Raw genomic sequence first — 57,141 nt, 5'->3', positions numbered from 1 at the left:
ACGCGCTGGAGCTGTGCCCGCGCTCGGTGGTGCTCAGCGGCGGCGTGATCGCGGCGGACGGCACCACCCAGGAACTGCTGTGTGACGAGCGGCTGATGCGCGAGCACCGGCTGGAGCTGCCCTTCGGCCTCGACCCCCGTTCGGTGACGGTCCCGGTTCGGTGACGGTCCCGGTCCGGTGACGCCCCCGGTCCGGCCCTCCCGCCGGGGACGTTGCACCATAAGGAGGCACAGCACACACGCGCGGGTCGGCATGGCAGGAGTCGGATCAGTGGTGGACGTCCAGGGCACGGTGGCCGACGGTTTCGAACCGGTCCGGGACGCTTTCGCGGAGAACTTCGCCCGCCGCGGCGAGCGCGGCGCGGCCGTCGTCCTCTACAAGGAGGGCGAAAAGGTCCTGGATCTGTGGGGCGGTACGAAGGATCCGGCCGCCGGCGAGGACGGCGAGCCCTGGGCCCAGGACACCGCCCAGGTCGTCCGGTCCGTCACCAAGGGCGTCGCGGCCGCCGTGCCCCTGCTGCTCCACCAGCGCGGCCAGCTGGACCTGGACGGCCGGGTCGGCACGTACTGGCCGGAGTTCAAGGAGAACGGCAAGGAGCGGGTGCTCGTACGCCATCTGCTCGCGCACCGCGCCGGGGTGCCCGTCCTCGACACCCCACTGAGCCCGGCCGAAGCCGTCGACGGCATATCCGGGCCGCGGGCCGTCGCCGCCCAGCGGCCCGTATGGGAGCCCGGCACGGCGCACGGGTACCACGCCCAGACCTACAGCTGGCTGCTGAGCGAGCTGGTGCGGCGGGTGACCGGGCGGACCATCGGGCGCTGGATCGCCGAGGAGATCGCCGGTCCGCTCGGGCTCGACCTGTGGCTCGGACTTCCGGAGGAACAGCTGGGCCGGGTCGGCCGGATCGAGGCGGTGGAGGCCCCCGCCGCGCCCGCCGCCCCAGGGCTGCGGCTGCGCCCCAAGCGGTCGGTGGCCGAGGCATACCAGGATCCCGAGTCGATGACCCGGCGCGCGTTCGCCGCGATCAGCCCGACACCGGACGAGAACGACCCCGCGTATCTCGCCGCCGAGCTGCCCGCCTCGGGCGGCGTCGCGACCGCCGACGCGCTGGCCCGCTTCTACGCGGCGCTGATCGGCCCCCTGCCGTCGGCCCGTACGGCCCGCTCGGGCGGGCGGCTCTTCGCGCCGGCGACGCTCACCATGGCCCGTACGGAAGAGTCCGCCGGGCCGGACCAGGTGCTGGTCGTCGGCACCCGCTTCGGGCTCGGCTACATGCTGCACGGCCCGGCCTGCCCGCTGCTCGGCCCCGGCTCCTTCGGCCACCCGGGGCGCGGCGGCTCGCTCGCCTTCGCCGACCCGGAGGCGCGGATCGGCTTCGGCTACGTCACCAACGGCATGCAGCGGGGCGTCACCGCGGACCCGCGCGCGCAGGCCCTGGTGCGCGCGGTGCGCAAGAGCCTGCCGGCGCGGGAGACGTAGCCGCCGGCGCCGGCAGGCCGCCCGGCGTCTGCGGCTCGCGTCCCTGCCGCCCGGTGTCTGCCGCCGGCCGCGTGGCCGGGTGCCCGTTGCTTGGCCCCGCCCGCCCGGCGTCCGCCGCTTGAGGCCGCCGCTCGGCGTCTTCCCGCCGGCCCGCCGCGCGGCCGCTGCCTGCCGCTTGGCCCGGTGCCCGGCGCTTGGCCCGGTGCCCGGCGCTTGGCCCCGCCCGCCCGGCGTCCGCCGCTTGAGCCCGCCGCTCGGCGTCTTCCCCCGGCCCGCCGCGCGGCCGCTGCCTGCCGCCTGGCCCGCTGCCTGCCGCCTGGCCCGGTGCCTGCCGCCTGGCCCGGTGCCCGGCGCTTGGCCCCCGGCGCCTGGCCCCGCCTGCCGCCCGGTGCCCGCCGCGCGGCCGCTGCCTGCCGCCTGGCCTCGCCTGCCGCCTGGCCCGGTGCCCGGTGCTTGGCCCCGCCTGCTGCCTGGCCCCGCCTGCCGCCCGGTGCCCGGCGCCCGGGCCTGCCTGCCGCCTGGCCTCGGCGCCCGGCCCCGCCTGCTGCCTGGCCCCGCCTGCCGCCCGGTGCCCGGCGCCCGGGCCTGCCTGCCGCCTGGCCTCGGCGTCCGGCCCCGCCTGCCGCCTGGCCCTGGTGCCCGGGCCTGCCTGCGACGCCGCTGCGGGCCGTACCTCACCAGTCCCCGCGCGGCAGCACCCAGTACCCAGTACCCAGCACCCAGTACCCAGCACCCTCTGCCGTTGGCGGTGCCCCGGCTGCCCCGGGGCACCGCGCCGGGCCCCGCGGACCGAGCCACGACGAACCGCCGGACTGGACCTGGAAGCTGGGCGGCCCCGTCAGTCGCGGGGGACTGCGCGCCGTTGAGCGCGGGCAGTGTTACCGGCGGGGCGTCCGCCGCCCGACGTGGCGGACCCGGCGACGACGGGAGGGCACACGGTGCGGAGGTTCGAGGGCTACGCGGTCATGCTCACCGGCGCGGGACGCGGTATCGGCGAGGCGACCGCCCGCCGGTTCGCCGCCGAGGGGGCGCGAGTGCTCGTCACCGACCTGGACGGCGAACGGGCCGCGAAGACGGCCGTCTCGATACGGGCCGACGGCGGCGAGGCCGAGTCGCTGGCCTGCGACGTCGCCGAACGGGCAGACGCCGAGGCGGCCGTGGCGCACGCCGTACGGAGCTTCGGCAGGCTCGACGTGCTGGTCAACAACGCCCATTCCTGCAACCGTGACACCCCGCTGTTCGAGGACCAGCCCGACGACGAGTGGCACCAGGACCTCGACATCACCCTCGGCGGCGCCTTCCGCTGCGCCCGCGCCGCGCTCCCGCATCTGGCCGCCGCGGACGGCCGTGGCGCGATCGTCAACGTCGGCTCGGTCAACGGCGAACAGGACTTCGGCAACCACGCCTACAGCGCCGCCAAGGCCGGCCTGGCCGGCCTCACCCGCACCCTCGCCGGTCACGCCGCCCCGCGCGGCGTCCGGGTCAACCTCGTCGTCCCGGGCACCATCCGCACCCCCGGCTGGGACGGCCGTGAGGACACCCTGCGCCGCGCCGCGTCCGTCTATCCGCTGGGCCGGGTCGGCGAGCCGACCGATATCGCCGCCGCCATCACCTTCCTGGCCTCATCCGACGCCGCGTGGATCACCGGCGTCACGCTCCCGGTCGACGGCGGCCTGCTGACGAGCAATCTCGGCCTGCGCCGCGCCTTCGGCCATCGGGCGGCCTCGGAGGAGGCGTAGCCGTAGGCGCCTGCGGAGTCAGGCGCCGGCGCCGGGGAGCGTCTGGGAGAGCTCGATCATGTTGCCCCACGGGTCGCGGAAGAAGGCCAAGCGGCGGCCGATGGCCTCGATCTCGAAGGGCTCACCGACCAGATCGACCCGACGGCGCCCCAGCTCCGCTCGGGCCCGGTCGAGGTCGTCGACGCTCAGACACACATGGTGGTAGCCGCCGCGCCGAAGGCTGACATCCAGGTCATCGAGGACCGGATTGGGGGAGGGGACCGGCCCGGCCAGCAGTTCGAGATGGAAGCCGTCGTCACTGGGCGGGCACAGGTAGGCCAGCCTCAACTCGCCGTAGGGCCACTCCCGCACCACGCGGAAGTCGAGCTTCTCGGTGTACCAGACCTTGGCCCCCTCGTAGTCCGGCACGCGGATGGCGACGTGGTGACCGCGGAACGAGGCGAACGGGCTGGCGGGGTTCTTCGGCGGGTTGGCGGGCATGGGCATGGCGGTTCTCCTGACGACGCGCCGTGGAGACCTGGGCCGACGGTTCACGGCCTCGGTCCGGCCGGGGGTAGGCCGTGCGCTCAGTCAACGCCGTCGGAACCCGCCCTTCCACAACTGACACCCTCGGCCGGACCGGGTCCCGGCATCAACCCGTATGCAGCATCACGCCTCAAGCGAGGTTTCCGCCCCGCTCGCCACGTGGGTCACCTGCTCCCGAAACTCCTCGGACAGGGGCTCACGGGGGTAGCGCTGATTCAGTTCGTCGGTGAGTTCTCCGGCCACCATCAACAGGGAGGGGAGGGACTTCCGAGGGGCTTTCAGGGCACGTCCCGCAACCGACACGGCCCGTTCCAACTCACCGGAGCGGGCGGCGGCGACGCCAAGGGTGAGCCGGGCCTCCGCCACGCGCATGGGCGAGACTTCGGTGCCGTCCGGAGCGGTCCCCAGGCGTACGACTTCCTGTGCGTGAACGGCTGCCCGTTCGTCGTCGCCGAGCAGCCGATACGCATCCATCTCGTAGAAGTCCCACTTATCGGGGTCGATCACGAAGTGGTGCTCGCGGTGCTCCGGTCGGGGGAGCCGTTCGAGGCGGGCGCGTCCGGCGTCGAGGGTGGCGCGAACTTGGTGTGCGTCGCCCATCCGGGCGTACGCCTTGGCGCTCTGGGCGTAGAGCTGTACTCCGATGCTGTGTGTCGAGTCGGACTGGTGACCCGCGTCGACGCAATCGATCACGTCCGCGTACCGCCCCTGGGTCAGGGCGAACCATGCGCCGAGCTCCCATGACCATGCCCTGATCTCGCCGTGTCCCGCTTCCTGGCCGATGCGGAGAGCCGCGGCACGGCTCAGCTCGGCGGCCTGGCGTTGCCCCATGTCGTATTCGAGGCAACCGCCGAGCAGGAACAACCAGCCTGCGCAAACCAGGAGTTCGCGGTGTTGGCTCAGTGTGGTGCGGCCTTGCAGCGCGCCGGTGACATGGCGAATTCCCGCACGTGTCTCGTGGTGGAGTTGATCGGCGGGCATTGAGGGATAGGCGCGGCACAACTGGTCGATCGCCTGCACGATCATTTCCAGATCCGTCGGGCCGAGATCCGTAGCGTGCGTGCGGCCTGCCAATTCAGCGACCTCCCACAGCGCGGGCTCTGGGGTCAGCATGCCCGATGTGCTGGGTCGCCTCAACGCGGGGCTGGTCACACTCGACGCGGAGGACGCTTCCCAGGGGCGCGGGGCCAACCCCATCATTCCGCCAGGAATCCGCAGGGCGTCCGCGATCTCTTCGATTTTGGCGAGGGACGTGATCCGAGCGTCGCCGCGTGCGATGGTGCCCACGCGTTCCGACTTGATGCCACACGCTTCGCCAAGCTGGTTGTAACTGATGCCGCCCCACTTGCGGGCGAGCCGAAAAACCGTGCCGAAATCTCGCTCCGCGAGAGCGCCACGCACGTCGTCCCGTTCGAGTACACGGGGCGGTAATGCGGTTGGCGGTGTCACGTACTGCATCTCCTGAAGCCCCCGGCGCTCGACGGAATGCAAGGTGATTTTTGGTGTCGACTCTACCCATCGTGGGTCTACCCATCATGGGGTAACGCACGGGCCACACGAACGGCGACGCTGGGCGATCACGAAGACCCCCGCGACGGGTGGGCCGCCCGGGGGCGTGGTCAACGCTGCAAAGGAGCGTCAACGTGCGGAAGGCTACCGCTCGGTTCGTGGAATGGCTGTTACGGCTGTTGGTGCCTGTGCTGGGGCGCCACCAGGACGCTGACGTCGGGCAAGGCGTCCAATGTGTCGGTACGCCAACCGTTCCCCGGCCGCGTGTCTGTCCGAGGTCCATCCGGCCGTCAGGGGGCGAGTCTGCCGAGGGGCATCGGGAGGATCGCCCTCGCGCGGTGCTGGTGTGTGCTCCGCACGGGATGGTGGTGATCCGGTGAGTACGCAACAACCGCGATTGCTGCCCTGGTCAGGAGCAACTGGCAAGCCGTGCTACCTGGTGTCGGACGAGGACGGCACGGGGCCTATTTGGAGGCTCGCCGATGAGCTGGAAGCAGTACAGCTCCGCATGGGTGCTCAACTTCTCGGCCATGCGCGCGAGCTGCTGGGCAACGACAAGGCGGAAGCCGGAGAGCTCCGCTACCTCTGCAATCGACTGGTCGAGGCGCTACGGGACGCACTTCGGGTCGCGGAGAGCCGCGGCAGGCGGATGGCCGTGCCGGCCGACGACGAGTCGAACGAGGGCCCTTCGCTGGCGGATGAGGTGTTCGCATGAGCCCGGATCAAGGCAAGACGCCCGACCGCTGGCAGGCGGCCTTGGCGCCAGAGCGGGGTCTACCCCGCGAAGGCGACGGCCACCTCAAGCTGCCGCTTCGGCTCGTCTGCCCCGGGTCTGTTGCTCGTGCCTCGCTGGTGCTGACGGTCGTGGAAGCGGAGCAACTGCACGCCGCCCTGTGCTACGCCCTCGACGGCGCACCCGTCCCTGACGGCGCACCCCCGTGCCGAGACCGGGCCCGCTACCGCGGTGGTCGGGACCGCTACTGAGGCCGACTGGCTCCGCCAGGACAACCGAATGGCGCAACACCGGACCACCGTCGTCTGGACGGCTCCCGGAGTGGTGCGGTTGGGGATCGATCACGATGCTTTGTATATACGGCGCCGTGGACCGGGCCGCCGAGCTCCGAGAGCTCGGCGGGGAGCCGCCGGGCGAACGTGGCGCGGCGGAGCTCAGAGGCGCTGGGCGTTGGTGCCATGCCGCGCTGAGCGCACGCCGGCGGCCCGGGCGGCGTCAACCCGCGTGCAGCATCAGGCCGATGCCCGCCGCCATCAGGCCCGCCGCGGCGATCCTGGGGCCGCCGAAGCGTTCTTTGAAGAAGAGTGCCCCGATGGCCGCGCCCACGATGATGGACGACTCGCGGAGGGCGGCGATCGGGGCGAGGGGGGCTCGGGTCTGGGCCCAGAGGACGAGGCCGTACGCGAAGACCGAGAGCACCCCGCCGAGCAGGCCGCGGCGGGCGATCGGGCGGAGTTGGGTGAGGAGGGTGCGGCGGCGGGTGGCGAGGGCGTAGGCGGGGACGGCGAAGCCTTCCAGGATCATCAGCCAGGCGATGTAGCCGAGAGGGGTGCCGGAGGCGCGGACGCCCAGGCCGTCGACGACGGTGTACGCGGCGATGGACAGCCCGGTGGCGATCGCGGCGGTGAGCGCGAGCCAGGGCGGGCCGTCGGTGGTCTGTGAGCCGGGCGGTCCGCCGGTGGGCTCCGGAGCGGACGCGTCGGCCCGGGGCCTGCGCGAGCTCCGGACGCCCCACAGGGCCACGCCTACGAGCCCCGCCGAGGCCAGGGCGATGCCCGCCGCCTGCCAGCCGTCCGGGGTCTCGCCGACGAAGACCGCCCCGAGGACGGTGACCACCAGCGGCGCGGTGCCGCGGGCGATGGGGTACATCTGGCCGAAGTCGCCGAGGTGGAACGAGCGCATCAGCAGCACGTAGTAGACGACGTGGATGACGGCCGAGGCCAGCAGATACGGCCAGGCGCCCGCCGCCGGCAGGGCGGTGAACGGGGCCAAGGCCAGTCCGCACAGCGCTCCGCCGCCGCCCACCAGGGTGAAGGCGAGGAGCTGGTCCCGGATGCCGTGCGCGATCGCGTTCCAACTGGCGTGGGTGATGGCCGCGATGAGCACCGCGAACGTGACGAGCGGGGTCACGCGATCCGCTCGCGCGCATCCACCGGCTCGCGCACATCCACCAGGGTGCCCTCGGCGTGCGCGATCAGCGCCTCGGGGGCCAGCGGGAAGACGGTGTACGGGGTGCCGGCCGCGGCCCAGACGGTGTCGTGGGCGAGCAGGCCCCGGTCGGCGAGGACCCGGGTGCGGACGCGGTGGCCGAAGGGCGGGACGCCGCCGATGGCGTAGCCGGTGGTCTCCCGTACCAGCGCCGCGGTGGCCCGCCGGACGGCCTGGGCGCCCAGTTCGCGGCGTACGAGCTCGACGTCGACCCGGGAGGCGCCGTCCATCAGGACCAGCACCGGCTGCCCGTCCGCCTCGAAGACGAGGGACTTGACGATCTGGCTCAGCTCACAGCCGATGGCGGCCGCTGCCTCGGCGGCGGTGCGGGTGGCGTCGGGGAAGCGGCGTACCTCGACGTCCAGACCGAGTTCGCGGAGGGCGTCGGCGAAGCGGGGGTGGGCTGCGGTCTCCGGGGTGGCCATGGGGGGACGCTACCCGGAGCCGTGTGAGCCACGCGAGTGCATTCGGGCGTGAGCCGGAATGCCGTCCGCTCCGGGCTGGTTGGCAGCGAAGAGGAGCCCGTCCGGGGGGCGGGCCGTGACGAGGAGGAGAAGCGGATGTCGTGGGGAATCACTCTGCCGACCGGTGACGACCACACCGGAAATCTGGTGACCGGGCTGATCGACCAGGTCCGTCAGGCCGCCGACGCCGGGGTCGGCTCGGTCTGGTTCTCGCAGCAACAGCACGTCGACGCGGTGACGCTGGCCGCGCTCGCGGGCCAGGCGGTGCCCGGGATCGGGCTCGGCACCAGCGTCGTACCGATCTATCCCCGCCACCCGATCGCGCTCGCCGCGCAGGCGCGCACCGCCCAGGCGGCCTCCGGCGGGCGCTTCCAGCTGGGGCTCGGGCTGTCCAGCAAGGAGTATGTGGAGGGCAGCTACGGCGTGCCTTTCGACCGGCCGATCCGGCATCTGCGGGAGTACCTCACGGTGCTGCGCACCCTGCTGGCCGACGGCACGGTGGACTTCGACGGGGAGACGCTGCGGGCCCACCTCTTCTTCGGCCCGGCCGTGGTGCCGGGGGCCGACCCGAGCCCGATCCTGGTCGCCGCGATGGGGCCCAAGGCGCTGCGGGTGACCGGCGAACTCGCCGACGGCACGATGCCGTTCCTCGCCACCCCCAAGGTCCTGGCCGAGCACGTCGTCCCGACGATCGGCGCCTCGGCGAAGGCGGCGGGGCGGCCCGCGCCGCGCGTGGTGGCCATGGTCCCGGCCCTGGTCACGGCGGACGTGGAGGGGGTGCGGCGGCGGGCGCGCGAGCAGTTCGCCTTCTACGCGCGGATCCCGTCCTACCGGGACGTCCTGGAGCGCGGGGGCGTCGAGCACGCCGGGGACGTGATGGCGCTGGGCGACGAGGAGACGGTCGCCGCGGAGCTCCGCCGCTACCTCGACGCGGGCGCGACCGACCTGATCATCGCCCAGACCGGTATGGGCAGCGACGAGGACCGGCTGCGCACCTGGCGGCTGCTGGGGGAGCTGTCCGCCAAGGCGTAACCCTCCGGACCGCTGCCCGCACCAGCGTTCAATACGGCCCGTGGTGGGCCGCGCCAGCATGGCCACATGGATACGACACCCGTCAACATCCCCGAGGCGCTGGCCTCCTTCGACGATGTCTACAGCCCCCGGATCGTCGCCCGGATGAACGACTACGACGTCCGGATCGCCCACACCCTCGGGGAGCACGTCTGGCACGTCCACGACGACACCGATGAGTTCTTCCTGGTCCTCGACGGCCGGTTCGACATCGCCCTCAGGGGTGCCGACGGCACCGAGACCACGGTCAGGCTGCACAAGGGCGACACCTTCGTCGTGCCCAAGGGCGTCGAGCACAAGCCGTCGTCCCCGGGCGGCTCGATCCTGATGTTCGAGCCCTCGGGGACGAAGACGACCGGGGACCGCCACGAGGGCGAGATCCCGGACCATGTGGACAGCACGACGGGCCACGGGCTCAGCTGACCGACCGGCCAGGGGAACGGGCACGCCGGACTGCCTCACTGCTGAGCGGAGACGGGGAGGGGCCCTGGGGGAACCGGAAGGCCGGGGGGAACCGGAAGGGATGACACCGGACCGGTGAGTCCGGACCGGTGACACCGAAAAAGCCGGGCGGGCGCGGTGTTCCCGCGCCCGCCCGGCTCGTCGTGCCCTGTGCCGGATCCGGGGGATCAGCGCAGCAGCGCCGCCACGATCGGGCCCGCCGTGTCGCCGCCGTGGCCGCCCTCCGGCACCACGCCGGCGGCCGCGAGGTCGCCGTGGTACGCGGTGAACCAGCCGTTCGGCTTCTCCTGGTTGTCGACCTCCGCCGAACCGGTCTTGGCACCGAAGTCACCGGACATCCCGGCCATCGCCTCGGCGGCGGTGCCGGAGGTGGCCGTCAGATGCATCAGCTTGCGCAGCTGCTCATGGGTGCTCGGCTTCATCGTCTTGCTCGCCTTGGCCAGCGTCCGGTTGTCCAGATCCGGTGCGACGAGATACGGCTGCCGGAAGGTTCCGGTGCTCGCGGTGGCCGCGACCGAGGCCATGTTGAGCGGGTTCATCCGTACCCCGCCCTGGCCGATCAGCTCGGCCGCCTTGGAGGCGGCGGACTCCACCGGCACCGAGCCGTCGAAGGTGGGCACGCCGGTCTGCCAGTTGAGGCCGATGCCGAAGACGTCACGGGCCTCCTTGGTGAGGTCGTCGTCCTTCAGCTTTCCCGCCTGGCTGATGAAGGCGGTGTTGCAGGAGCGGGCGAAGCTCTGCTCGAACGTGCCGTTCTTGATCTCGAACTTCTTGTCGTTCTGGAACTTCCAGCCGCCGTACGTGAAGTACTTGGGGCACGGGTGCGGCTTGCCGTACGCCGCCAGGCCCTTCTCGATCAGCGTCGCGGACGTGATGACCTTCATCGTGGAGCCCGGCGCGTACGAGCCCTGGAGGGCCGAGTTGAAGCCGTTCGCCGGGGAGTTGGCCAGCGCGAGGATCTCGCCGGTGCTGGGCTTGACGGCCACCACCGACGCCTTGGCGCGCTTGCTCACCTGCTGCTCGGCGGTGCGCTGGAGCTCCGCGTCGATGGTCGTCTTGAGCGTGCCGGGGGTGCCCTTGGAGAGCACCTTCAGCGTCTCGTCGGGCACCTTGGAGCCCTTCGCGCGGGCGATCCAGGTCTCCACGCCCGCCGTGCCGCCCGCCTTCTTGCCGTACCGCTCGCGCAGCCCGGCCAGGACGGTCTTAAGCGTCGGGTGGTCGGCGGCGGTCAGCTCCGCGCCGGCCCGGTCCACGGCCTTGATCGGCGGGGCCTCGGAGGCGCCGGTCCGCAGCGTGTCGCCCGCGTTCAGCTTCGGGTGCACGACCGACGGCTTCCAGGCGACGACCGCCTTGCCCGTCTTCTTGTCGCGCGTGACGGTCAGCGAGGATTCATACGTCCAGGGGACCTGCTTGCTGCCGTAGGAGATCTCGGCGCTGACCGAGAACGGCACGGACCGGCCGCTCGCCTGCCCCGCCTTCAGCGAGACCTTGTCGACATGGGCCTTCTTGCGGTAGCCGGTCAGCGCGGTGGTGGCCGCCTCACTGTCGTCCGTCAGGGCCGCGGCCTTCGCCGTCTCGCCCTGGGACCAGGCGCCGAGGAACGCGCCTGCGGTGGTCTTGACCTCGGCCGCGCTGGGCGGACCGGTCTTCACGTGCTTCACGGCGGGCTTGTCGTCGCCCGACCCTGCGTTGTTCGCGCCGTCCTTATGGCCCGACGCGTCGTCCTGGCTGCCGCCGCAACCGGCCACACCGACCATGGCGGCGAACACCGCACCGGCGATCGCGGCTCTCGCGCCACTCCGCATTGCAGAACCCCCACTGTGTTCTCGACTCCCCCCACCAGTTGATGGAGGCCGCGGTGCCCGGCACTCTACCGGCATCCCGCGAGGGCCCCGCGCCCTCGTCCCGGGGTGTGACAAGGGGCTCAGAACCAGGTCGCTCAAATCCAGGTATCGAGCCACATACGGGCCCGCCACGCGTCCATCGGCATCGTCTGGCCCGTGTACAGCGGGAAGAAGTAGATGAAGTTCCAGAAGATGAGCAGGACGAGCGCGCCCGCGCCGACCGCGCCCACCACCCGCCGGGTCTCCGTGGACCCCGGCGGCCCCAGCAGGGCGCCGATCATCATCGCCACCGCCAGACACAGGAAGGGCACGAAGACGACGGCGTAGAAGGAGAAGATCGTCCGGTCCTGGTAGAGGAACCACGGCAGGTATCCCGCCGCCACCCCGCACAGGATCGCGCCCGCCCGCCAGTCGCGCCGCAGCGCCCACCGGAACAGCATGTACACCAGCGCGAAGCAGGCCGCCCACCACAGCAGCGGGGTGCCGATGGCCAGCACCTCGCGCGCGCACTTCTCGGCGGCGTCCTTGGGACAGCCCGAGTCGCCCGCCCGGGGCGACTGGTAGAAGTACGAGACCGGGCGGGACTGGACCAGCCAGCTCCAGGGGTTGGACTGGTAGACGTGCGGGGAGTCGAGGCCCACATGGAACTTGTAGACCTCGGTCTCGTAGTGCCACAGGCTGCGCAGCGGGTTGAGCAGCCAGGAGAAGGCGCCGCCGGTGCCGTAGCCGCCGCCGTCCGGCTGCTGCGACTCGGCCCAGTGGCGGAAGTAGCCGCTGTGCTTCCAGCCGCGCAAGCGGTTGGGCGTGCCGCCGGCGGCGAACCAGCCCGACCAGGAGGCGATGTATGTGACGATCGCCACGGGCACCAGCGACGAGAACGCCCACCCCAGATCGCGGCGGAGCACCGCCCGATAGGGGCGCGGGGCGCCCGCGGTGCGGCGTGCTCCGACGTCCCACAGGACGGTCATCAGCCCGAAGGCCGCCATGATGTACAGCCCGTTCCACTTGGTGCCGATGGCCAGGCCCAGCAGGACGCCGGCCGCGATCCGCCACGGCCGCGGGCCCTGCTTGAGGCCCTGGGCGACCGCCGGGTCCGGCCGGGCCGTGCCGTCCTCGCCGGCCGGCAGCGCCGCCGCCAGCCGGGCCCGCGCCCGGTCCCGGTCGATGAGCAGCGCCCCGAAGGCGGCCAGCACGAAGAACATCAGCACCAGGTCGAGCAGCGCGGTGCGGCTCATCACGTAGTGCAGACCGTCCACGGCCAGCAGCGCGCCCGCCAGACAGCCGAGGAACGTCGAGCGGAACAGCCGCCGCCCGATCCGGCACAGCATGAGCACCGAGAGGGTGCCGAGCACGGCGACCATGAAGCGCCAGCCGTACGGATGCAGCCCGAAGAACTGCTCGCCGAGTCCGATGACCCACTTGCCGACCGGCGGATGGACCACATATGAGGCCGCGTCGCCGAGCGGGATGTGCTGCGGCGTCTCGAGGATCTGGTCGTTGGCGTTCTTCGGCCAGGTCCCCTCGTAGCCGAACTTCCACACCGACCAGGCGTCCTTGGCGTAGTACGTCTCGTCGAATATCACGTTGTCCGGGCTGCCCAGCCGCCAGAAGCGGGTCAGCCCGGCGCACAGCGCGACGAGCAGCGGCCCGGCCCAGCCGCTCCAGCGGGCGATTCCGGCCGCCGCCGAGGGGGTCGCGCCGAGGGTCTCCCAGAGACGGGTGCCCGGCTCGCGGTACGGGGGGACCAGCCGCTCCCGTACGCCGGGCCTGGCCTGGCCCGCGTATCCGAAACGGCGCAGCCGGCGCTGCCAGGCCGGCGCGGGCTGGCCGGCGGCGTTGCCCGGCTGGGCGTGGGTCGCGGTGTCACTGCTCACCGGGCCATCGTAGGGAAGCCGTCTGTGAGTGTGGTGCGCGAAGGCGGCGGGCCGGAGAATTCGTCCCCGCCGCGGCGGGGGCGGGACGGCTGCGAGGATGGTTGGGTGACTGGAACGCTCGTACTGGCAGGGACCCCCATCGGCGACACCGCGGACGCGCCCCCGCGGCTGGCCGCCGAGCTCGCGGCCGCCGATGTGGTGGCCGCGGAGGACACCCGGCGGCTGCGCCGCCTCACCCAGGCCCTGGATGTGCAGCCGGGCGGCCGGGTGGTGTCCTACTTCGAGGGCAATGAGTCGGCCCGCACCCCCGAGCTGGTCGAGGCGCTGGCCGGCGGCGCCCGGGTGCTGCTGGTCACCGACGCGGGCATGCCCTCGGTCTCCGACCCCGGCTACCGGCTGGTGGCCGCCGCCGTCGAGCGCGGGATCACGGTCACCGCCGTGCCCGGCCCGTCCGCGGTGCTGACCGCGCTGGCCGTCTCCGGGCTGCCGGTGGACCGCTTCTGTTTCGAGGGCTTTCTGCCGCGCAAGGCGGGGGAGCGGCTGGGGCGGCTGCGGGAGGTCGCGGGGGAGCGGCGCACCCTGGTGTACTTCGAGGCCCCGCACCGGCTGGACGACACCCTGGCCGCCATGGCCGAGGTGTTCGGCGCGGACCGCCGGGGCGCGGTGTGCCGGGAGCTGACCAAGACGTACGAGGAGATCCGGCGCGGCCCGCTGAAGGAGCTGGCCGTCTGGGCCGCCGAGGGCGTACGGGGCGAGATCACCATCGTCGTCGAGGGTGCCGCCGCTCCCGGCCCCGAGGAGGCGGACCCCGCCGAGCTGGCCCGCCGGGTCGCGGTGCGCGAGGAGGCGGGGGAGCGCCGCAAGGAGGCGATCGCGGCGGTCGCGCAGGCGGCCGGGGTGCCCAAGCGGCAGGTGTTCGACGCGGTCGTGGCGGCGAAGAACGCGATGGGCGGCGACGGGAAACGCGCCACGTGAAGGTAAAGCACCGCGGGGAAAGGCAAAGCTTGGGTTAGTAGCCGGGCAGTTTCGACCAGCCCGCTGCCAAATCTCTCTCAAAGAGAGGGAAGAGCTGGTGCGGCGGCGGCGGGAAAGGCGTCCACTGGGTGAGGAAGACCTGGGGCGCCCCCATCCCGGAAGACTTGTCCTGCGTGACAAGAGGAGCTGCCATGAGCGATATAGCGGGAACCTCGAGTGGTGTTCACCCGATAGCCGCCCCCACCCCTTCCGGCCCGGCGGCCGGCGAGGTAGCCCATGAGGCGTACGCCTTCGCCTGCATGAAGTGCGGACACGGCTGGGAGCAGTCGTACGACATCGAGCACCATGTGGACGGCGAGGGGCGCGCCTTCGTCGTCTACTTCACCGACGGCCTGCGTGTACGGTCCCCGCTGACGAGCCCCGACTGCGTCAACTGCGGTGCGCACCTGGTGCGCATCATGCGCTCGGGCCAGGTCTCGTCGGTCCTGGAGAGCGCGCGGCGAGCACGGCGTGACGCCCGGCCGCGGCCCGCGGCGGAGGGCGGGCAGGACGACACCGAGGGCTCCGGGCGGCGCCGCGGACACCACTGGCATCTCTCGGATCTGCTGCACCCTTTTTCGCATCGCCGCACATGAGCCTGGCACCGGTCATATGAGCCGGGCGCGGTATTCATAGAATCGCCGTTATGGCGAATACAGCATCGACCCCCGGCGGCGGTGGCGCGGCGAGCGGCGGGAACGGCAAGAACGGCAAGAACGGCGGGAGCGCCGGGAAAAACCGAAAAGACCTTCCGCCGCCGCTCCCCGAACCACTGCGGGTGCCGGTCGCCGATTCGCACACCCATCTGGACATGCAGACGGGCACGGTCGACGAGGCCCTGGCCAAGGCCGCCTCGGTCGGCGTGACGACCGTCGTCCAGGTGGGGTGCGATCTCGACGGGTCCCGGTGGGCGGCCGAGACCGCCGCCGCCCACGAGAACGTCTGGGCCACCGTCGCCCTGCACCCCAACGAGGCGCCCCGAATCGTCCTCGGCGACCCCGACGGCTGGTCCCGGCAGGGCGCCCGCGAGCCCGGCGGCGACCGGGCCCTGGACGACGCCCTCGACGCGATAGCCGCCCTCGCGTCCCTGCCGCAGGTGCGCGGCGTCGGCGAGACCGGCCTCGACTGCTTCCGCACCGGCCCGGAGGGCATGGCCGCCCAGGAGCGCTCCTTCCGCCGCCACATCGGCATCGCCAAGGAACACGGCAAGGCGCTGGTCATCCACGACCGCGACGCCCACGACGACGTGCTGCGCGTGCTCGCCGAGGAGGGCGCGCCCGACACAGTCGTCTTCCACTGCTACTCAGGCGACGCCGCCATGGCGAAGGTCTGCGCCGAGCACGGCTACTACATGTCCTTCGCGGGCAACGTCACCTTCAAGAACGCCCAGCCCCTGCGCGACGCCCTCGCCGTCGCCCCGCTCGACCTCGTCCTCGTGGAGACCGACGCACCCTTCCTGACCCCCGCCCCCTACCGCGGACGGCCTAACGCTCCGTATCTGATTCCGCTCACCCTGCGGGCCATGGCCGAGGTCAAGGGCGTCCCCGAAGACACCCTGGCGACCGCCGTAGCCGCCAATACGGCACGCGCCTTCGGTTACTGAGACCCGAGCACGCCGGGCTACATCGGCCACTCGGAGTAACGACCTCGCTTTGGAGAGTGACCGCGGCTCCGCTACAGTCCCGGACTCAACGCCGTGACCAGTGGACTTGTGGAGTGTTACCGGAGTGTTGTCGTGAGCCCGACGGGCAGCCACCGCGTCTCGGGCGGCCGCGCCGCCGCCCGCCGAGCCGCCCGGAGCAGGCGCGCCGCCGGCCGCACCGACCCGATGCGCCGGCTGCTGCCACAGGCGATCGTGGTCGTCGCCCTCGCCGGCGGCACCTCCGCCTTCGTGGCCCAGGACAAGGCGGTGCGGCTCAGCGTGGACGGCGACGCGCGCACCCTGCACACCTACGCCGACGACGTGGACGAGCTGCTCGCCGACGAGGACGTCCGGGTCGGCGCCCACGACATCGTCGCCCCCGCGCCCGGCGAGCAGCTCGCCAGCGGCGACGAGGTCGCCGTCCGCTACGGCCGCCCGGTCACCCTCACCCTCGACGGTGAGCGGCGCCGCGTGTGGACCACCGCGCACACGGTTGACGGCGCACTGCGCCAACTGGGCGTACGTGCCGAGGGCGCCTACCTGTCCGCCTCCCGCTCCGCCGCCATCTCCCGCCGCGGGCTCGCCCTGGACGTCCGCACCGAGCGCACCGTCACCTTCCTGGCCGACGGGCGCGAGCACACCGTCCGGACGAACGCCGCGACCGTCGGCGAGGCGCTGGCCGCCGCCGGGCTCACCCTGCGCGGCCAGGACACCACCTCCGTCCCCCGGGAGAGCTTCCCGCGCGACGGCCAGACCGTGACCGTGATGCGGATCACCGGCGGCAAGGAGGTCCACGACGAGCCGCTCGCCTTCATGACCGTCCGCCGCGCCGACCCCACCCTGCCCAAGGGCACCGAGGTCGTCGCACGGCCGGGCCGGCCGGGCGCGCTGCGCACCACCTACCGGGTGCGCAGCGTCAACGGCGTCCGGCAGCGGCCGAAGAAGGTACGGAGCGAGATCGTCAAGGCGCCCGTGGCCCGGATCGTCCGGGTCGGCACCATGGTCCCGCCCACCACCGTCGGCGGCGCGGCCGACGGGCTCAACTGGCACGCCATGGCCCGCTGCGAGTCCGGCGGACGGGCGGACGCCGTCGACCGCTCCGGCCGCTACGGCGGGCTCTACCAGCTCGACCGCGGCACCTGGCGCGCCCTTGGCGGCCAGGGCCGCCCCCAGGACGCGCCCCCGGCCGAGCAGACCTACCGGGCGAAAAAGCTGTACGTGCAGCGCGGCGCCAGCCCGTGGCCGCACTGCGGCCGCAAGCTCCACCAGTAATGAGTGGGGCCCGGTTCGCCTCCGGGGGCGCTCGAGCCACCCCCGGCCTTCGGCCGGGGACGCCCCGCCGACGGCCGACCGTGCTCGGCCGCCCGCGCCGCGGTAGCCGCCTGCCGATTGCAGCCGAGCGGCCTGGCGCGCGCTCTCCCTTTCGACAGCGGCCCGCCCTGGCGGCTCCCCCCGGCTACAGCCGGTCAATCGGGGCAGCGGGCGGGCCGTGCCGCGGGGCGCCATAGACTTCCCCGGTGAGCTCCACTGACCACGGCGCCCTGCTGGGCCCCGCCGATATCCGCGACCTCGCGGCCCGGCTCGGCGTGCGCCCGACCAAGCAGCGCGGCCAGAACTTCGTCATCGACGCCAATACGGTCCGCCGGATCGTCCGGACCGCCGATGTGCGGCCCGACGATGTGGTCGTCGAGATCGGCCCCGGGCTCGGCTCGCTGACCCTGGCGCTGCTGGAGGCCGCCGACCGGGTCACCGCCGTCGAGATCGACGACGTCCTCGCCGCCGCCCTCCCCGCCACCGTCGCGGCCCGGCTGCCCGAGCGGGCCGACCGCTTCGCGCTGGTGCACAGCGACGCGCTGCGGGTCACCGAGTTGCCGGGGCCTGCCCCGACCGCGCTGGTCGCCAACCTCCCCTACAACGTCGCCGTCCCCGTTCTGCTCCATATGCTCGCCCGCTTCCCCAGCATCGAGCGGACGCTGGTCATGGTGCAGTCGGAGGTCGCCGACCGGCTCGCCGCGGCCCCCGGCTCCAAGATCTACGGGGTCCCCTCCGTGAAGGCCGCCTGGTACGCGCAGGTCAAACGGGCGGGCGCGATCGGCCGCAATGTCTTCTGGCCCGCGCCCAACGTCGACTCCGGCCTCGTCTCCCTCGTCCGACGCCCCGGACCGCCCCGCACCACGGCCTCCCGCGAGGAGGTCTTCGCGGTCGTCGACGCGGCCTTCGCCCAGCGCCGCAAGACCCTTCGCGCGGCCCTCGCCGGCTGGGCGGGCTCGGCCGCCGCGGCGGAGGCGGCCCTGACGGCGGCGGGCATATCCCCCCAGGCCCGGGGCGAGTCCCTCACGGTCGAGGACTTCGCCGCCATCGCCGAACACGGCCCGGCGAAGACCAACCCGTCCCGAGTCTGAGGAGCGGGGTCCGGGGCGGAGCCCCGGGGGCGAGGCGCGACAATGGGGGCGGTCGCGCAGACCCGGCCGCAGCCCGTACGACAAGGAGCCCCCGCCCGTGACGCACCCCGTGACCGCCCGCGTGCCCGCGAAGGTCAATGTCCAGCTCGCGGTCGGCGGACTGCGCCCCGACGGCTTCCACGACCTGGCCAACGTCTTCCTCGCGGTCGGGCTCTACGACGAGGTCACGGCCACCCCCGCCGACACCCTGCGGATCACCGTCGAGGGCGCCGACGCCCACCACGTCCCCCTCGACCGCACCAACCTCGCCGCCCGCGCCGCCCTCGCGCTCGCCGAGCGGCACGGCATCGCGCCGGACGTCCACCTCCGCATCGCCAAGGACATCCCCGTCGCGGGCGGCATGGCGGGCGGCAGCGCGGACGCCGCCGGGGCGCTGCTGGCATGCGACGCGATGTGGGGTACGCGGACGAGCCGCGCCGAACTCCTCTCCCTCTGCGCCGAGGTGGGTAGCGACGTTCCGTTCAGCCTCGTCGGCGGGGCGGCCCTCGGCCGGGGCCGGGGCGAGCTGCTGACGCCGCTGGAGACCGGCTCCACCTTCCACTGGGTGTTCGCCGTCGCGGACGGCGGGCTGTCCACGCCCGCCGTCTACCGCGAATGCGACCGGCTGCGCGAGGAGTCGGGAACGGGCGCCACCGTCGCCGACGTCCCCGACCCCGAACCGTCCGAGGCGCTGCTGCGCGCCCTTCGCACGGGCGACGCGACCGCGCTGGCCGCCGCCGTGACCAACGATCTGCAGCCCGCCGCCCTCTCCCTGCGCCCCGCCCTCGCCGAGACCCTGCGCGCCGGCGCGGACGCGGGCGCGCTCGCCTCGCTGGTCTCCGGCTCGGGCCCGACCTGCGCGTTCCTGGCGAAGGACGCGGAGACGGCCCGCGAGGTGGCGGCCGCGCTCGCGGCCTCCGGCACCTGCCGCACGGTGCGCGAAGCCTCCGGCCCGGCGCCCGGTGCGACGGTGGTGGACGGCTGAGCGACCGGCCGTCCGGGGCGACTACCCTGGGACGTCGATCGATCCGCGTAATGGAGTGTGATGGCGACCAACCTGGTCAACCTTGAGTCCGTAGGCAAGGTGTACGGCACGCGTGCGCTGCTGGACGGCATCTCCCTCGGAGTGAACGAAGGGGACCGGATCGGTGTCGTCGGCCGCAACGGGGATGGCAAGACCACTCTCATCCGGATCCTCGCCAAGCTGGAGTCCGCCGACGACGGCCGGGTCACCCACGCCGGCGACCTGCGGCTCGGGGTGCTCACCCAGCACGACTCACTCGACCCCGAGGCCACCGTCCGGCACGAGGTGATCGGCGATCTCGCCGACCACGAGTGGGCCGGGAACGCCAAGATCCGCGATGTGCTCACCGGGCTGTTCGGCGGACTCGACCTGCCCGCCTTCCCGCAGGGCCTGGACACCGTCATCGGCCCGCTGTCCGGCGGTGAGCGCCGCCGTATCGCGCTCGCCAAGCTGCTCATCGCCGAGCAGGGCCTGATCGTCCTCGACGAGCCGACCAACCACCTCGACGTCGAGGGCATCTCCTGGCTGGCCGGCCATCTGCGGGCCCGCCGTTCGGCCCTGGTGGTGGTCACCCACGACCGCTGGTTCCTCGACCAGGTCTGCACCCGCATGTGGGATGTGCAGCGCGGCGCGGTCCACGAGTACGAGGGCGGCTACAGCGACTACGTCTTCGCCCGCGCCGAACGGGAGCGCATCGCCGCCACCGAGGAGGCCAAGCGGCAGAACCTGATGCGCAAGGAGCTCGCCTGGCTGCGCCGGGGCGCCCCGGCGCGCACCAGCAAGCCCCGCTTCCGCATCGAGGCGGCGAACGCCCTGATCGCCGATGTGCCGCCGCCCCGCGACAGCGCCGAGCTGATGAAGTTCGCCAACTCGCGCCTGGGAAAAACCGTTTTCGACCTGGAGGACGTGACCGTCACCGCAGGGCCCAAGGTGCTGCTGAAGCATCTGACCTGGCAGCTGGGGCCCGGCGACCGGATCGGCCTGGTCGGGGTGAACGGCGCGGGCAAGACCTCGCTGCTGCGCGCGCTGGCCGAGGCGGCCCGTACCGAGGGCGAAGGGCAGCCGGCCGCCGGCCGGATCGCGGTCGGCAAGACCGTCAAGCTCGCGTATCTCTCCCAGGAGGTCGCCGAGCTGGACGGCAACCTGCGGGTCCTGGAGGCCGTCGAGCAGGTGCGCCAGCGCGTCGACCTCGGCAAGGGCCGGGAGATGACCGCCTCCCAGCTGTGCGAGAAGTTCGGCTTCACCAAGGAGAAGCAGTGGACGCCGGTCGGCGACCTTTCCGGCGGTGAGCGGCGCCGGCTCCAGATCCTGCGGCTGCTGATGGACGAGCCCAATGTGCTCTTCCTGGACGAGCCGACCAACGATCTGGACATCGAGACGCTGACCCAGCTGGAGGATCTGCTCGACGGCTGGCCCGGCTCGCTCGTGGTCATCAGCCACGACCGGTACTTCCTCGAGCGCACCACCGACCGGGTCCTCGCGCTGCTGGGCGACGCCACGCTGCGGATGCTGCCGCGCGGGGTGGACGAGTATCTGGAACGGCGGCGGCGCGCCCTGGCCGCGGCGGCCCCGGCGGCTGTGCCCGCCAAGCAGAAGGCGGCGGAACAGCAGGCCGGAGGGCAGCGGTCGCAGGCCGAGCTGCGCGCCGCGAAGAAGGAGCTCCAGCGGATCGAGCGGCGGCTGGACCGCATCAGCGAGCAGGAGTCGGCGCTGCACGCCCAGATCGCCGAGAACGCCACGGACTTCACCCGGGTCGCCGAGCTGGACGCCAAGCTGCGCGCGCTGACGGGGGAGCGGGACGAGCTGGAGACCCGCTGGCTGGAGCTCGCCGAGGACGCCTGAGCGGATGCGGTGAAGTTCGCCGCTGATCCCTCGCCGTTCGGCCTGGCCGAGGGCTTGGACGCCGAGAAGGATCAGCACTTGACTTCGCCGTAACCGCTTAGGGACGGCGCGGGAAAGGCCGCGGGGGAAGGCCGCGCGGGACTGAGGCGCGGGCAACACGCGTTCCGTCGTGGCGTGAAAGCACCCGACGACGACGGCGGGCGACGACCGCGCGCACCCCGCAACGGTCGCGTCACAGGCCGGTCTCAGCTCTTCGATGAGGCGGAGACCGGCGGTATCACGACCCTTTCGGGTGATACAAAGAACTCCCGCCCTGCTGCCGCTCGCTGGCGGGTCCCATGCCCGATTCGCTCCTTCCCGGAGGGCTTTCACCCTCCGGGATCGCGGGGGAGACCGGTCGGTCAATGCGGCCCGCGCTAGAAGGAATTCGCATGTCACAGCCGCCTCCGCCGCCCAATCAGCCGCCGCAGGGCGGCTTTGGCGCGCCGCAGGACCCCAGTTACGGCTATCCGCAGCAGCCGCCTGCCCCACCCGCCGGACAGCCGGGATACGGCTACCCCCAGGGGCCGGGCCAGCCGCCGCAGAACCCGCCCCCGCCGCCGGGACCGCCCCAGACGCCCCCGCAGGGCGCGGGCGGCTACGGCTACCCGGGGCCGCCGGTGCACGCGCAGCCCACCCAGGTGGATATGGCTTCGCCGTACCATTCCGGCCAGCAGCAGTACGGCTACCCGCCCCAGGCCCCGTACCCCGGCGGCCCGGGACAGGGCGTCCCCGGCGGTCCCGGCGGCGGCCGGAACAAGCAGCGCATGGCGGTCATCGTCAGCGCGGTGGTCGCGGTCGCGCTGATCATCGGTGGCGGCATATGGTTCGCGGCCAAGGACGACGGCGGCGGCTCAGAGGCCAAGGACAAGGACAAGCAGACCAGCCAGGGCGGTTCGAACGGCGGATCCACGGGCGGCACCAAGGACCAGCCCGCCCCCGAGACGATCGACGCCCGGCTGCTCAACAAGGTCCCCATGCCGAAGGTCTCCGAACAGGCCACGGTCCAGGGCATGTGGGCGACCGATGACACCTTCGTGAAGGCCGGTGTCTACAAGATCGTCGGCTATCCGCTGGACGGCGGGACCGCCAAGTGGGAGATCCCGCTGGACGGTGAGGTCTGCTGGTCCTCGAACCACGTCACCAAGGACGGTCTGACCACGGTCCTCTTCCAGGAGGCCAAGCCCACCAAGGCGGACGAGTACCCGAGCTGCGCCGAGGTCGGGCTGCTCGACCTGAAGAAGGGCAAGCTGGTCTGGAAGCGGGACGTCAGCGACGGTGATGAGAAGGTCTCCTTCGACGAGGTGACCATCGGCGGCGGCACGGTGGCCGCGGGTGGCACCCGGGGCGGCGCCGCCTGGTCGACCGAGGGCAAGGAGCTGTGGAAGCCGCAGTCGGGCGAGCAGTGCCAGGACGACGGCTACGCGGGCAGTGAGGACAAGCTGGTCGCGGTGCGCCGCTGCGGTGATTACTCCGACCCACAGATCCAGGTCCAGACGCTGAACCCGAAGACGGGCGCGGTGAAGTCGGTCTACAAGGTCTCCCAGGGCATCGACTACGTCCATGTCGCGTCCACCGACCCGCTGGTCATCGCGGTCGACGCGGGCGACTCGACCGGTTCCGCGGTCTCCGACTTCCTGGCGATCGACGACAGCGGCAAGACCGGCACGGTGCGCACGAAGATCGGCACCGAGAACGGCAAGTACGCCCCCAAGTGCGAGTCGACCAATGTCGAGGGCTGCCGCAAGCTCGCCATCAGCAAGACGGCGGACGCCGTGTTCCTCCCCTCGGACGATCGCTCCTTCGGCAGCGAGGGCGCGGCCAACGAGATCGTGGCCTTCAGCCTGGCGACCGGTAAGCCGATCGGGAAGACGGAGGGGGTCGAGGGCGCCGCGCTCGTCCCGCTCGGGCTCGACAAGGACGGCTTCGTCCTCGCCTACCAGAAGACCACCTTCGACAAGGGCGGTGCGGTCTGGCGGATCGACCCCAAGTCGTACGCGAAGGCGAAGCTGCTGCAGAACTCGGCTGCCGGACAGGACATGGAGTCGAGGTTCAGCGTCGACTCAGCGGAGATCATCTACTCCGGGCAGCATCTGTTCATGGGCGACGTCTACGCCACCAAGCCCTCGGGCAGCTTCGACAAGGACGACCCGCTCGCCGCCATCTTCGGCGCGGGCTGATCGGTCACCGGGGCCGGCCCCCGGGCTGAACGGGACGGAATCCCGGCCACATCGGTCTGTTTCAGACGTCAACTCGATGTCAAGTAGACGCGATTGGCCGGGATTTCGGCATTCCGAGGGGCTTCTCCCCGGTAAGGGGCGCGCGACGTCGAACAAGCGTGTAGCTTTCCCCCCTGAGCGAATGGGGGGAGCTCATGGGCGTGCGTCTCATGGTGGTCGACGATCACCGTCTGCTCGCCGAGGCGCTCGCCTCGGCGTTGAAGCTGCGCGGGCACCGGGTGCTCGCGGCGGCGGCGCCGAGCGCGGGCGCGGCGGAGCTGGTGGTGAGCCGGGCACCTGAGGTGTGCCTGCTGGGCACGGCGGCACCCGCCGAGCCCGGCGTGTTCGAGCCGGTCGTGCGGATAAAGAAGGAGCGGCCGCAGGTCGCGGTCGTGGTGCTCGGCCCGGTGCCGAGCCCGCGCGGCATCGCCGCCGCGTTCGCGGCCGGTGCGTCCGGCTATGTGCGCCACGACGAGCGGATCGAGGGCGTGGAGCGCGCCATGATGAAGGCGCGGGCGGGAGAGGCGGCCGTGGCGCCGCAGCTGCTGCAGGGGGCGTTCGCGGACCTGCTCAACCCCGCCGCCCAGCCCGATGACGAGGGCGCCCGGCTGCTGCGCATGCTGACCCCGCGCGAGGTCGAGGTGCTGCTGCGGGTCGCCGAGGGCGAGGACACCCGGCTGGTCGCGGCGGGGATGGGGATCGCGCCCAGCACGGCCCGCACCCATGTGCAGCGGGTGCTGATGAAGCTCGGCGTGGGGTCGCGGCTGGAGGCGGCGGCGCTGGCCGCGCGCACCGGGCTGCTGGACCGCGCGGTGACGCGCCGGGCGCTGCCGCCGCAGTAGCTCAGCCCTGTTCGTCCCCGGGCCGGGCCTCCGGCTCGTCGGCGGACCGCGGGGCGGCCAGCGGCCTGAGCTTCATCCAGAGCAGGAAGAGCAGCCCGAGGGCGAGCATGCACAGCCCGGTCCACAGGTTGATGTTGATGTTCTGGGCCTTCTTCAGGTCCGCGTCCGAGGCGGTGATCCCGGCGATCGTGACGAGGATCCCGTAGATGACGAACAGGCCGCCGATGATGCGCCGTACGTCGAAGAGCTGGGCCGCGGTCGCCGACTTCTGCTCGAGCTCCTCGACCCGGTGCTGGTACTCGTACTCGTCGCTCATGGCGCGGGGCTCCTTTCCGGCCGGAGGATCACAGGGAGAACGGGACGTAGCACAGGGCGGCCAGGATGATCGCGGTCCAGCCCAGCACGGCGGGCTTGCGGTACCAGGCCTCGTCGCCCGCGGCGGCGGGCTCGGCCACGCCGGGCGCGGTGGTCCCGTAGACCAGGCCGGCCAGCGCCTCCACCGGCTTGGGCTTGGTGAACGGGGTGATCACGACCATCACCACGCCGCCGACCACGAACGCCACGATGGCGGAGACGAAGTTGGCGCCCTGATCGCTGGGGATGGAGACGACCCCGCTCTTGTAGAGCCAGAAGTAATTGATCATCGCGGCCACGGTGCCGGTCAGCAGTCCCCAGAACCCGGCCACGGAGGTGGCCCGCTTCCAGAACATGCCGATGATGAAGACGCAGAACAGCGGCACGTTGAAGAACGAGAACAGGGTCTGCAGATAGTTCATGATGTTGCTGAAGGAGGAGGCGATGAAGGCCGTCCCCATGCCGATGAGCACGCCGACCGCCGTCACCACCCGGCCGGTCAGCACGTAGTACCCGTCCGGCCGGCCCCTGACGATGTACGCGGCCCAGATGTCATTGGTGAAGACCGTGTTGAAGGACGACACATTGGCCGCCATGCCCGCCATGAAGGCGGCGAGCAGACCCGTCACCGCCATCCCCAGCACCCCGTTGGGGAGCAGGTCCCGCATCAGGAGCGGGATCGCGTCGTTGTACTGAGGACCGCCCTTCTTGCCCAGATCCGGCTCGATGACCAGGGCGATCAGTCCGGGAACCACCACGATGAGCGGAATGAACATCTTCGGGAACGCGGCGATCAGCGGGGTGCGCTGGGCGGCCGAGAGGTTCCTGGCGGACAGCGCGCGCTGCACCTCGGCGAAGTTGGTCGTCCAGTAGCCGAAGCTCAGACAGAAGCCGAGGCCGAGCACGATGGTCAGCCAGTTGGCCCCCAGCGGGTTGGGGGAGCCGATGCCGGTACCGCCCCAGGCCGAGACGAAGTGGGGGCCGTGGGCGTCGACCAGGCGATCCATCAGTCCGCCCCAGCCGCCGACCCGCTTGAGAGCGAGAACGGTCAGTGGGATGAGGGCGGCCAGGATGACGAAGAACTGCAGCACCTCGTTGTAGATCGCTGAGGAGAGCCCGCCCAGGGTGATGTAGAGGAGCACGAAGAGCCCGGCGACGACGATGGCCACCCACTGCGGCCAGCCCAGCAGCGCCTCGACGACGATCGCCAGCGCGTACAGGTTGACGCCCGCGATCAGCACGGACGCCACGGAGAAGATGATCGAGCTGAGCAGATGCGAGGACGGTCCGTAGCGGTGCAGCAGGAACTCGGGGACCGATCGGACCTTGGACCCGTAGTAGAAGGGCATCATCACCAGGCCGAGGAAGACCATCGCCGGAATGGCGCCCACCCAGTACCAGTGCACCGTGTACACGCCGTACTGCGCGCCATTGGCCGCCATGCCCAGGATCTCCAGGGCCCCGAGATTGGCGGCGACGAAGGCGAGACCGGTGACCCACGCGGGCAGTGACCGGCCGGAGAGGAAGAAGTCGAGGCTGGTCTTCACGCTCCGTCTGGCGGCGAAGCCGACGCCGAGGACGACGACGAAGTAGAGGATCAGGATCGTGTAGTCGAGCGCGTTGGTGGGAAGCCGGAGCCCTTCGGCCAGATAGCGCATGGATGACTCGCTTCATTGCGGGAGCGGACTGCACCGGGAATCGCCCGGCGAAGGTATCCGAATTATCCGGCTATGTCCGCCGCCTTCATCGCACATTGACGCAGCTGTTGGCTTGTGGTTCATTATGTTTGTTTGTGTTGAGTGGTTCAGTGGGAAGAGAAGACGGGAGCCGGCGGAGTGAAGAAGACGGCGACGCGGCTCGCGGACGGACGCGAGCTGATCTACTACGACGCGCACGACGACGCGGTGCGCGACGCCGTGGACCCGCGCCCCCTGCCCCCCGTCGCCACCCGCTCGGAGATCCGGCACGACCGTCTGCTCGGCGACCATGTGGCCATCGCCTCCCACCGCCAGGCGCGCACCTACCACCCGCCCGCCGATCAGTGCCCGCTGTGCCCCTCCCGCCCCGGGCGGCCCAGCGAGATCCCCGCCCCCGACTACGACGTCGTCGTCTTCGAGAACCGCTTCCCCTCGCTCGCCGGTGACTCCGGCAGGTGCGAGGTCGTCTGCTTCACCCCCGACCACGACGCCTCCTTCGCCGACCTCACCCCCGAACAGGCCGCCCTGGTGCTCGACGCCTGGACCGACCGCACCGCCGAGCTGGCCCACCTGCCCTCCGTCGAACAGGTCTTCTGCTTCGAGAACCGCGGCAAGGAGATCGGCGTCACGCTCGGCCATCCGCACGGCCAGATCTACGCGTATCCCTTCGTGACCCCGCGCACCGAGCTGATGCTGCGCTCCCTCGCCGAGCACCGCGAGCGCACCGGCCGAAATCTCTTCGACGACGTGGTCGCCGACGAGCTCGCCGACGGGTCGCGGATCGTGCTCGACGGCGAGCACTGGACGGCCTTCGTCCCCTACGCCGCGCACTGGCCGTATGAGGTGCACCTCTACCCCAAGCGGCGGGTCCCGGACCTGACCGCGCTGGACGAGGGGGCGCGCACAGAGTTCCCACAGATCTATCTGGAACTCTTGAGGCGCTTCGACCGGATCTTCGGGGAGGGCGAGCCGCCGACGCCGTACATCGCCGCCTGGCACCAGGCACCCTTCGGCAGGAGACAGCAGACGACCCTCGCGGACCGCGGAGAATTCGCACTGCACCTCGAGCTTTTCACCATCCGCCGCACTTCCGGCAAGCTGAAGTTTCTCGCGGGTTCCGAATCCGGCATGAATGTGTTCATCAACGATGTGCCGCCGGAGGCCGCGGCCGAGCGACTGCGAGAGGTAGCGAGCAAGTGAGCAATGCGCAGCAGAAGAAGTACCTGGTCACCGGCGGTGCCGGCTATGTCGGCAGCGTGGTCGCGGCGCATCTGCTGGAGGCCGGTCACCAGGTGACCGTGCTGGACGACCTGTCCACCGGACACCGGGCGGGGGTGCCAGGCGGCGCGGAGTTCATCGAGGGCCGCATCCAGGACGCCGCCAAGTGGCTCGACCCCTCGTACGACGCGGTGCTGCACTTCGCGGCCTTCTCCCAGGTCGGCGAGTCCGTCATCCACCCCGAGAAGTACTGGGTCAACAACGTGGGCGGCACCACCGAGCTGCTCGCCGCGATGCGGGAGGCAGGGGTGCGCACCCTCGTCTTCTCCTCCACAGCCGCCACCTACGGCGAGCCGGACCAGGTCCCGATCACCGAGACCGCCCCGACCGCTCCCACCAACCCGTACGGCGCCGGCAAGCTCGCCGTCGACCACATGATCAGCGGTGAGTGCGCCGCACACGGCCTGGCCGCGGTCTCGCTGCGGTACTTCAACGTCGCGGGCGCCTACGGGGCCTACGGCGAGCGCCACGACCCCGAGTCGCATCTGATCCCGCTGGTGCTCCAGGTCGCCCAGGGCAAGCGCGAGGCGATCTCCGTCTACGGCGACGACTACCCCACCCCCGACGGCACCTGCGTCCGCGACTACATCCATGTCGCGGACCTGGCCGACGCCCATCTGCTGGCGCTGGGGGCCGCCACCGCCGGCGAGCATCTGATCTGCAACCTCGGCAACGGCAACGGCTTCTCGGTCCGCGAGGTCATCGAGACGGTGCGCCAGGTCACCGGCCACCCCGTCCCGGAGATCGCCGCGCCCCGCCGGGGCGGCGACCCGGCCGTGCTGGTGGCCTCCGCCGAGCGGGCCAAGGAGCGCCTGGGCTGGCGCCCGAGCCGCGCCGACCTGACCGGAATCGTCGCGGACGCATGGGAGTTCGCGCGGCGGAGGGAGAGCGAGTGACGGGCGAGCACGGCCCAGAGCAGGCGGCGGCGGGGTTCCGCGAGGTCTACGGGGCCGAGCCCGCGGGCGTATGGGCGGCGCCCGGCCGGGTCAATCTGATCGGCGAGCACACCGACTACAACGACGGCTTCGTCATGCCGCTCGCCCTGCCGCACACCTGCCTGGCCGCCGCCGCCCCCCGCACGGACGGGGTGCTGCGGCTCCACTCCGCCGGCGCCCACGGCGGGGTCGTCGAGCTGCGCGTGGCGGAGCTGGCCCCGGTCGCCGGGGCGGCCACGGGCGGCGACCGCGGCGGCTGGGCGGCCTATCCGGCGGGCGTGGTGTGGGCGCTGCGCGAGGCGGGGCTGCTGGCCGGCGCCGCGGCGGGCGGGGGGGATCTGCACTACGAGTCCACGGTGCCCACGGGCGCCGGGCTCTCCTCGTCCGCCGCGCTGGAGGTGGCCACGGCCACCGCGCTGAACGAGCTGTACGGACTGGGGCTCGATCCGCAGCGCCTCGCCCGGCTGTGCCAGCGCGCGGAGAACGTCTTCGTGGGCGTCCCCTGCGGGATCATGGACCAGATGGCCTCGGCGTGCTGCACCGAGGGCCATGCGCTCTTCCTCGACACCCGCGACCTCACCCAGCGCCAGGTGCCGTTCGACCTGGCGGCGCGGGGCTTGCGGCTGCTGGTCGTGGACACCCGGGTCAAGCACGCGCTGGGCGACGGCGCCTACGCCGGCCGGCGGGCCGCCTGCGAATCGGCCGCGCGGACGCTTCAGGTGCGGGCGCTGCGCGATGTGCCGATCGAGGAGCTGGACGCGGCGCTCGCCCGGCTCGCCCGGGCGGGTGCGGACGAGACGGTGGTGCGGCGGGTCCGCCATGTGGTGACCGAGGACCACAGGGTCGAGCAGGTCATCGGGCGGCTCGACGCGGGGGACATCCGCTCCATCGGGCCGCTGCTGACCGCCGGGCACGCCTCCTGCCGGGACGACTTCGAGGTCTCGTGCGCCGAGCTCGATCTCGTCGTGGAGTCGGCGAACGAGGCGGGGGCGCTCGGGGCGCGGATGACCGGGGGCGGCTTCGGCGGCTCGGCGATCGTCCTGGTCGCCGAGGCGGACGCGGAGGCGGTGTCCAAGGCGGTGACCGAGGCATTCGGCGGGGCCGGGCACCGGGCGCCGCGGATTTTCCCGGCTGTGCCGAGTGCGGGGGCACGACGGCTGTAGCGCCCGGCGGTGCGGATCGTTCCTCGATCAACTTCCGCTGCTCCGGGGACACTTACGCCCCAAGAGTGAACACAAAACACACCGTGAACAAGCGGATACAGTCAGTTTCGCCAATTCACTTCGGATATGGGACCCCGGCCTTACTCTGAGTACAGCGTCGGTGGGGGCCGACGCCTATCAGGGGGCGAGACAGTCAGGTACGACGCCCGGGGCGGGGTAGCGATCAAAGCGCGGCGGCGGCCGTGCGGATCGCGGTGACCTCTCGCCGGGCGCCGTACTTGCACTGCTTCTCGGTGTATCCGGGGTTCATCCGGCGACGTGGGGGGTGTGGTGTCCGTGGCACGTATTCGGGTTCTCGTGGTTGACGACCATCGTATTTTCGCCGAGTCACTGGCCGCCGCCCTCGCGGCGGAGCAGGACGTGGACGTGGCGGCGGCCGGCAGCGGCCCGGCGGCGCTGCGATGTCTGGAGCGCGGAGCGGCCGAGGGGCGCCGCTTCGATGTGCTCCTGGTCGACGCCGATCTGGGCACGGGGGCCACCGACGCCGTGGCCCCACCGCCGCTGCGGGTACCGGCCGAGGCGGCCTACGGCGGGCCGCGCGGCGGGCCGCCCGGCGGGGCTCCGGCCGCGCCACCCGGCGCGGGGCCGGCCACCCCGCCCGGCCGCGTGAACGGCAGGGCGGCGGACGGCATATCGCTGGTCGGCGGCGTCCGCACCGCACAGCCGGGCGTGCGCACCGTGGTGCTGGCCGAGCGCGACGATCCACGCCGCGCGGCGGCGGCGCTGCAGGCCGGGGCGTGTGGCTGGGTCGCCAAGGACTGCTCGCTGGTCCGGCTGCTCGCGGTCATCCGGGGCGTGCTCCGCGATGAGACCCATCTGCCACCCGCCCTGCTCACCGACGTTCTGCGGGAGTTGACGGCCGCCCGTAAGCACCGCACGGAGAGCGAGCGGCTGGTCGAGTCCCTGACGCCGCGTGAGCGGGAGGTACTGCGCTGCATGGTGGCCGGGCTCGGCCGCAAGGCGGTCGCCGAGCGGCTCTTCCTCTCCCCGCACACCGTGCGCACCCATATGCAGAATGTGCTGGGCAAGCTGGGGGTTCACTCCACGCTGGCGGCCGTGGCCCTGGCCCGGCGGGCCGGGGTCGGCCCGGTCGACCTAGCCGGGGAGATTGTCGAACGGGGCGGTCAGCTGGCGTAGCAGCGCCGCCAGTTCGGCCCGCTGGGCCTGGGACAGCTCGGCGAGCAGGGCGCGCTCCTGGCCCAGCAGCTCGGAGAGCGCCTGGTCGGCGCGGTCACGCCCCTCGGCGGTCAGCCGCACCAGCACCCCGCGCCGGTCGCTGGGGTCGGGCAACCGCTCCACCAGGCCCTTCTTGGCCAGCCGGTCGATGCGGTTGGTCATGGTGCCCGAGGTGACCAGGGTCTGGGTCAGCAGCTGCCCGGGGGAGAGCTGATACGGGGTCCCGGCACGGCGCAGCGAGGTCAGGACGTCGAACTCCCACGGCTCCAGGTTGTGCTCGGCGAAGGCGATCCGCCGCGCCCGGTCGAGATGCCGGGCCAGCCGGCTGACCCGGCTGAGCACTTCCAGCGGTTCCACGTCCAGGTCGGGGCGTTCCCGCCGCCATGCCGCGACCAGCCGATCGACCTCGTCCTCCATGGCGAACAGTCTAGTAGGTCTGTCGACATGAAGTCTCTTGACATCAAGAGACATTCTGGAGCACCGTAAGTGCGCCATCGACCGTACCCGCAGGGGGACCGACCATGACCACCTCACCCCACTGGGATCCGCACCAGTATCTGCGCCACACCCAGCACCGGACCCGCCCCTTCCGCGATCTCCTGGCCCAGATCCCCGAACCCCCGGCCACCCCCGACCGGCCCCCGCGGATCGCCGACCTCGGCTGCGGCCCCGGCAATGTCACCGTCCTGCTCTTCGACCGCTGGCCCGGCGCCCATGTCACCGGCCTCGACAACTCAGCCGAGATGCTCGCCGAGGCCCACCCCCTCGCCGGCCCCACCGCCGGCGGCGGCCGCCTCCACTTCCGCTGTGCCGACGTTCTGCGCTGGGCCCCCGAGGAGCCGTACGACCTGATCGTCTCCAACGCCGCCCTGCAGTGGGTGCCCGGCCACGCCGACGCCTTCACCACCTGGCTCGCCGCCCTCCGCCCCGGCGGCACCCTCGCCTTCCAGGTCCCCGGCAACTTCACCTCCCCCAGCCACACCCTCCTCCGTGACCTGTGCGCCTCCCCCCGCTGGCACGCCCGGCTGGCCGACCGCCTCCGCGACCCCGCCTCCGTCCTGGAGCCGATCGCCTACCTGGACCGGCTCACCGCCCTCGGCTGCGAGGTCGACGCCTGGGAAACCACCTACCTCCAGATCCTCACCGGCCCCGACCCGGTCCTCGACTGGGTCAAGGGCACCGCCCTGCGTCCCGTCCTCACCGCCCTCGCCGACGACCCGGCGGCCCGCGAGGAGTTCCTGGCCGAGTACGCCGCCCTGCTCCGCGAGGCCTACCCGTCCGGCTCCTACGGCACGGCCTTCCCGTTCCGCCGCATCTTCGTCGTCGCCCGGAAGGGGGAGCGCTGATCACAGCACTCGACCATGTCCAGCTCGCCGCACCACCCGGCACCGAACCCGCGCTGCGCGCCTACTACGGCGAGGCGCTCGGCATGACCGAGATCCCCAAACCGGCCTCCCTGGCCGCCAACGGCGGCCTGTGGTTCCGAAGCGGCCCCGTCCAGCTCCACCTCGGCATCGAGAAGGGCTTCCGCCCCTCCGCCAAGGCCCACCCCGGTATCCGGGTCACCGCCATCGACGCCTTCGCCACCCGCCTGGCCGAACACGGCGCCCGGGTCATCTGGGACGAGCAGCTGCCGGGCCATCGCCGCTTCTACTCCGAGGACCCGGCCGGCAACCGGCTGGAATTCCTGACATCACCCGACCCCCACAAGGCCGTCCACACCGACGAGCACCGCGTGCCCTACGGCACCGAGGCGATCATCCCCGACGGCCCGGCCAAGGGCTTCGTCATCGGCGAGGTGATGGTCAGGCGCTGACGGCCAGCCGGTCGCCGGTGCGGGCCGATTCCTGGATGCGGTCCAGGAAGCGGTGGTGGCGGGCCGCGTGGGCGAAGCCGGGGGTCTGACGGGTGCCCTGGGTGAGGTCGTCGAGCAGCTGCGCGTAGGCGTACGCCACGTTGTACGCGGGCTCGGTCGAGCGGCCGGCCAGCTGGGGGAGGGTCTCGTACGCGGCGGGGACGGGGAGCTCGGTCAGGCCGGTGTCCTGGCCGCGGCCGCCGTGGAGGGTGATCCGGCCCATCCACAGGGCGCGGGACTCGGCCTTGACCACCAGATCGCCCTCGGTGCCGTTGATCTCCCAGTGGAAGTCGGTGGCGCGGGAAGTGCCGCCCCGGAAGTGGAGGGCGGCGACGGCGCCGGACTCCAGCGTCCCGGTGACCGCGATCTGATCCTCGGCGGTCTTGGGCAGGGTCTGCCCGGTCGTGGCGTGCCTGACCTCCGTGCGGACTGTCGCCGTCGTCGCGGAGAACTCGGCGAACTCACCGAGCACCATGGCCACCGCGTCGGCGGTGTGGCCGAACGGGATGGACAGCAGCGTCGCGCCATTGGCCCGGTCCAGCAGGTAGTCGCTGCCCTCGTCGAACGTCGGGCCCCAGTGCCGCCCCGAGCCCACCACCGTGGTGGACAGCACCCGCCCCACATAGCCGTCGGCGATCAGATCGCGCAGATAGCGCAGCGGCGGGGCGGAGCGGGCCTGGAGGCCGACCGCGGTGCGGACGCCCCTGGCCTCGGCGAGCGCCGCCAGCTCCTCGGCCTGCGCCAGACCGTTGCCCAGTGGCCACTCGCTGAGCACCGCCTTCCCCGCCTCCAGAGCCGGGACGATCAGCTCGCGGTGGTGCGGCACCTTCACCGTGACCACCACCAGGTCGACCTCCTCGGACCGGGCGAGTTCCCCGGCGCTGCCGAAGGTCAGCGGCACGTCGTGTGCCGCGCCCGCCGCGCGGGCGGACTCCTCGCTGCTCGCGCTGAGCGCCCGCAGCTCGTATCCGTCCAGCGCCGCCAGCGCGGGCACATGCGCGGTGGCCGCCCAGCCGCCCCGCGCGCTCAGGCCGACGATGCCGACGCGGACGGGGGTGTGGGGACCGGAAGCTGATGAGGGCATGACAGAGCTCCTTCACAAGGGCACATGAGCGCGATGGGCCTGCGCGGAGACTCAATCTAGCCCAGCGTTCGATGAAAGGCGAACACTCGGCTCAGTTCTTTCGATGGCCGATCAGCCGCGGCTTCTGCGCCAGACCGTCCAGACCGTGCCAGGCCAGATTCACCAGATGGGCCGCCACCTCGGCCTTCTTCGGCTTACGGACGTCCAGCCACCACTGGCCGGTCAGGGCGACCATGCCGACCAGGGCCTGGGCATAGAGCGGGGCGAGCTTGGCGTCGAAGCCGCGGGCCTTGAACTCCAGCCCCAGGATGTCCTCCACCTGGGTGGCGATATCGCTGATCAGCGAGGCGAAGGTGCCCGTCGACTGGGCGACGGGGGAGTCCCGGACGAGGATGCGGAAGCCGTCCGTGTACTCCTCGATGTAGTCCAGCAGAGCGAAGGTGGCCTGCTCGCACAGCTCCCGCGGATGGCCGGCGGTCAGGGAGGTGGTCACCATGTCCAGCATCCGCCGCATCTCCCGGTCCACCACGACCGCGTACAGCCCCTCCTTGCCGCCGAAGTGCTCGTACACCACCGGCTTGGAGACCCCGGCCTTCGCCGCTATCTCCTCCACCGAGGTGCCCTCGAAGCCGCGCTCGGCGAAGAGCGTGCGACCGATGTCCAGCAGCTGCTCCCGGCGCTCCTTGCCGGTCATCCGGACCCGGCGGGGACGGCGCTTGCCGGCTCCGGAGGGTCGGACGGCCCTGACGGGCCGGTCCTCGTCGCCGCTGGTATTACTATCGGTCTCCACGTCCTCCATCATGCCGCTTTCGCGGACTTCTCCTGACGGCGGGCGTCGATCCGGGCCTCGTTGGGCCACCGGACGTCGTACGCCCAGCCCGCCTTCTCGAACCAGCGGATGATCCGGGCACTGGAGTCCAGCTGGCCCTTCATCACCCCGTGGCGCGCACAGGTCGGGTCCGCATGGTGCAGGTTGTGCCAGGACTCGCCGCACGAGAGGACCGCCAGCCACCACACGTTGCCGGACCGGTCACGCGACTTGAACGGACGCTTGCCGACCGCGTGGCAGATCGAGTTGATCGACCAGGTCACATGGTGCAACAACGCCACCCGGACGAGGGACCCCCAGAAGAAGGCGGTCAGTGCGCCCTGCCAGGACCAGGTGACGAGCCCGCCGATCACCGCCGGCAGCATCAGTGAGACAACCGTCCACACCACGAACTGCCGGCTGATCCCACGGATCGCGTCGTCCTTGATCAGATCTGGTGCGTACTTGTGCTGCGACGTCTGCTCCTCGTCGAACATCCACCCGATATGGGCCCACCACAACCCCTTCATCAGGGCCGGAATCGTCTCCCCGTACCGCCACGGAGAGTGCGGATCGCCCTCCGCGTCGGAAAACTTGTGATGCTTGCGGTGATCGGCGACCCACCGCACCAGCGGCCCCTCCACCGCCAGCGACCCGGCGATCGCCAGCGCGATCCGCAGCGGCCGCTTGGCCTTGAACGAGCCATGGGTGAAGTAGCGGTGGTAACCGATCGTGATGCCATGGCAGCCGATGTAGTACATGGCCACCATCAGCGCCAGATCCAGCCAGCTCACACCCCAGCCCCAGGCCAGGGGAACGGCCGCGACCAGCGCGACAAACGGGACGGTGATGAACAGGAGAAGGGTGATCTGTTCGATGGAGCGCTTGCTGTCCCCGCCGAGCGTGGCGGAGGGAAGCGGGGTCTCCTGGGCCTGCGGCGTGTCGTGGACCACGTCGGGGCTTGCAGTCATGGGGATCCCTCGTGGGGCTCGGGGGCTGGGCTACGGATCCGTAACCTACGGCGTCGTAAGTATGGCAGGACGGGGAAGGCGGGCAACAGGGCTCTGGTCTCCCCCAGGGTCGCGCCGCCTATCCTGGGTGGCGTCGGACAGCGCGGTCCGCACATGGCCGAAAGCACCGGGTACGGGGCCCGCGGCGCACGCCGCGCACGCGCTCCGCCCCCGCTTCGAACCCCGTTCACTGCAAGGAGCCCGCACCTGTGAGCAGTGCCGACAACACCAACGCCGCCCTGCGCGCCGACATCCGCCGTCTGGGCGACCTCCTCGGCGAAACCCTCGTCCGGCAGGAGGGGCCCGACCTGCTCGACCTCGTCGAGCGCGTCCGGGCCCTCACCCGCAGTGACGGAGAAGCCACCGCCGACCTGCTCGGCTCCACCGATGTACAGACCGCGGCCAAGCTGGTACGCGCGTTCTCCACGTACTTCCATCTGGCGAACGTCACCGAACAGGTGCACCGCGGCCGAGAGCTGCGTGCCCGCCGCGCCGCCGAAGGCGGCATCCTCGCCCGCACCGCCGACCAGCTCAAGGACGCCGACGCCGACCACCTGCGGCAGACCGTCGAGCACCTCAACGTCCGCCCCGTCTTCACCGCCCACCCCACCGAGGCCGCCCGCCGCACCGTCCTCAACAAGCTGCGCCGCATCGCCGAACTGCTCGACACCCTCGCCGTCGGCGGCGACGCCCGCCGCGCCGACCTGCGGCTCGCCGAAAACATCGACCTCCTCTGGCAGACCGACGAGCTGCGCGTCGCCCGCCCCGAGCCCGCCGACGAAGCCCGCAACGCCATCTACTACCTCGACGAGCTGCACGCCCACGCCGTCGGCGACGTCCTCGAAGACCTCACTGCCGAGCTCGAGCGCGTCGGCGTCGAGCTGCCCGCCACCACCCGCCCCCTCACCTTTGGCACCTGGATCGGCGGCGACCGCGACGGCAACCCCAACGTCACCCCCGAGGTCACCCGCGAAGTGCTGATCCTCCAGCACGAGCACGGCATCAACGACGCGCTCAAGATCATCGACGATCTGCGCGCCGCCCTCTCCAGCTCCATCCGCAACTCCGACGCCTCGGAGGAACTCCTCGCCTCCCTCCAGCGCGACCTGGAGGCGCTGCCGGAGATCAGCCCCCGCTACAAGCGGCTCAACGCCGAAGAGCCCTACCGGCTCAAGGCCACCTGCATGCGGCAGAAGCTCGTCAACACCCGCGAACGGCTCGCGGGCGACACCTCCCACCAGCCCGGCCGCGACTACCTCGGCACCACCGAGATGCTCGCCGACCTCCACCTCATCCAGGACTCGCTGCGCGCCCACCGCGGCCAGCTGATCGCCGGCGGCCGGCTCGAGCGCGCCATCCGCACGCTCGCCGCCTTCGGCCTCCAGCTCGCCACGATGGACGTCCGCGAACACGCCGACGCCCACCACCACGCCCTCGGCCAGCTCTTCGACCGGCTCGGCGAGGAATCCTGGCGGTACGCCGACATGCCGCGCGACTACCGCCGCAAGCTCCTCGCCAAGGAACTGCGCTCACGCCGCCCGCTCGCCCCCTCCCCGGCACCCCTCGACGCCGCCGGCGCCAAGACCCTCGGCGTCTTCCAGGCCATCCGCGAATCCTTCGAGCGCTTCGGCCCCGAGATCGTCGAGTCCTACATCATCTCCATGTGCGCCGGTTCCGACGACGTCTTCGCCGCCGCCGTCCTCGCCCGCGAGGCCGGACTCATCGACCTCCACGCCGGCTGGGCCAAGATCGGCATCGTCCCGCTGCTGGAGACCACCGAAGAGCTCAAGATCGCCGACCAGCTGCTCGACGAGATGCTCTCCGACCCCTCCTACCGGCGCCTCGTCGCCCTGCGCGGCGATGTCCAGGAGGTCATGCTCGGCTACTCCGACTCCTCCAAGTTCGGCGGCATCACCACCTCCCAGTGGGAAATCCACCGCGCCCAGCGGCTGCTGCGCGACGTCGCCCACCGGCACGGCGTACGGCTGCGCCTCTTCCACGGCCGCGGCGGCACCGTCGGCCGCGGCGGCGGCCCCACCCACGACGCGATCCTCGCCCAGCCCTGGGGCACCCTCGAAGGCGAGATCAAGGTCACCGAACAGGGCGAGGTCATCTCCGACAAGTACCTCGTGCCGTCGCTGGCCCGGGAAAACCTGGAACTGACCGTCGCGGCGACCCTCCAGGCGTCCGCCCTGCACACCGCCCCGCGCCAGTCGGACGAAGCCCTCGCCCGCTGGGACGCGGCGATGGACAGGGTCTCCGACGCGGCCCACAGCGCCTACCGGGCGCTCGTGGAGGACCCCGACCTGCCCGCCTACTTCTTCGCCTCCACACCCGTCGACCAGCTCGCCGAACTCCACCTCGGCTCCCGGCCCTCGCGGCGCCCCGACTCCGGCGCCGGCCTCGACGGACTGCGGGCCATCCCGTGGGTCTTCGGCTGGACCCAGTCCCGGCAGATCGTCCCCGGCTGGTTCGGCGTCGGCTCCGGCCTCAAGGCCGCCCGTGAAGCCGGGCTCGACGGCGTCCTGGAGGAGATGCACCAGCACTGGCACTTCTTCCGCAACTTCCTGTCCAACGTCGAGATGACCCTCGCCAAGACAGACCTGCGGATCGCCCGGCACTACGTCGACACCCTCGTGCCGGACGAGCTGAAGCACGTCTTCGACGTCATCCAGGCCGAGCACGAGCTGACCGTACGGGAAGTGCTGCGCATCACGGGCGAGACCGAACTCCTCGACTCCAACCCCGTGCTGAAGCAGACCTTCCACGTCCGGGACGCCTACCTCGACCCCATCTCCTACCTTCAGGTGAGCCTGCTGCACCGCCAGCGCACCGCCCGCGAACGCGGCGAAGAGCCCGACCCGCTGCTCGCGCGCGCCCTGCTGCTCACCGTCAACGGAGTCGCGGCCGGCCTGCGCAACACCGGCTGACCCGGCGCGACAGCGGGCGGGCCCGCTCCTACCGGAGCGGGCCCGCCCGCTGTGTGGGTTTCTGTTGGTCCGCCCCCGGGCCCTCGGGCCCCTGGACCCCCGGGCCTCCGGGCCTCCGGGCCCCTCGGGCCTCCGGGCCCCTGGACCCCCGGGCTCTCGGGCCTCCGGGCCCCTGGACCCTCGGGCCTCCGGGCCTCCGGGCCCCTGGACCCTCGGGCCTCCGGGCCTCCGGGCCCCTGGACTCCCGGGCCCTCGGGCCTCCGGGCCTCTGGCCCCTGGACTCCCGGGCCTCCGGGCCTCCGGGCCCCCGGGCGGCAGCAGGCTCCGCCGCTGCCGATGCCGCCTACGGCGAGCCGGGTGGGCCGGTCCGGCCGCGCCACCGCTCCGCGGCCGCCTGCGGCGGGAAGCGCGGACGACAGGTGAGCCAAGACGCAGGGGGCGCCGCGCCGTTCACACCGTCAGCGTCGCGAAAGAGGCGCCCATGAGGGCCGTGCCCAGGAGGCTCAGGGCCCAGGCCGTGCGGCGCATGCCGAGGCCGCCGGCGATGACCAGCGCGCTCAGCAGCAGCGAGCCGGCGAACGGCGCCCAGGCGTGGAGGACGCCCGCCGCGCCCGTGCGGACGGCCTCGTCCGTGCCGGGTTTGACGACCACCGGCACCCGGTCGCCCACCCCGTCGGTGACGGCCTCGTCGATCCGTACCCGGCCGTGGGAGTCGCCGCCGGGCCGGGCGGCGGTGAAGGAGCCGGTGCACCAGTCGTCGCCGCAGTCGGCCATCGTGACCGTGCCGCGCTCAAGCCCCTTGGTGAGCATCGCCGGCTTCGCGTCGGCCCAGGAGGACCACATCCCGGCGACCAGAATGAGCAGCGCCACAAGCGCCATCGCCACGTTCTTGGCAAGCAACAGAAGCCCGTACGCGCTCTCGCCCGCCCGCCGCGTACGGCTGCGCTTGGTCATGCCGGTGGAAGCCATGGCGGCGATCCTGGCCATCCCCGGGCCCCCGGTCAACCTCCGGCCGAACAAACGGACGAAGGCCGCCTTTCAGGAGTTGTACGTCCCCTGGGCGCGCTCGAGCCCGTCGATGATCAGCGTCTCGACGGCGTCCGCGGCGCGGTCCACGAAGTAGTCCAACTCCTTGCGCTCCGAAGCGGAAAAGTCCTTCAGCACAAACGCCGCGACATCCATCCGCCCGGGCGGACGGCCGATCCCGAACCGCACCCGGAAGTAGTCCGCGCCCAGCGATTTGGTGATCGACTTCAGGCCGTTGTGGCCATTGTCACCACCGCCGAGCTTCAGCCGCAGCGTGCCGTAGTCGATGTCCAATTCGTCGTGGATCGCCACGATGTGACCGACCGGCACCTTGTAGAAGTCACGCAGCGCCGTGGCCGGACCGCCCGAGAGGTTCATGAAGGACATCGGCTTGGCCACGACGACCCGGCGGCTCGACGGACCGGGCGGGCCGATACGCCCCTCGACGACCTGGGCGCGGGCCTTGTGCGCCTTGAAACGGGCACCCATGCGCTCCGCCAGCAGATCGGCCACCATGAAGCCGACGTTGTGGCGGTTGGCGGCGTACTCGGCTCCGGGATTGCCCAGGCCCACGACGAGCCAGGGGCTCGCGTCGTCCGTCATCTGCGTGTCTCCTTGAGGACGGCCGCCGCCCCACCGCCTGGCCGGAAACGGCGACAGGGGCGGGACGGCGGCCGGAAAAGAGGAAAGGCGAGCGGAAGCTTACGCCTCGGCGCCCTCGGCCTCGCCCTCGGCGGCCTCCTCGGCCGGAGCCTCGGCCTGCGCCGCGACGACCTGGAGCACGACCGCGTCCTCCTCGACGGCCAGGCTGGTGCCGGCCGGGAGGGTGATGTCCTTGGCCAGGATGGAGTGACCGGCGTCCAGACCCTCGATCGAGACGGTGACCGACTCGGGGATGTGGGTCGCCTCGGCCTCGACGGGCAGCGCGTTCAGCGTGTGCTCGAGCAGGTTGCCGCCGGGGGCCAGCTCGCCCTCGGTCTGGACCGGCACCTCGACGGTGACCTTCTCACCCTTCTTCACCAGCAGCAGGTCGATGTGCTCGATGACACCGATCTTGATGGGGTGGCGCTGCACGGCCTTGGGGATGACCAGCTGGTCCTTGCCGCCCTCGACGTCCAGACGGATCAGCACGTTCGGGGCCTTCAGGGCCATCAGCAGGTCGTGGCCCGGGAGGGTGACGTGCAGCGGGTCGACGCCGTGACCGTAGATGACACCGGGGACGCGGCCCGCGGCACGGGTGCGACGGGCGGCACCCTTGCCGAACTCGGTGCGGGGCTGTGCGGGGATCTTGACCTCGGCCATGGGGCACTCCTCGTAGATCGTGTGGGGTGTGTGAACGTCACCCGGCCCACGACAGGCCTGCTACGAAGAGCGCGTCGATAACGGACAGCCGTGTCAGACACAGCCTCCCTCGCCGAGCAACCCCACGAGTCTACCAATGGCTGAGGCCACCCCTCGACGGAGTGGCCTCAGCTGCGGCTGCGGGAGCCTACGCCCCTCAGGCCTGCTCTTCGAAGAGGCTGGTCACGGAGCCGTCCTCGAAGACCTCCTGGACGGCGCGGGCGATGGTGGGCGCCATCGACAGCACGGTGACCTTGTCCAGCTCGATCTCGCCCGGGGTCGGCAGGGTGTTGGTGAACACGAACTCGCTGACCTTCGAGTTCTTCAGCCGGTCGCCGGCCGGACCGGACAGCACACCGTGCGTGGCGGTCACGATCACATCCTCCGCACCGTTCGCGAACAGCGCGTCCGCCGCGGCGCAGATCGTGCCACCGGTGTCGATCATGTCGTCGACCAGCACACAGACCCGGCCCCGGACATCGCCGACGACCTCGTGGACGGTGACCCGGTTGGCCACATCCGGGTCGCGCCGCTTGTGCACGATGGCCAGCGGCGCGCCGAGCCGGTCGCACCAGCGGTCGGCGACCCGCACCCGGCCCGCGTCCGGCGAGACCACGGTGAGCTTGGAACGGTCCACCTTGGCGCCCACGTAGTCCGCGAGGATCGGCAGCGCGAAGAGGTGGTCCACCGGACCGTCGAAGAAGCCCTGGATCTGGTCGGTGTGCAGATCCACCGTGAGGATGCGGTCGGCGCCCGCGGTCTTCAGCAGATCGGCGATCAGCCGGGCCGAGATCGGCTCGCGGCCGCGGTGCTTCTTGTCCTGGCGGGCGTAGCCGTAGAAGGGCACGATCACCGTGATGGAGCGCGCGGAGGCCCGCTTCAGCGCATCGAGCATGATGAGCTGCTCCATGATCCACTTATTGATCGGAGCCGTGTGGCTCTGGATCAGAAAGCAGTCGGCGCCGCGTGCGGACTCCTGGAAGCGGACGTAGATCTCGCCGTTGGCGAAGTCGAAAGCCTTGGTCGGGACCAAGCTGACGCCCAACTCGTGGGCGACCTCCTCGGCCAGCTCGGGGTGGGCGCGGCCGGAGAAGAGCATCAATTTCTTCTCGCCGGTCGTCTTGATCCCGGTCACAGCAAGTCTCCTTGGATGTCACTTTGGTGCGCTTATCACGTTACGCCCCCGCACGGCGTACCCGTGCACGTGTCACTGCCGGCCCTCGCCCTCCCGACGAGCGGCCTCGGCGGCCCGCGCCGCGGCGCTTCCGGGGCGCTTGCGGTCCACCCAACCCTCGATATTCCGCTGCTGTCCGCGGGCGACGGCGAGGGAGCCGGGGGGAACATCCTTGGTGATGACCGAGCCCGCGGCGGTGTAGGCGCCGTCCCCGATCGTGACAGGAGCCACAAGCATGTTGTCCGCTCCGGTCCGGCAATGGCTGCCGATGGTGGTGTGGTGCTTGTTCACGCCGTCGTAGTTCACAAAGACGCTCGCGGCGCCGATGTTCGTGTACTCGCCGATCGTCGCGTCGCCCACATAGGACAGATGCGGCACCTTGGTGCCCTCGCCGATCGAGGCGTTCTTCATCTCCACATACGTCCCGGCCTTGGCCTTCGCGCCGAGCCGGGTACCGGGGCGCAGATACGCGTACGGCCCGACGCTCGCGCCCGCGCCGATCCGCGCACCCTCGGCGACGGTGAAGCTCGCGACCGCCCCCTCGCCGACCGTGGTGTCGGTCAGCCGGGAGTTCGGGCCGACCTCGGCGTGCGCGGCCAGATGCGTGGCGCCCAGCAGCTGGGTGCCGGGGTGCACCACGCTGTCCGGCTCGAAGGTGGCCGTCACATCGATCCAGGTGGTGGCCGGGTCGACGACGGTCACCCCGCTGAGCATGGCGCGCTCCAGCAGCCGGTCGTTGAGCAGCCGGCCGGCCTCGGAGAGCTGCACGCGGTTGTTGATGCCGACGATCTCCCGGTGGTCGGCCGCGATGGACGCACCGACACGGTGACCGGCCTCGCGCAGAATGCCGAGCACATCGGTGAGATACTCCTCACCCTGGCTGTTGTCGGTCCGCACCTTGCCGAGCGCGTCGGTCAGCAGCTGCGCGTCGAAGGCGAAGACCCCGGAGTTGATCTCCCGGATCCCCCGCTGGGCGTCGGTGGCGTCCTTGTGCTCGACGATCGCGGTGACGGCACCGGTCGCCGCGTCCCGCACGATCCGGCCGTAACCGGTCGCGTCGGGCACCTCGGCGGTCAGCACGGTCACGGCATTGCCGTCGGCGTCGTGGGCGGCGGCCAGCTGCCGCAGCGTCTCGCCGGTCAGCAGCGGCGTATCACCGCAGACGACGATCACGGTGCCGTCGAGGGCGACGCCGCTGTCGGAGAGCTCTTCCAGGCCCATCCGGACGGCGTGCCCGGTGCCGTTCTGCTCGTGCTGGACGGCGGTGCGGACCTCGGCGTCGATCTCGGCCAGATGCGCGGAGACCTGTTCCCGGGCATGGCCGACGACGACCACGAGATGCTCGGGTGAGAGCTCGCGGGAGGCGGCGACGACATGCCCGACGAGGGAACGGCCGCAGATGGCGTGCAGAACCTTGGGGGTCGCCGACTTCATGCGGGTGCCCTCACCCGCTGCGAGGACGACGACGGCTGCCGGGCGGTTGGCGCTCACGGGTGTGCCCTTCGGCTTTCGGGGGTGGACACCCGAAGGATACCGAGAGGTTTCCGGGCGGACTGGGTCGAGGGTCCTGAGCTGGACGGTCAGGACCCGAACTTAAAGCTCCCCTGCCAGGACTCGAACCTGGAACAAAGCATTCAAAGTGCCACGTGTTGCCCATTACACCACAGGGGATGGTAAATACCGCCAAATCGGACAACCCTCTAGATCGTCGACCTGGCCCCCACCACTATGCCGTACCACCAGCCTTCGATGCGACGGTATAGGTCGGCCCCTTTGAGGACGCGCACCACGAGACATCCGTGGTATTCCTCGCCGACGTTCTTCCGGACGGTCTTCGGGTTGTGCTTCTTCAGCGTCGTCTTCTCCAGGGTGGTGACGTCCACGCCGACCTTGTCCGACCAGTAGTGCTCCGCTTCGGCCACCTCGGCGGATTCATGGATCATCACGCGGTAACGGATGCGCGCCGGTTCGACCCCGAGCAGGCTGAGCCATGCCAGGTAGAGCTGGATCATGTCGGGGTCACTGTTGATGAAGACGACCGTTTCGCTGCGGCGGTGGGGCTTGCTCTTCGTCCCTTCGGACCAGTAGAGCCCCACCCCCACCAGAAACAACTCGCGATCGGTCAGCGAGCCGATCTCCCGCGCTGCCATGACCTTCGTCCGCTGCCGCTCCACCTCCCGCCGCCGCAGCGTCGCCTCCCACCCCCGCTTGGCGATCGCCGACGCCTCCTCCCGTGTGCGCGGTGGCCACTCGGGCTTCGGCAGGTCGCGAACCCATAGCGAGATCGAGCTCTTCGAGCAGCCCAGCTCCAGCTGGATCTTGTCGTACGTCATGCCCTGAAGCCGCATCTCGCGGGCCCTCGATCGGAGGTCGTCCTTCGCGTTGGGCCGCTTCGTCCAGTCGGGTGGCGGCTCGCCCTCCAGCAGGCGGTTCAGGATGTCGTTGTTGCTGACCTTCAGTCGGTCGCGGATCTGTCTCCGGCTCAGCCCCTCCCTGCGTAACGCGATCGCCCGGTCCCTCAGCTCCTCGAACGTGGCCGACCCGTCCCGCAGGCCGCCCACGCTGTCGCCGTCGCGGCGTCGTGGCTCGCTCATGACCACAGCGTTGTTCGGTATGCGGACGCATGTGTCGAAAGTGTGAGTGATTCAGTCGTTCGAGGGAAAGGCGTGACATTACCCTCCGTTCGAGTCCCTTCTGTGCCGCCGTGTCCCCCGGAAAAGCGCTGGCGCCCGGCCGTAGTCTGGTCGCTATGAGTGGTACGGGGGCAGTCGAGGCGGCGGGCGCGCGGGGCGCGCCCGCTGGGCCGTGGTGGTGGCCACGGCGACGGAGCATGGTGCTGGACGTGACGCTCGGCGTCGCGTCGGCGGTCGAGTGTTCGGTGGAGGGCGTCGGGTTCGCGCACGACGCCCGGATTCCGGTGGGGTTCGGGGTCGCGCTCGGGCTGCTCGTCGGAGCGGTGCTGGTGCTGCGGCGGCGCTGGGCGATCGCGGTCGTGCTGATATCCATCGCCGTCACCCCCGCCGAAATGGGGCTGCTGCTCAGCGTCGTCGGGCTCTACACCCTCACCGCCTCGGAGGTGCCACGGCGGATCTCGGCGGTGCTGGCGGGGATGTCCGGCGCCGGGACCTTCCTCGTCACGTTGATCCGCTTCCGGCAGGACAACCACCCGAGCGGCTGGGGCACGTCCCTGTGGGAGGCCCCGTTCTTCTCGCTGGTGATCACCCTGGCGCTGACCGCCCCGCCCGTGCTGCTGGGCCTGTATGTGCGGGCCCGGCGGCGGCTCGTGGAGAGCCTGCGGGAGCGGGCCGACGGTCTGGAGCGGGAGCTGTCGCTGCTCGCGGAGCGCGCGGAGGAGCGGGCCGAGTGGGCCCGTAACGAGGAACGCACCCGGATCGCGCGGGAGATGCACGACGTGGTGGCGCACCGGGTGAGCCTGATGGTGGTGCACGCGGCGGCGCTCCAGGCGGTGGCGCTCAAGGATCCGGAGAAGGCATCGAAGAACGCGGCGCTGGTGGGGGACATGGGGCGGCAGGCGCTGACCGAGCTGCGGCAGATGCTGGGAGTGCTGCGGTCCGAGGACGGCAAGCGGGGCGCGGGCTCTTCGGCGTCCTCTTCCCCGGCTTCTGCCTCCGCCGAGGAGCCGCGGGTTCCGTTGGCCGCCGTCGCGGTGGCCGCGACGGCGGCGGCCCAGGCCGCGGGGGCGGCCGCGCGGGACGAGGAGGTCCTGGGCGGGCCCTGCCTGGCGGAGCTGGAGGCGCTGGTCGGGCAGTCCCGGGCGGCCGGGATGGTCGTGGAGCTGTCCGTGGAGGGCGGGGAGCGGCGGTACGCGCCGCGGGTGGAGCAGACCGCGTACCGCGTGGTCCAGGAGGCGCTGACCAACGTCCACAAGCACGCCCCGGGTGCGCGTACGCGGGTACGGGTCGCCCACCGCACCGCCGAGATCGCGATCCTGGTGGAGAACGGCCCGTCGGAGCGGGGTGCGGCCGACGCGGGCCTGCCGAGCGGGGGGAATGGGCTGATCGGCATGCGGGAGCGGGTCTCGACGCTCGGTGGGGGCTTTGTCTCGGGGACGACGGAGGCTGGCGGCTTCCGTGTCTCGGCCCTCATCCCAGACCGAACGGACCGAACGGACCGAACCGACCCCACGGACCGAACCGACCCCACGGACGACCGAACGGATCCCGCCAAGCGTGCGTCCGCCGAGCGGGCCGATCCGGTGCGGAGCGAGGACGTGGAGCGGGCGAAGAGCGCGTAGCCAGCGCGCTCGCCCCTTCTCTCGCCCTCGCCGCCGGGGCCCCGCTAGGCCCAATGCCGGGACTCTGTTGGTGATCTTTCAGGCCTGTGCGGTGGCGGTGCAGAGGGCGTGGAAACGTGTTGATCGGCGGCGGGCGGTCGTCGGTTCGGCAATCCAGTCGGCGACGCGGGTGAGGTTGCAGGCCAATGCGGTCAGGACGTGCTGGACGTGGGTTCTGGCGAGGCCGCGGTAGCGGGATCGGCGCAGGCCGCAGGCACGGACGTTCTGGGAGAGGGTGGCCTCGATGCCGGCCCGGATCGCGTAGCGCCGCTGCCAGTCCTTGGTCTGCTGGTCCAGCCGGTTGCTGGTCTGGATCTCGTGGAGTTCGCAGGTGGGTAGCAGGGCCAGGGCCCTTGGCCGGGTGGGGCCACCCCGCACACCTCCAGCGAAGCACCAAACCGGCCGACCGTCAGCGCCCCCTGGAGATCACCAACAGAGTCCCGGCATTGCCGCTAGGCCCGGGTCAGCCGGGCCGGGAGCGCCCCGGTGACCAGCGTGGCGAGTGCCGCGTCCACGGTCGCGCCCAGGTACCAGTCCCCGGTGTGGTCGAGGCTGTACACCCGTCCCTCCGCGTCGATGGTCAGCAGCGCCTGGCCGTCCGCTTCCTCGCCCAGCGGGCAGACTTCCGTCTCCAGCGCCCGTCCCAGGTCGCCGAGCGTGCGGGCCAGGTGGAGGCCGTGCAGCGGGTCGATGCGGAAGGGGGTCGGGGCGATCTCGCGGCCCGCTCCGGATGGCTGGATGTGCAGGCCGCCGAACTCGGCCCATGCCTCGACGGCCGCCGGGAAGACGGTGTGCCGGTGGCCGGCGGGTGAGGTGTGGGCGCGCAGGCTGTCGGCCCATTCCTCGGCGCGCCGCATGTCCCAGCGGCCGGGCTGCCAGCCGGCTTCGCGCAGCGCGGCGTCGACGGCGACGGGGAAGCGGGTGGAGTCCATGCGGTCGGTTACCTGTCGTGCCGGTCCGGCCTGTCGTGCCTGGTTCACTCGGCCTCACCCACCACCCGTACGCCGAAGTGGGCCAGCAGCGCCGCGCAGGACAGGCATGGCGGGGCGTAGCTGCCGTGGTGCGGGTCGCCTGCTTCCCGGATCCGGCGGGTGGTGAGCTTGGCCTGCTTGAGGGAGCGGCGGGCCTCACTCTGGGTGAGCGGTTTGCGGGCGGCGCGCTTGGGGCGGCCGGCCTCGGCGTGCGACAGATGGCGGGAGAGGAGGATCGCCTCGGGGCAGCGGCCGGTGAATCGTTCGCGCTGGCCGCTGGCGAGCGCGTCGAGGAAGTCCTGGACCAGTGGGTGGAGCGCGGGTGGCTGGTCGGCCTTGCCTCCGGTGCAGGTCAGCGTGGTGCCGCGAACGGAGAGTGCGGCGGCGACGGCGGGCAGGATGCCGTCGCGACGGTGGCGGAGCGGAGGCGGGCCGGAGTCGGGGTCGACGCTGCTCCATCTCAGCCGGGGGTCGCCGGCCGCGGGGGTGGCGCCGTCGCCGCTCCCGTTGCTCTGCGTGATGTGCATGTGGTGGATCCCTCCCTGTGCAAACCCCCGGTTGCGTTGATCAGATTGCCAAACGCGGTGGCCGCTGCGGTAGTCCGGGGCTGAATGACCTGGTGGGGACGGTGGAGTTCCGGGGCGGGGGTGGCCGACCGGGTCCCCCGGTTGCGGCACCGCATAGGCTGTGCCCAGTAGTCAGCATCAGCAGGGGGCAACCGCCATGACGACAGGTCGGCTCGGGCAGCATGCCGCGCCACCGAACACGGCCTACGCCGGGCAGGTCGTGCATTTCCCGGATCCGGTCCGGGCCGCGCGCCACCCCAAGGGCGTCCGGATGGACGAAAACGGCTTTCCGGACTTCTCGCCGTACGCCCGCGCGGCCGTCGAAATCGCCGAGCCGCCGGAGGGATTCGGCGTCGACGAGCTGCGGCTGACCGACTTCGTCTCGGCGAACGCGGCGCTGTACGCCTCCGGGCACGAGCTGTGGAACGGCTCGTCGTCGGTGGCCACCCCGCACGGCTGGACCTGGCACCATGTCGCCGGCACCCGCCGTATGGAGCTGATCCCGGTGGAGGTCAAGGCGCTGCTGCGGCACCACGGCGGGCTTTCCACCGCCCTTGTCGACCAGGACAAGCGCGGCACCCGCCCGCTGCAGGAGACCCGGCCGGTCCACTTCGGGCTGCCGGTCCGGGGCCTGTCGGTCACCGAGGAACAGGTGCTGGGCGTCGAGGAGGACCTCGGCTACCGGCTGCCCGAGTCCTACCGTGCCTTCCTCAAGGCGGCGGGCGGCTGCGCACCGGTCGGGGCGGCGCTCGACCCGCAGCTGGGGCTGCTGATCGACCAGCCGTTCTTCACGGTGCGCGACGAGGCGGCGGTCAATGACCTCGTGTATGTCAACAAGTGTCTGCGGGACCACTTCACCAAGGACTATCTGGGCGTGGGCTTCGTCCAGGGCGGCGTGATCGCGGTCAAGGTGAAGGGGGAGGCGATCGGTTCGGTGTGGTTCTGCGCGTACGACGACGCGCGGGACCGCGACGGCTGGACGGTCCAGGAGCGGGTGGAGCGGCTGCTGCTGCCGTGCGGTGAGGACTTCGACACCTTTCTGCTGCGGCTGGCGGGCAGTCCGCCGGAGCTGGAGACCGTGGCGAACCTGATGGTGGACGGCGGATTCGCGTACGCCGTCCCGGTGGAGGGGTGAGCGCGATGGTGACCTTCGCACAGGCGCAGGAGCGCGCGGAACTCTGGATCAACGGCGATGTGCCCGCCTATCAGCGGCGCGAGGTACGGGTCCGGGAGTTCGAACTCGGCTTCGTGGTCTGGGCCGAGGACCGCCCGGACGGACCGGTCTCGGACGCGCGGTCCGAGGGCGCGCGGCTGGTCATCGCCCGCGACAGCGGGGACACCACGCTGTGGCCGGCGCTGCCGGTGGGCGAGGTCGTCCGCCGCTACGAGGAGCGGTACGGCGCGACCGACGAGATCGCCGAGGAGAGGTCCGGCGCGCGCCAGCAGCGCATCGACCTGAACGCGACGTCCTTCCTGCTGACGCCACCGGAGTGGCTGCAGGAGGCGGCGGACGCGATGAGCCTCCCGGACCAGCGGCTGGACCTCCCCGAGCAGCGGTCGGACGACGGCCCGTCCGATGCGCCGCCCGCCGGGGGACCGGCCCCTGAGGCTCCCGCCGCTGCGGATCCGGTTCCCGCCGCGCCGGTGGACGACTGGCCGTCGAGCGGCACCCCGGGTGCGGGCTCCGCGCCGGGCCCCGGATCCGGTCTGTCGTCGCGCAGGGCCGCGGCCGAGGACGACTGGCCGTCCAACGGCGCTGGGCGTGGCGGGCGCGATACCGCGGACGACGAGCCGCAGGACGCTCCGCCGGCGCCGGGCGCGCCCGGCGCCCCGGCGGCTCCGGCCGCCGATGAGGGGTGGCGGAACACTCCGCCGCCTCCTCCGCCCGGGGGCGGCGGCCCGTGGGCCCCGCCCGCCCCGGGCGGCTCCGCCGGGCCGTCGGCGCCTCCCGCCACGCCCAGCGGTGGCACGCCCTGGGCCGGGGCCGACACCAATGTCGGGGATGACGACGGCGACGACCGCTCGGTCGCGCCGCCCGCCACCGTTTTCGCCCCGCCGCTCGCGGGCTCCGACGATGGCGACACCCCGCCGCCGGGCGTACGGCCCGATGCGAAGACCAAGTTGATGTCCGCGAGCAGCGCGCTGCCGCCCACGGCCATCGCCCCGTCGTTCGACCTCCGTGGGTCGGCGGGCGGCTCCGACGCGACCCCGGCTCCGGGTGCCGCTCCCGGCGGTGCCCCCGGCGTGGGCGATATCGCGGACGCCGCCACCCGTAAGGCGACGCCCGGCGGCCCCGGCGGACCGGGTGTCCCGCCGCCGCCCGGCGCTCCGGGTACGCCCGGTGCCCGGCCGGGCGCGGGGTCGCACACCCCGCCCCCGCCGCCCGCACCGTCCGGGCCCGGTGCCCCGGGCGTTCCGGCCGGTGGATACGTGCCGACGCAGTTGGTCTCGCAGCTCGACCCCGAGAGCCTCGGCGGCGTCCCGGGCGCACCTGGTGCTCCTGGCCAGACCCCGCCGCCGAACGCCCCGGGCGCGCCTGGAGCTCCTGGCGCCCCTGGTACGCCCCCTGGCGGTGTGCATGCCGCCGCGACGATGCTGGCCGGCGGTCCGGGCGCACCGGGCGCTCCCGGCCAGACCCCGTCGTCCGGCCCGCAGCCGCCCGGCGCCCCTGGTACGCCCTCTGGCGGTGTGCATGCCGCCGCGACGATGCTGGCCGGCGGTCCGGGCACCCCGCCAGGGACCGGTCCGGGCGGCCCCGGCGTCCCGCCGCCGCCCGGTGCCCCGGGCGCTCCCGGCCAGGCTGCCCCGAACGGCCCGCAGCCGCCCGGCCCTCCCGGTGTCCCCGGTACGGGTGGTCCGCAGACACCGCCGCCCCCGCCCGGTCCGGGCGGTGTGCATGCCGCCGCGACGATGCTGGCCGGTGGCCCGGGGGCACCTGGCGCCCCGGGCGGTCCCGGCGCGCCCGGTATGCCTCCGCCCGCCGGTGCGCCCGTGCCGGGCATGGCCCCGCCGCCCGGTGCCGCCGGGGCCGGTATGGCGCCGCCGCCCGGGTATGCGTATCCGCCTCCGCCCCCCGGTCAGCCGACGGTCGGGCCCGGCTATATGGCAGTCCTCCGCTACCGTGCGCAGGACGGCTCCGAGCAGCAGCTCATCCGCCGTTCCGCGCCCGGCACCCCGCACCCCGAGTGGCAGATCCTGCATGAGCTGCGCTCGATGAACGTGCCGCCGCAGCAGGTGCTGGAGCTCCACACCGAGCTGGAGTCCTGCGATCTGCCGGGCGGTTACTGCGCCCGGATGATCCGGGAGACCTGGCCGCAGGTGCGGATCAGCCATACCGCTCCGTACGGGCGCGATCACGCGACCCGCCAGCAGGGCGTGCGGCATCTGCTGGCGCACCAGGGCGAGTTGCACCAGGTGGCGGATGGTCCGGCGCGCCCGGCGCCGAACCGGGTGCCGCTGCCGCACCCCAGCCAGGTGCAGCCGATAGCGCCGGTCCCGCCGGAGGGGCTGGCGCATGAGCTGGGCCAGGCGTTCGGGCCGCAGGGCATCTTCCGCTTCGACCAGCGCGCGGTGTCGCGGATGGGCGTGCCGGAGGTGGTCGCGCAGACGCTGGTGTGGGCGGGGCTGCCGGTGGACTTCGGGCCGTTCTTCTGGGCTCAGGCCCAGCCGGGCCGTCCGGTGCCGACGCTGGCCGAGCTGGCGGCGGAGCGGGGTGTGCAGTCCGCGCCGGACGCGGGCTCGTATCTCGTCATGGGCAATGACTTCGGCCGTCAGCTGTGTGTGCAGTACGGCACGGCGCACATCGTGGCCGTACCGCTGGAGTCGGCGCCCGGCGCTCCGCCGGCGCCTCCGCAGTTCGTCAATACCGGACTGCCGGAGTTCGTGCGGTGCATGGCGCTGCTGGGCCGGATGTGGCGGCTGCGCTACGGGCTGACGCCGGATCAGGCGGGTCGCTGGACGGTCGACTTCCAGGCGCAGCTCGCCGCCCTCGACCCGGCGGCGCCGGCCACGCCGGACAATTGGTGGGCGGTGCTGCTGGAGCAGATGTGGGACGGCCTCCTGTGAACGGACCCATCCGGACAGTCGGCTCTGAACAGCCCGCTGTGACATAGCTCGCGCCGCTCGCGCACCGATCGAGGCGCCCGCCCCCCGTGACGGGGGCGGGCGCCTCGTCGTTGTTGTCACCGCGACCCGGCGACCCTGACCGAAGATTTGGGCGGAGTGTCGCGTTATGGGTGATGTGATGCCATCCATAAAGATGTGCGCCGGAGCGCGTTGCATGCCGGACTAAAGGGGTTCCAAGGATGGGCGCATCGGTGTCACGTCAGGGCTTCACCATTGGCGGGCGGGGCCGCGGCTACCGTCCCGCGCAGGTCGACCGCTATGTGGCGGAGCTGTCCGAGGTGCGCGACGCGGCGTGGGAGCGTGCCGCGCGGCTGACCGTTCTCGCCAATGAACTGGCCGCCGAGGCGGAGCGGCTGCGCGAGGTGATCGCCCAGTTGGCCCCCCAGACGTATGAATCGCTGGGTGATCGCGCCCAGCTGATTCTGATGGCGGCCGAGGAGGAGGTCGGGTTTCTGCGGGCGGCGGCCGAGGCGTCGGCGCAGGAGCAGTGGGAGGCCGCGCAGGCCGCGGCCCGTGTGGTGCGGGACGCCGCCCGGGACGAGGCAGAGCGGGTGCGCGAGGCGGCCGAGGCGGCCGCGCGCTCGGTCCTGGAGTCGGCCCAGGCGGAGGTGAACGAGTTGCGCGCGGCCTCGCGTCAGGACGCCAAGGAGTGGCGGACCGAGGCGCTGGAGGCGCTCAAGGAGATGCGGCAGCGCACCGCGACGGCCCTGGCCGAGCAGGAGCGGGAGCATGCGGGGCGGTGGGAGGCGGCCGGTTGTGAACTGGCCGAGCGGGAGACCGCGATGATCGCCCGCATCACCCAGCTGGAGGAGTACACGCAGGCGAAGCTGGCCGACGCCAAGCGCGAGTACGGGATGGCCGAGCAGGCCGCGCGGCTGCGCCAGGAGGACGCGCAGGCGCAGGCGGCGGAGATCATCGCGCAGGCGCGGGCCCGGGAGGAGCGGTTGGCGCGCGAGACGGAGCGTACGCTGCGCGAGCATGTGGAGCGGCGTGAGGAGCTCAAGGCGCATCTGGAGCATGTGCGCGGCAGCTTGGCGGCGCTGACCGGCAAGCCGGTCGTGGAGGACGCGGGGGCCGGGCCACGCCCCGAGGTCTGACGGCCGCCCCGCCCGTCCGCCTGTCGGCCTGGCCGGCCGCCTGTCGGCTTGGCCGTCTGCCTGTCGGCTTGGCCGTCTGCCTGTCGGCTTGGCCGTCTGCCTGTCGGCTTGGCCGTCTGCCTGTCGGCTTGGCCGTCTGCCTGTCGGCGAACCGCCCGCCTGTCGGCGAACCGCCCGCCTGTCGGCGAACCGCCCGCCTGTCGGCGAACCGCCCGCCTGTCGGCGAACCGCCCGCCTGTCGGCTTGACCGTCCGCTTGTCGGCGTAGCCGTCCGCCTGTCGGCCGGGCGGCCGCCCGCCTGCCGGCCCGGCCGCCCGGCCGTCAGGTGTCGGTGTCGGTGTCGGCGGGCTCCGGTTCGGGTGGTGTGGGGAAGCGGCGCGGGGCGAGGAGCAGCAGCACCAGCAGCGCCAGCACCGCGGCCCCCGCCGAGCCCAGATAGACATGGTCGACGGCGGTGTCCACGGCCCGGCGCAGATAGCCGGCGGCCTGGTCGGTGAGGGCGCCGGGGTGTTCGAGGGCGTGCGAGACGGCGTCGAGGTCGTCGGGGAGTCCGGTGCGGATGCCGGCCGGGGCGTCGGCGAGCCGGGAGGCCAGGGTGGCGTTGGCGACGGCGCCGAAGAGCGCCGCGCCCACGCACTGCCCGACCTGTCGGCAGAAGAGGATCGAGGCGGTGGCGGTGCCGCGCTCGGCCCAGACGACGGACGACTGCACCCCGATGATCAGGGGCAGTTGGAAGAGGCCGAGGGCCGCCCCGAGCAGCAGCATGATCAGCGCGGGCTGCCAGGCGGCGCCGGGGTAGGGGAGGAACGGGAACGCGGCGAGGATCAGCGCGGCGGCCCCGATGCCGGTGATCGCGCAGCGCCGGAAGCCGATGCGGTTGTAGACGTGGCTGCTGAACGCGGCCGAGATCGGCCAGCTGAGCGTCATCACGGAGAGCACGAATCCGGCCGCTATCGGTCCCAGCCCCAGCACCGACTGGGCGTAGGTGGGCAGAAAGACGGTCGGGGCGATCATCAGCAGTCCGAGCGCGCCGAGCGCGAGATTGACGGCCGAGATCGTACGGCGGCGCCAGACCCAGCCCGGAATGATCGGTTCGGCTGCGCGCCGCTCGATCCATACGGTCCCCGCGGCGCAGACCGCGCTGCCCGCGAGCAGCGCCAGCGACGGCGGGGAGAGCCAGCCCCAGGCCACCCCGCCCTGCACCAGGGCGGTCAGCAGCAGCCCGCCGCAGGCGAAGACGGCGAGTGCGCCCGCCCAGTCGATCCGCGGCCGGCTCTCGCGGTGCCGCACCGGTTCCCGCAGATGACGGACGATCAGTGTGAGCGCCAGCGCCCCGACCGGCAGATTGATCAGGAAGATCCAGCGCCAGTCGGCGTATCCGGCCAGCACCCCGCCGATGGCCGGGCCGGCGACGGAGGACAGCGCCCAGACCGAGGAGAGCCTGGCCTGGATCTTGGGGCGCTCCTTGAGCGGATACAGATCGGCGGCGATCACCTGGATCGTGCCCTGGAGCGCCCCGCCGCCCAGCCCCTGGACGATGCGGAAGGCGATGAGGGAGGCCATGTTCCAGGCGCCGGCGCACAGCAGCGAGCCGATGAGGAAGACCACGATGCCGGTGAGGAGGACGGGTTTGCGGCCGAAGGTGTCGGAGAGCTTTCCGTACACCGGCAGCGTGACCGTGACGGCGAGCAGATAGCCGGAGAAGAGCCAGGAGAAGACGGAGAAGCCGCCGAGGTCGCCGACGATCTGCGGAACGGCGGTCGAGATGATGGTCGAGTCGAGGGCGGCCAGCGCCATGCCGAGCATCAGGGCGGCGGCGACGGGACGGCGGCCGCGGGGGGTCGGCGGAGCGGAAGCCGCCTCGGACCCGGGGGGTATGGGGCCGGTGTCCGTAGGCCGTCGCGCGGTGCCGCCCACCGTGGCGCTCTCCCTCCGCCGGTCAATACCGGTCTGGGCCAAAATTCTTGTACGACCCACCATTCCATGCCGGCTCAGGGCAGGGGAAGAACGCATCAGGGCTGCCCAGGCCGGGGACTTGAGCCTGACGCCGGGGAAGGCTGCACGATCGACCCCGAGGCAGGCTCCACCTGAGGGCCTACACCCCTAGGGGACCTCCACCCTTTCCTCCTACCCGTGGTTCGTTCCGGCGGAGGAGGAGCCGGGGCCCCGGGCTCCTTAGTGTTGCTACGGGCAGCGCGACCGAGGGGGTGGGGCTGGCCCCACCGCGAAGAGGGAGTCATTCCCCATCGCGGGGGTTCCCGGATCCCGGCAGGCTAAGACGTGCCATCCGCGAACCGAGATCGCTGATCACTCACCATAGGAGAGCACCGTGACAACGGCCGTATCGATTCCCAGGACCGGGGGCAGCGGAGGACATACGGCTGTTGCCGCCCGTGCACGAAAGGTCGTCAAGGCGTACGGCTCGGGCGAGACCCGGGTGGTCGCGCTCGACCATGTGGACGTGGACATCGCCCGCGGTGAGTTCACCGCGATCATGGGCCCGTCCGGCTCCGGCAAGTCGACGCTGATGCACTGCCTCGCGGGTCTGGACACCGTCACCTCCGGCCAGATCTTCCTCGACGAGACCGAGATCACCGGTCTCAAGGACAAGAAGCTCACCAAGCTGCGCCGGGACCGGGTCGGCTTCATCTTCCAGGCGTTCAATCTGCTGCCGACGCTCAGCGCTATCGAGAACATCACGCTCCCGATGGACATCGCGGGCCGTAAGCCCGAGCGCGCCTGGCTGGACCGGGTGGTGGAGACCGTGGGGCTCAGCAGCCGGCTGGGGCACCGGCCGAACCAGCTCTCCGGCGGTCAGCAGCAGCGGGTCGCCGTGGCGCGGGCCCTCGCCGCCCGCCCCGAGATCATCTTCGGTGACGAGCCGACCGGAAACCTGGACTCGCGGGCCGGTGCCGAGGTACTGGGCTTCCTGCGGCGCTCGGTGGACGAGCTGGGCCAGACCATCGTGATGGTCACCCATGACCCGGTCGCCGCCTCCTACGCCAACCGGGTGCTCTACCTGGCCGACGGCAAGATCGTGGACGAGATGCACAACCCGACCGCTGATCTGGTCCTTGAGCGCATGAAGCACTTCGACGCGCGCGGGCGGGTGTCATGACCGTCCTCAAGACCTCGCTGCGCAACTTCGTCGCGCACAAGGGACGGATGGCGCTGTCCGCCATCGCCGTCCTGCTGTCGGTGGCGTTCGTCTGCGGCACCCTCGTCTTCACCGACACCGCCAACGCCACCTTCGACCAGCTCTTCGCGAAGACGGCGTCGGACGTCTCCGTCAGCCCGAAGAACGCGCCCAAGGACGACGAGCCGCAGAGCGGCAGGATCGAGACGCTGCCCGGCGCCCAGCTCGCCCAGCTGAAGAAGGTCAAGGGCGTCAAGTCGGTGATCGGCGAGGTGACCAGCCAGTCGGTCGCCGTCGTCGACGGCAGGAACCACGACATCGGCCCGAACACCGGAGCCCCGACCGTCGCCACCAACTGGGACCCGACCGAGAGCCGGTCGGTGAAGCTCACCTCCGGAAAGGCGCCGCGCGGCCCCACCCAGGTGATGCTCGACGCCGACACCGCCAAGCGCAAGAAGTTGAAGATCGGCGACGAGCTGCGGATCATCGCCACGCCCGGTGAGACGCGTGCGAAGATCGTCGGCCTCGCGACCTTCAAGGTGACCAACCCCGGCGCCACGATCGTCTACATGGACGACGCCACCGCGCAGCGGAAGCTGCTCGGCGCCCCGGGCACGTACACGGGCTTCGCCCTCACCGCCCGGCCCGGCGTCAGCAATGAGCAGCTGAAGAAGAACGTCATCGCCGAGATCGGCACCGGGTTCAAGGTCCGGACGAAGGCGGAGTCCACCAAGGAGGGCAAGGACGACGTCGGTTCCTTCCTGGACGTCATGAAGTACGCGATGCTCGGCTTCGCCGGGATCGCCGTCC

At 71.9% G+C, this 57,141-nt stretch carries 51 protein-coding genes and 1 tRNA gene (2 of these 52 only partly in view); 29 read left to right on the top strand and 23 right to left on the bottom strand.

The window, feature by feature from the left end:
* The 3 genes from ABZU99_RS03130 to ABZU99_RS03120 all read left to right on the top strand — a co-directional run.
* Window positions 1-164, top strand: partial view of an ABC transporter ATP-binding protein gene (locus ABZU99_RS03130; RefSeq protein WP_356044014.1) — the 3' end only. It extends 643 nt beyond the left edge of the window; 164 of the gene's 807 nt are visible here — the last part of the coding sequence; the start codon falls outside the window, past its left edge; its stop codon occupies window positions 162-164.
* A gap of 88 nt (window positions 165-252) precedes the next feature.
* A complete protein-coding gene (locus ABZU99_RS03125; protein WP_356044017.1) occupies window positions 253-1,479 on the top strand; it encodes a serine hydrolase domain-containing protein in 1,227 nt (408 codons plus the stop codon).
* Between the two features lie 938 nt (window positions 1,480-2,417).
* Window positions 2,418-3,218, top strand: a complete 801-nt coding sequence (locus ABZU99_RS03120; protein ID WP_356044020.1) for an SDR family NAD(P)-dependent oxidoreductase — start codon at window positions 2,418-2,420, stop codon at window positions 3,216-3,218.
* Window positions 3,219-3,236: 18 nt separating this feature from the next.
* Here ABZU99_RS03120 and ABZU99_RS03115 read toward each other — a convergent pair whose 3' ends face one another.
* Window positions 3,237-3,704: a VOC family protein gene (locus tag ABZU99_RS03115; RefSeq protein ID WP_356044023.1), complete on the bottom strand. Its 468-nt coding sequence runs from the start codon at window positions 3,702-3,704 to the stop codon at window positions 3,237-3,239.
* Between the two features lie 162 nt (window positions 3,705-3,866).
* A complete protein-coding gene (locus ABZU99_RS03110; protein WP_356044026.1) occupies window positions 3,867-5,201 on the bottom strand; it encodes a tetratricopeptide repeat protein in 1,335 nt (444 codons plus the stop codon).
* Between the two features lie 427 nt (window positions 5,202-5,628).
* On the opposite strand from ABZU99_RS03110, the gene ABZU99_RS03105 reads away from it, so the two are divergent.
* On the top strand, window positions 5,629-5,967 hold the full coding sequence (locus ABZU99_RS03105; RefSeq protein ID WP_356044029.1) for a hypothetical protein: 339 nt from the start codon (window positions 5,629-5,631) through the stop codon (window positions 5,965-5,967).
* Entirely contained in the window at window positions 5,964-6,236 is a 273-nt protein-coding gene (locus tag ABZU99_RS03100) for a hypothetical protein (RefSeq protein WP_356044032.1), read from the top strand. The genes ABZU99_RS03105 and ABZU99_RS03100 overlap by 4 nt, the downstream gene beginning before the upstream one ends.
* Window positions 6,237-6,480: 244 nt before the next feature.
* Here the strand turns inward: ABZU99_RS03100 and ABZU99_RS03095 are convergent, their stop codons facing one another.
* Complete coding sequence (locus ABZU99_RS03095) at window positions 6,481-7,395, bottom strand: DMT family transporter (RefSeq protein ID WP_356044035.1); 915 nt, start codon at window positions 7,393-7,395, stop codon at window positions 6,481-6,483.
* Window positions 7,392-7,898 carry a YbaK/EbsC family protein gene (locus tag ABZU99_RS03090; RefSeq protein WP_356044037.1) on the bottom strand — a complete coding sequence of 169 codons (507 nt, stop codon included), beginning with the start codon at window positions 7,896-7,898 and terminating at the stop codon, window positions 7,392-7,394. The genes ABZU99_RS03095 and ABZU99_RS03090 overlap by 4 nt, the downstream gene beginning before the upstream one ends.
* A gap of 135 nt (window positions 7,899-8,033) precedes the next feature.
* Here ABZU99_RS03090 and ABZU99_RS03085 point away from each other — a divergent pair, with 135 nt between their 5' ends.
* Window positions 8,034-8,969 (top strand): LLM class F420-dependent oxidoreductase, encoded by a 936-nt coding sequence (locus ABZU99_RS03085; protein ID WP_356044040.1) that lies wholly within the window; start codon window positions 8,034-8,036, stop codon window positions 8,967-8,969.
* A gap of 66 nt (window positions 8,970-9,035) precedes the next feature.
* Window positions 9,036-9,431, top strand: coding sequence for a cupin domain-containing protein (locus ABZU99_RS03080; protein ID WP_355944734.1), 396 nt, complete (start codon window positions 9,036-9,038; stop codon window positions 9,429-9,431).
* A gap of 206 nt (window positions 9,432-9,637) precedes the next feature.
* Here the strand turns inward: ABZU99_RS03080 and ABZU99_RS03075 are convergent, their stop codons facing one another.
* Entirely contained in the window at window positions 9,638-11,275 is a 1,638-nt protein-coding gene (locus ABZU99_RS03075) for a penicillin-binding transpeptidase domain-containing protein (RefSeq protein WP_355944732.1), read from the bottom strand.
* 134 nt (window positions 11,276-11,409) lie between these two features.
* The gene (locus tag ABZU99_RS03070; protein ID WP_355944730.1) at window positions 11,410-13,188 is read right to left on the bottom strand and encodes a phospholipid carrier-dependent glycosyltransferase; all 1,779 of its coding nucleotides are present in this window, start codon (window positions 13,186-13,188) and stop codon (window positions 11,410-11,412) included.
* A 105-nt stretch (window positions 13,189-13,293) separates the two neighbouring features.
* Here ABZU99_RS03070 and rsmI point away from each other — a divergent pair, with 105 nt between their 5' ends.
* From rsmI to ABZU99_RS03025, 9 genes are all read left to right on the top strand, one after another.
* Window positions 13,294-14,163, top strand: a complete 870-nt coding sequence (gene rsmI, locus ABZU99_RS03065; protein ID WP_355944728.1) for a 16S rRNA (cytidine(1402)-2'-O)-methyltransferase — start codon at window positions 13,294-13,296, stop codon at window positions 14,161-14,163.
* 191 nt (window positions 14,164-14,354) lie between these two features.
* A complete protein-coding gene (locus ABZU99_RS03060) occupies window positions 14,355-14,798 on the top strand; it encodes a hypothetical protein (protein WP_356044046.1) in 444 nt (147 codons plus the stop codon).
* Window positions 14,799-14,848: 50 nt separating this feature from the next.
* Window positions 14,849-15,805, top strand: coding sequence for a TatD family hydrolase (locus ABZU99_RS03055; RefSeq protein ID WP_356044049.1), 957 nt, complete (start codon window positions 14,849-14,851; stop codon window positions 15,803-15,805).
* A gap of 132 nt (window positions 15,806-15,937) precedes the next feature.
* Window positions 15,938-17,116, top strand: coding sequence for a ubiquitin-like domain-containing protein (locus ABZU99_RS03050; RefSeq protein ID WP_355944722.1), 1,179 nt, complete (start codon window positions 15,938-15,940; stop codon window positions 17,114-17,116).
* Between the two features lie 245 nt (window positions 17,117-17,361).
* A complete protein-coding gene (gene rsmA, locus ABZU99_RS03045; protein WP_355944720.1) occupies window positions 17,362-18,246 on the top strand; it encodes a 16S rRNA (adenine(1518)-N(6)/adenine(1519)-N(6))-dimethyltransferase RsmA in 885 nt (294 codons plus the stop codon).
* A gap of 97 nt (window positions 18,247-18,343) precedes the next feature.
* Window positions 18,344-19,270: a 4-(cytidine 5'-diphospho)-2-C-methyl-D-erythritol kinase gene (locus tag ABZU99_RS03040; protein WP_356044053.1), complete on the top strand. Its 927-nt coding sequence runs from the start codon at window positions 18,344-18,346 to the stop codon at window positions 19,268-19,270.
* A 60-nt stretch (window positions 19,271-19,330) separates the two neighbouring features.
* Complete coding sequence (locus ABZU99_RS03035; RefSeq protein ID WP_356044056.1) at window positions 19,331-21,151, top strand: ABC-F family ATP-binding cassette domain-containing protein; 1,821 nt, start codon at window positions 19,331-19,333, stop codon at window positions 21,149-21,151.
* Window positions 21,152-21,582: 431 nt separating this feature from the next.
* Window positions 21,583-23,370 carry a hypothetical protein gene (locus ABZU99_RS03030; RefSeq protein WP_355943656.1) on the top strand — a complete coding sequence of 596 codons (1,788 nt, stop codon included), beginning with the start codon at window positions 21,583-21,585 and terminating at the stop codon, window positions 23,368-23,370.
* Between the two features lie 194 nt (window positions 23,371-23,564).
* Window positions 23,565-24,251 (top strand): LuxR C-terminal-related transcriptional regulator, encoded by a 687-nt coding sequence (locus ABZU99_RS03025; protein ID WP_355943654.1) that lies wholly within the window; start codon window positions 23,565-23,567, stop codon window positions 24,249-24,251.
* A gap of 1 nt (window position 24,252) precedes the next feature.
* Here the strand turns inward: ABZU99_RS03025 and ABZU99_RS03020 are convergent, their stop codons facing one another.
* Window positions 24,253-24,567 carry a hypothetical protein gene (locus tag ABZU99_RS03020; protein WP_355943653.1) on the bottom strand — a complete coding sequence of 105 codons (315 nt, stop codon included), beginning with the start codon at window positions 24,565-24,567 and terminating at the stop codon, window positions 24,253-24,255.
* 28 nt (window positions 24,568-24,595) lie between these two features.
* Window positions 24,596-26,263: a sodium:solute symporter family protein gene (locus ABZU99_RS03015; RefSeq protein WP_355943652.1), complete on the bottom strand. Its 1,668-nt coding sequence runs from the start codon at window positions 26,261-26,263 to the stop codon at window positions 24,596-24,598.
* 177 nt (window positions 26,264-26,440) lie between these two features.
* On the opposite strand from ABZU99_RS03015, the gene galT reads away from it, so the two are divergent.
* The 4 genes from galT (at window position 26,441) to ABZU99_RS02995 (ending at window position 30,875) form a co-directional block, all read left to right on the top strand.
* The gene (gene galT / locus ABZU99_RS03010) at window positions 26,441-27,502 is read left to right on the top strand and encodes a galactose-1-phosphate uridylyltransferase (RefSeq protein WP_356044062.1); all 1,062 of its coding nucleotides are present in this window, start codon (window positions 26,441-26,443) and stop codon (window positions 27,500-27,502) included.
* Window positions 27,499-28,476 (top strand): UDP-glucose 4-epimerase GalE, encoded by a 978-nt coding sequence (gene galE, locus ABZU99_RS03005; RefSeq protein ID WP_356044065.1) that lies wholly within the window; start codon window positions 27,499-27,501, stop codon window positions 28,474-28,476. The genes galT and galE overlap by 4 nt, the downstream gene beginning before the upstream one ends.
* Window positions 28,473-29,678, top strand: a complete 1,206-nt coding sequence (gene galK, locus ABZU99_RS03000) for a galactokinase (RefSeq protein WP_356044068.1) — start codon at window positions 28,473-28,475, stop codon at window positions 29,676-29,678. The genes galE and galK overlap by 4 nt, the downstream gene beginning before the upstream one ends.
* A gap of 336 nt (window positions 29,679-30,014) precedes the next feature.
* Window positions 30,015-30,875, top strand: a complete 861-nt coding sequence (locus tag ABZU99_RS02995) for a response regulator transcription factor (RefSeq protein ID WP_355943645.1) — start codon at window positions 30,015-30,017, stop codon at window positions 30,873-30,875.
* On the opposite strand, the gene ABZU99_RS02990 is transcribed toward ABZU99_RS02995, so the two are convergent.
* A complete protein-coding gene (locus ABZU99_RS02990) occupies window positions 30,834-31,331 on the bottom strand; it encodes a MarR family transcriptional regulator (RefSeq protein WP_355943643.1) in 498 nt (165 codons plus the stop codon). The genes ABZU99_RS02995 and ABZU99_RS02990 overlap by 42 nt on opposite strands.
* A 104-nt stretch (window positions 31,332-31,435) precedes the next feature.
* Between ABZU99_RS02990 and ABZU99_RS02985 the strand changes: the two genes are divergently transcribed.
* Window positions 31,436-32,260, top strand: a complete 825-nt coding sequence (locus tag ABZU99_RS02985) for a trans-aconitate 2-methyltransferase (protein WP_356044071.1) — start codon at window positions 31,436-31,438, stop codon at window positions 32,258-32,260.
* Entirely contained in the window at window positions 32,257-32,730 is a 474-nt protein-coding gene (locus ABZU99_RS02980; RefSeq protein WP_356044221.1) for a VOC family protein, read from the top strand. The genes ABZU99_RS02985 and ABZU99_RS02980 overlap by 4 nt, the downstream gene beginning before the upstream one ends.
* Here ABZU99_RS02980 and ABZU99_RS02975 read toward each other — a convergent pair.
* The 3 genes from ABZU99_RS02975 to ABZU99_RS02965 all read right to left on the bottom strand — a co-directional run bounded on the left by ABZU99_RS02975 (window position 32,720) and on the right by ABZU99_RS02965 (window position 35,632).
* Complete coding sequence (locus ABZU99_RS02975; RefSeq protein ID WP_356044074.1) at window positions 32,720-33,853, bottom strand: Gfo/Idh/MocA family oxidoreductase; 1,134 nt, start codon at window positions 33,851-33,853, stop codon at window positions 32,720-32,722. The two genes, ABZU99_RS02980 and ABZU99_RS02975, sit on opposite strands and share 11 nt — an antisense overlap.
* 91 nt (window positions 33,854-33,944) lie before the next feature.
* Entirely contained in the window at window positions 33,945-34,652 is a 708-nt protein-coding gene (locus ABZU99_RS02970) for a TetR/AcrR family transcriptional regulator (protein ID WP_355943678.1), read from the bottom strand.
* Entirely contained in the window at window positions 34,652-35,632 is a 981-nt protein-coding gene (locus tag ABZU99_RS02965) for a fatty acid desaturase (protein ID WP_355943638.1), read from the bottom strand. The genes ABZU99_RS02970 and ABZU99_RS02965 overlap by 1 nt, the downstream gene beginning before the upstream one ends.
* Before the next feature lie 248 nt (window positions 35,633-35,880).
* Between ABZU99_RS02965 and ppc the strand changes: the two genes are divergently transcribed.
* On the top strand, window positions 35,881-38,601 hold the full coding sequence (ppc, locus tag ABZU99_RS02960) for a phosphoenolpyruvate carboxylase (RefSeq protein WP_355943636.1): 2,721 nt from the start codon (window positions 35,881-35,883) through the stop codon (window positions 38,599-38,601).
* A gap of 450 nt (window positions 38,602-39,051) precedes the next feature.
* On the opposite strand, the gene ABZU99_RS02955 is transcribed toward ppc, so the two are convergent.
* The 7 genes from ABZU99_RS02955 to ABZU99_RS02925 form a co-directional block, all read right to left on the bottom strand.
* Window positions 39,052-39,570 (bottom strand): hypothetical protein, encoded by a 519-nt coding sequence (locus ABZU99_RS02955; RefSeq protein WP_356044078.1) that lies wholly within the window; start codon window positions 39,568-39,570, stop codon window positions 39,052-39,054.
* A 69-nt stretch (window positions 39,571-39,639) separates the two neighbouring features.
* Entirely contained in the window at window positions 39,640-40,230 is a 591-nt protein-coding gene (gene pth / locus ABZU99_RS02950) for an aminoacyl-tRNA hydrolase (RefSeq protein WP_355943632.1), read from the bottom strand.
* 99 nt (window positions 40,231-40,329) lie between these two features.
* Entirely contained in the window at window positions 40,330-40,929 is a 600-nt protein-coding gene (locus ABZU99_RS02945) for a 50S ribosomal protein L25/general stress protein Ctc (protein WP_355943630.1), read from the bottom strand.
* A 196-nt stretch (window positions 40,930-41,125) separates the two neighbouring features.
* A complete protein-coding gene (locus ABZU99_RS02940; protein ID WP_355943628.1) occupies window positions 41,126-42,103 on the bottom strand; it encodes a ribose-phosphate diphosphokinase in 978 nt (325 codons plus the stop codon).
* Between the two features lie 72 nt (window positions 42,104-42,175).
* Window positions 42,176-43,633, bottom strand: coding sequence for a bifunctional UDP-N-acetylglucosamine diphosphorylase/glucosamine-1-phosphate N-acetyltransferase GlmU (gene glmU, locus ABZU99_RS02935; RefSeq protein WP_355943626.1), 1,458 nt, complete (start codon window positions 43,631-43,633; stop codon window positions 42,176-42,178).
* 108 nt (window positions 43,634-43,741) lie between these two features.
* Window positions 43,742-43,813 (bottom strand) — tRNA-Gln (locus ABZU99_RS02930).
* 29 nt (window positions 43,814-43,842) lie between these two features.
* Window positions 43,843-44,736 carry a hypothetical protein gene (locus ABZU99_RS02925; RefSeq protein WP_355943624.1) on the bottom strand — a complete coding sequence of 298 codons (894 nt, stop codon included), beginning with the start codon at window positions 44,734-44,736 and terminating at the stop codon, window positions 43,843-43,845.
* A gap of 155 nt (window positions 44,737-44,891) precedes the next feature.
* Between ABZU99_RS02925 and ABZU99_RS02920 the strand changes: the two genes are divergently transcribed.
* Window positions 44,892-46,397 carry a histidine kinase gene (locus ABZU99_RS02920; protein WP_356044084.1) on the top strand — a complete coding sequence of 502 codons (1,506 nt, stop codon included), beginning with the start codon at window positions 44,892-44,894 and terminating at the stop codon, window positions 46,395-46,397.
* A gap of 78 nt (window positions 46,398-46,475) precedes the next feature.
* Here ABZU99_RS02920 and ABZU99_RS02915 read toward each other — a convergent pair whose 3' ends face one another.
* From ABZU99_RS02915 to ABZU99_RS02905, 3 genes are all read right to left on the bottom strand, one after another.
* Window positions 46,476-46,814: a transposase gene (locus ABZU99_RS02915; RefSeq protein ID WP_355943620.1), complete on the bottom strand. Its 339-nt coding sequence runs from the start codon at window positions 46,812-46,814 to the stop codon at window positions 46,476-46,478.
* Between the two features lie 74 nt (window positions 46,815-46,888).
* Window positions 46,889-47,368: an SUKH-3 domain-containing protein gene (locus ABZU99_RS02910; RefSeq protein WP_355943618.1), complete on the bottom strand. Its 480-nt coding sequence runs from the start codon at window positions 47,366-47,368 to the stop codon at window positions 46,889-46,891.
* Between the two features lie 44 nt (window positions 47,369-47,412).
* A complete protein-coding gene (locus ABZU99_RS02905) occupies window positions 47,413-47,934 on the bottom strand; it encodes a YwqJ-related putative deaminase (RefSeq protein ID WP_355943616.1) in 522 nt (173 codons plus the stop codon).
* Window positions 47,935-48,130: 196 nt separating this feature from the next.
* Here ABZU99_RS02905 and ABZU99_RS02900 point away from each other — a divergent pair, with 196 nt between their 5' ends.
* The 3 genes from ABZU99_RS02900 (at window position 48,131) to ABZU99_RS02890 (ending at window position 53,195) form a co-directional block, all read left to right on the top strand.
* The gene (locus ABZU99_RS02900; protein WP_355943614.1) at window positions 48,131-49,108 is read left to right on the top strand and encodes an SMI1/KNR4 family protein; all 978 of its coding nucleotides are present in this window, start codon (window positions 48,131-48,133) and stop codon (window positions 49,106-49,108) included.
* 5 nt (window positions 49,109-49,113) lie between these two features.
* Window positions 49,114-52,038, top strand: a complete 2,925-nt coding sequence (locus tag ABZU99_RS02895) for an SUKH-4 family immunity protein (RefSeq protein WP_355943612.1) — start codon at window positions 49,114-49,116, stop codon at window positions 52,036-52,038.
* Between the two features lie 239 nt (window positions 52,039-52,277).
* Window positions 52,278-53,195, top strand: coding sequence for a cellulose-binding protein (locus ABZU99_RS02890; protein WP_355943610.1), 918 nt, complete (start codon window positions 52,278-52,280; stop codon window positions 53,193-53,195).
* A 321-nt stretch (window positions 53,196-53,516) separates the two neighbouring features.
* Here the strand turns inward: ABZU99_RS02890 and ABZU99_RS02885 are convergent, their stop codons facing one another.
* A complete protein-coding gene (locus tag ABZU99_RS02885) occupies window positions 53,517-55,073 on the bottom strand; it encodes an MFS transporter (protein ID WP_355943676.1) in 1,557 nt (518 codons plus the stop codon).
* Window positions 55,074-55,524: 451 nt separating this feature from the next.
* Between ABZU99_RS02885 and ABZU99_RS02880 the strand changes: the two genes are divergently transcribed.
* Window positions 55,525-56,313 carry an ABC transporter ATP-binding protein gene (locus ABZU99_RS02880; protein WP_355943608.1) on the top strand — a complete coding sequence of 263 codons (789 nt, stop codon included), beginning with the start codon at window positions 55,525-55,527 and terminating at the stop codon, window positions 56,311-56,313.
* Window positions 56,310-57,141: the 5' portion of an FtsX-like permease family protein gene (locus ABZU99_RS02875; protein WP_355943606.1), read on the top strand. 1,745 nt of this gene lie beyond the right edge of the window; only the first 832 of its 2,577 coding nucleotides appear in the window; the start codon lies at window positions 56,310-56,312; its stop codon lies beyond the right edge, outside the window. Before ABZU99_RS02880 ends, ABZU99_RS02875 begins: the two co-directional genes overlap by 4 nt.

It is taken from the genome of Streptomyces sp. NPDC005266 (assembly GCF_040607655.1).
In the GTDB taxonomy this organism is placed as follows: Bacteria; Actinomycetota; Actinomycetes; order Streptomycetales; family Streptomycetaceae; genus Streptomyces.
The sequence above is the reverse complement of the archived record's forward strand: the minus strand, read 5'-3'. Positions and strand labels throughout refer to the sequence as shown.

Bases quoted from the DNA above. Each gene is read 5' to 3' on its own strand.
- ABZU99_RS03055 (WP_356044049.1), top strand. From the start codon at position 14,849: ATGGCGAATACAGCATCGACCCCCGGCGGCGGTGGCGCGGCGAGCGGC.
- ABZU99_RS03110 (WP_356044026.1), bottom strand. From the start codon at position 5,201: ATGCAGTACGTGACACCGCCAACCGCATTACCGCCCCGTGTACTCGAA.
- ABZU99_RS03115 (WP_356044023.1), bottom strand. From the start codon at position 3,704: ATGCCCATGCCCGCCAACCCGCCGAAGAACCCCGCCAGCCCGTTCGCC.
- ABZU99_RS02975 (WP_356044074.1), bottom strand. From the start codon at position 33,853: ATGCCCTCATCAGCTTCCGGTCCCCACACCCCCGTCCGCGTCGGCATC.
- ABZU99_RS03090 (WP_356044037.1), bottom strand. From the start codon at position 7,898: ATGGCCACCCCGGAGACCGCAGCCCACCCCCGCTTCGCCGACGCCCTC.
- ABZU99_RS03075 (WP_355944732.1), bottom strand. From the start codon at position 11,275: ATGCGGAGTGGCGCGAGAGCCGCGATCGCCGGTGCGGTGTTCGCCGCC.
- ABZU99_RS03100 (WP_356044032.1), top strand. From the start codon at position 5,964: ATGAGCCCGGATCAAGGCAAGACGCCCGACCGCTGGCAGGCGGCCTTG.
- ABZU99_RS03035 (WP_356044056.1), top strand. From the start codon at position 19,331: ATGGCGACCAACCTGGTCAACCTTGAGTCCGTAGGCAAGGTGTACGGC.
- ABZU99_RS03085 (WP_356044040.1), top strand. From the start codon at position 8,034: ATGTCGTGGGGAATCACTCTGCCGACCGGTGACGACCACACCGGAAAT.
- ABZU99_RS02890 (WP_355943610.1), top strand. From the start codon at position 52,278: ATGGGCGCATCGGTGTCACGTCAGGGCTTCACCATTGGCGGGCGGGGC.
- ABZU99_RS03030 (WP_355943656.1), top strand. From the start codon at position 21,583: ATGTCACAGCCGCCTCCGCCGCCCAATCAGCCGCCGCAGGGCGGCTTT.
- ABZU99_RS02945 (WP_355943630.1), bottom strand. From the start codon at position 40,929: ATGGCCGAGGTCAAGATCCCCGCACAGCCCCGCACCGAGTTCGGCAAG.
- ABZU99_RS02970 (WP_355943678.1), bottom strand. From the start codon at position 34,652: ATGGAGGACGTGGAGACCGATAGTAATACCAGCGGCGACGAGGACCGG.
- ABZU99_RS03020 (WP_355943653.1), bottom strand. From the start codon at position 24,567: ATGAGCGACGAGTACGAGTACCAGCACCGGGTCGAGGAGCTCGAGCAG.
- ABZU99_RS02985 (WP_356044071.1), top strand. From the start codon at position 31,436: ATGACCACCTCACCCCACTGGGATCCGCACCAGTATCTGCGCCACACC.
- ABZU99_RS03080 (WP_355944734.1), top strand. From the start codon at position 9,036: ATGGATACGACACCCGTCAACATCCCCGAGGCGCTGGCCTCCTTCGAC.
- ABZU99_RS03025 (WP_355943654.1), top strand. From the start codon at position 23,565: ATGGGCGTGCGTCTCATGGTGGTCGACGATCACCGTCTGCTCGCCGAG.
- ABZU99_RS02990 (WP_355943643.1), bottom strand. From the start codon at position 31,331: ATGGAGGACGAGGTCGATCGGCTGGTCGCGGCATGGCGGCGGGAACGC.
- ABZU99_RS02920 (WP_356044084.1), top strand. From the start codon at position 44,892: ATGAGTGGTACGGGGGCAGTCGAGGCGGCGGGCGCGCGGGGCGCGCCC.
- ABZU99_RS02925 (WP_355943624.1), bottom strand. From the start codon at position 44,736: ATGAGCGAGCCACGACGCCGCGACGGCGACAGCGTGGGCGGCCTGCGG.
- ABZU99_RS02905 (WP_355943616.1), bottom strand. From the start codon at position 47,934: ATGCACATCACGCAGAGCAACGGGAGCGGCGACGGCGCCACCCCCGCG.
- ABZU99_RS02955 (WP_356044078.1), bottom strand. From the start codon at position 39,570: ATGGCTTCCACCGGCATGACCAAGCGCAGCCGTACGCGGCGGGCGGGC.
- ABZU99_RS03060 (WP_356044046.1), top strand. From the start codon at position 14,355: ATGAGCGATATAGCGGGAACCTCGAGTGGTGTTCACCCGATAGCCGCC.
- ABZU99_RS02965 (WP_355943638.1), bottom strand. From the start codon at position 35,632: ATGACTGCAAGCCCCGACGTGGTCCACGACACGCCGCAGGCCCAGGAG.
- ABZU99_RS02895 (WP_355943612.1), top strand. From the start codon at position 49,114: ATGGTGACCTTCGCACAGGCGCAGGAGCGCGCGGAACTCTGGATCAAC.
- ABZU99_RS03125 (WP_356044017.1), top strand. From the start codon at position 253: ATGGCAGGAGTCGGATCAGTGGTGGACGTCCAGGGCACGGTGGCCGAC.
- pth (WP_355943632.1), bottom strand. From the start codon at position 40,230: ATGACGGACGACGCGAGCCCCTGGCTCGTCGTGGGCCTGGGCAATCCC.
- ABZU99_RS03015 (WP_355943652.1), bottom strand. From the start codon at position 26,263: ATGCGCTATCTGGCCGAAGGGCTCCGGCTTCCCACCAACGCGCTCGAC.
- ABZU99_RS02900 (WP_355943614.1), top strand. From the start codon at position 48,131: ATGACGACAGGTCGGCTCGGGCAGCATGCCGCGCCACCGAACACGGCC.
- ABZU99_RS02910 (WP_355943618.1), bottom strand. From the start codon at position 47,368: ATGGACTCCACCCGCTTCCCCGTCGCCGTCGACGCCGCGCTGCGCGAA.